The 57,671-nt window shown below is 68.0% G+C and carries 48 protein-coding genes and 1 tRNA gene (2 of these 49 only partly in view); 21 read left to right on the forward strand and 28 right to left on the reverse strand.

Annotation, left to right across the window (positions count from 1 at the left end):
- On the reverse strand, positions 1 to 2,577 hold the 5' portion of the coding sequence (locus tag E4A53_RS07855; RefSeq protein ID WP_136162541.1) for a TonB-dependent receptor. Its footprint begins 141 nt before the window's first position; 2,577 of the gene's 2,718 nt are visible here — the first part of the coding sequence; its start codon is at positions 2,575 to 2,577; its stop codon lies beyond the left edge, outside the window.
- Positions 2,578 to 2,888: 311 nt separating this feature from the next.
- A complete protein-coding gene (locus tag E4A53_RS07860) occupies positions 2,889 to 4,052 on the reverse strand; it encodes an MBL fold metallo-hydrolase (protein WP_239018191.1) in 1,164 nt (387 codons plus the stop codon).
- A 441-nt stretch (positions 4,053 to 4,493) separates the two neighbouring features.
- Here E4A53_RS07860 and E4A53_RS07865 point away from each other — a divergent pair, with 441 nt between their 5' ends.
- Positions 4,494 to 6,389, forward strand: a complete 1,896-nt coding sequence (locus E4A53_RS07865) for a ribonucleoside-diphosphate reductase subunit alpha (RefSeq protein ID WP_136162542.1) — start codon at positions 4,494 to 4,496, stop codon at positions 6,387 to 6,389.
- A gap of 47 nt (positions 6,390 to 6,436) precedes the next feature.
- On the opposite strand, the gene E4A53_RS07870 is transcribed toward E4A53_RS07865, so the two are convergent.
- Positions 6,437 to 6,682: a DUF2171 domain-containing protein gene (locus E4A53_RS07870; protein WP_136162543.1), complete on the reverse strand. Its 246-nt coding sequence runs from the start codon at positions 6,680 to 6,682 to the stop codon at positions 6,437 to 6,439.
- Positions 6,683 to 6,823: 141 nt separating this feature from the next.
- Here E4A53_RS07870 and E4A53_RS07875 point away from each other — a divergent pair, with 141 nt between their 5' ends.
- Entirely contained in the window at positions 6,824 to 7,876 is a 1,053-nt protein-coding gene (locus tag E4A53_RS07875; protein WP_136162544.1) for a ribonucleotide-diphosphate reductase subunit beta, read from the forward strand.
- Positions 7,877 to 8,079: 203 nt separating this feature from the next.
- Here E4A53_RS07875 and E4A53_RS07880 read toward each other — a convergent pair whose 3' ends face one another.
- Positions 8,080 to 8,646: a thermonuclease family protein gene (locus E4A53_RS07880; RefSeq protein WP_239018192.1), complete on the reverse strand. Its 567-nt coding sequence runs from the start codon at positions 8,644 to 8,646 to the stop codon at positions 8,080 to 8,082.
- A gap of 395 nt (positions 8,647 to 9,041) precedes the next feature.
- Between E4A53_RS07880 and E4A53_RS07885 the strand changes: the two genes are divergently transcribed.
- Entirely contained in the window at positions 9,042 to 10,469 is a 1,428-nt protein-coding gene (locus tag E4A53_RS07885; protein ID WP_136162545.1) for an aldehyde dehydrogenase family protein, read from the forward strand.
- A 77-nt stretch (positions 10,470 to 10,546) separates the two neighbouring features.
- Positions 10,547 to 12,232, forward strand: a complete 1,686-nt coding sequence (locus tag E4A53_RS07890) for an amidohydrolase family protein (protein WP_136162546.1) — start codon at positions 10,547 to 10,549, stop codon at positions 12,230 to 12,232.
- Between the two features lie 66 nt (positions 12,233 to 12,298).
- Here E4A53_RS07890 and E4A53_RS07895 read toward each other — a convergent pair whose 3' ends face one another.
- The 11 genes from E4A53_RS07895 to E4A53_RS07945 form a co-directional block, all read right to left on the reverse strand.
- On the reverse strand, positions 12,299 to 12,754 hold the full coding sequence (locus E4A53_RS07895) for an Lrp/AsnC ligand binding domain-containing protein (RefSeq protein WP_136162547.1): 456 nt from the start codon (positions 12,752 to 12,754) through the stop codon (positions 12,299 to 12,301).
- 200 nt (positions 12,755 to 12,954) lie between these two features.
- A complete protein-coding gene (locus tag E4A53_RS07900; protein WP_338054986.1) occupies positions 12,955 to 17,124 on the reverse strand; it encodes a translocation/assembly module TamB domain-containing protein in 4,170 nt (1,389 codons plus the stop codon).
- On the reverse strand, positions 17,121 to 19,133 hold the full coding sequence (locus E4A53_RS07905) for an autotransporter assembly complex protein TamA (protein WP_420822616.1): 2,013 nt from the start codon (positions 19,131 to 19,133) through the stop codon (positions 17,121 to 17,123). Before E4A53_RS07905 ends, E4A53_RS07900 begins: the two co-directional genes overlap by 4 nt.
- A 75-nt stretch (positions 19,134 to 19,208) precedes the next feature.
- Positions 19,209 to 19,877: a Fe2+-dependent dioxygenase gene (locus E4A53_RS07910; protein WP_136162549.1), complete on the reverse strand. Its 669-nt coding sequence runs from the start codon at positions 19,875 to 19,877 to the stop codon at positions 19,209 to 19,211.
- Complete coding sequence (locus tag E4A53_RS07915) at positions 19,874 to 20,620, reverse strand: tetratricopeptide repeat protein (protein WP_239018193.1); 747 nt, start codon at positions 20,618 to 20,620, stop codon at positions 19,874 to 19,876. Before E4A53_RS07915 ends, E4A53_RS07910 begins: the two co-directional genes overlap by 4 nt.
- Before the next feature lies 1 nt (position 20,621).
- Positions 20,622 to 23,093, reverse strand: a complete 2,472-nt coding sequence (locus E4A53_RS07920; protein ID WP_136162550.1) for a TonB-dependent receptor — start codon at positions 23,091 to 23,093, stop codon at positions 20,622 to 20,624.
- A 79-nt stretch (positions 23,094 to 23,172) separates the two neighbouring features.
- Entirely contained in the window at positions 23,173 to 23,394 is a 222-nt protein-coding gene (locus E4A53_RS07925; RefSeq protein WP_136162551.1) for a ribbon-helix-helix domain-containing protein, read from the reverse strand.
- Positions 23,391 to 24,113 (reverse strand): acetoacetyl-CoA reductase, encoded by a 723-nt coding sequence (gene phbB / locus E4A53_RS07930; protein WP_136162552.1) that lies wholly within the window; start codon positions 24,111 to 24,113, stop codon positions 23,391 to 23,393. Before phbB ends, E4A53_RS07925 begins: the two co-directional genes overlap by 4 nt.
- A gap of 30 nt (positions 24,114 to 24,143) precedes the next feature.
- A complete protein-coding gene (gene hemH, locus E4A53_RS07935; protein WP_136162553.1) occupies positions 24,144 to 25,130 on the reverse strand; it encodes a ferrochelatase in 987 nt (328 codons plus the stop codon).
- Positions 25,127 to 27,364 (reverse strand): xanthine dehydrogenase family protein molybdopterin-binding subunit, encoded by a 2,238-nt coding sequence (locus E4A53_RS07940; RefSeq protein ID WP_206366270.1) that lies wholly within the window; start codon positions 27,362 to 27,364, stop codon positions 25,127 to 25,129. The genes hemH and E4A53_RS07940 overlap by 4 nt, the downstream gene beginning before the upstream one ends.
- Before the next feature lie 167 nt (positions 27,365 to 27,531).
- Positions 27,532 to 29,241, reverse strand: a complete 1,710-nt coding sequence (locus E4A53_RS07945) for a class I adenylate-forming enzyme family protein (protein ID WP_206366271.1) — start codon at positions 29,239 to 29,241, stop codon at positions 27,532 to 27,534.
- Positions 29,242 to 29,310: 69 nt separating this feature from the next.
- Between E4A53_RS07945 and lgt the strand changes: the two genes are divergently transcribed.
- The 4 genes from lgt to pgeF are packed head-to-tail and all read left to right on the forward strand — an operon-like array spanning position 29,311 to position 32,501.
- A complete protein-coding gene (gene lgt, locus E4A53_RS07950) occupies positions 29,311 to 30,171 on the forward strand; it encodes a prolipoprotein diacylglyceryl transferase (protein WP_136162554.1) in 861 nt (286 codons plus the stop codon).
- Positions 30,152 to 31,228 carry a class I SAM-dependent methyltransferase gene (locus E4A53_RS07955; protein ID WP_420822617.1) on the forward strand — a complete coding sequence of 359 codons (1,077 nt, stop codon included), beginning with the start codon at positions 30,152 to 30,154 and terminating at the stop codon, positions 31,226 to 31,228. Before lgt ends, E4A53_RS07955 begins: the two co-directional genes overlap by 20 nt.
- A complete protein-coding gene (locus E4A53_RS07960) occupies positions 31,225 to 31,737 on the forward strand; it encodes a GNAT family N-acetyltransferase (protein ID WP_136162555.1) in 513 nt (170 codons plus the stop codon). Before E4A53_RS07955 ends, E4A53_RS07960 begins: the two co-directional genes overlap by 4 nt.
- Positions 31,734 to 32,501, forward strand: a complete 768-nt coding sequence (pgeF, locus tag E4A53_RS07965; RefSeq protein WP_136162556.1) for a peptidoglycan editing factor PgeF — start codon at positions 31,734 to 31,736, stop codon at positions 32,499 to 32,501. Before E4A53_RS07960 ends, pgeF begins: the two co-directional genes overlap by 4 nt.
- On the opposite strand, the gene E4A53_RS07970 is transcribed toward pgeF, so the two are convergent.
- Positions 32,498 to 33,298: a hypothetical protein gene (locus tag E4A53_RS07970; RefSeq protein WP_136162557.1), complete on the reverse strand. Its 801-nt coding sequence runs from the start codon at positions 33,296 to 33,298 to the stop codon at positions 32,498 to 32,500. The two genes, pgeF and E4A53_RS07970, sit on opposite strands and share 4 nt — an antisense overlap.
- A gap of 168 nt (positions 33,299 to 33,466) precedes the next feature.
- Between E4A53_RS07970 and E4A53_RS07975 the strand changes: the two genes are divergently transcribed.
- Positions 33,467 to 34,774 (forward strand): cystathionine gamma-synthase family protein, encoded by a 1,308-nt coding sequence (locus E4A53_RS07975; protein WP_136162558.1) that lies wholly within the window; start codon positions 33,467 to 33,469, stop codon positions 34,772 to 34,774.
- 95 nt (positions 34,775 to 34,869) lie between these two features.
- Here E4A53_RS07975 and E4A53_RS07980 read toward each other — a convergent pair whose 3' ends face one another.
- The 6 genes from E4A53_RS07980 to E4A53_RS08005 all read right to left on the reverse strand — a co-directional run bounded on the left by E4A53_RS07980 (position 34,870) and on the right by E4A53_RS08005 (position 39,677).
- Positions 34,870 to 35,274 carry a RidA family protein gene (locus E4A53_RS07980; RefSeq protein ID WP_136162559.1) on the reverse strand — a complete coding sequence of 135 codons (405 nt, stop codon included), beginning with the start codon at positions 35,272 to 35,274 and terminating at the stop codon, positions 34,870 to 34,872.
- Positions 35,275 to 35,294: 20 nt separating this feature from the next.
- Positions 35,295 to 35,780: a VOC family protein gene (locus E4A53_RS07985; protein ID WP_136162560.1), complete on the reverse strand. Its 486-nt coding sequence runs from the start codon at positions 35,778 to 35,780 to the stop codon at positions 35,295 to 35,297.
- Positions 35,781 to 35,864: 84 nt separating this feature from the next.
- Entirely contained in the window at positions 35,865 to 37,265 is a 1,401-nt protein-coding gene (locus E4A53_RS07990) for an FAD/NAD(P)-dependent oxidoreductase (protein ID WP_136162561.1), read from the reverse strand.
- The gene (locus tag E4A53_RS07995; protein ID WP_136162562.1) at positions 37,262 to 37,546 is read right to left on the reverse strand and encodes a (2Fe-2S)-binding protein; all 285 of its coding nucleotides are present in this window, start codon (positions 37,544 to 37,546) and stop codon (positions 37,262 to 37,264) included. Before E4A53_RS07995 ends, E4A53_RS07990 begins: the two co-directional genes overlap by 4 nt.
- Complete coding sequence (locus E4A53_RS08000) at positions 37,546 to 38,754, reverse strand: NAD(P)/FAD-dependent oxidoreductase (RefSeq protein WP_239018198.1); 1,209 nt, start codon at positions 38,752 to 38,754, stop codon at positions 37,546 to 37,548. Before E4A53_RS08000 ends, E4A53_RS07995 begins: the two co-directional genes overlap by 1 nt.
- Positions 38,751 to 39,677, reverse strand: a complete 927-nt coding sequence (locus E4A53_RS08005; RefSeq protein ID WP_239018194.1) for a dihydrodipicolinate synthase family protein — start codon at positions 39,675 to 39,677, stop codon at positions 38,751 to 38,753. The genes E4A53_RS08000 and E4A53_RS08005 overlap by 4 nt, the downstream gene beginning before the upstream one ends.
- Positions 39,678 to 39,802: 125 nt before the next feature.
- On the opposite strand from E4A53_RS08005, the gene E4A53_RS08010 reads away from it, so the two are divergent.
- Positions 39,803 to 40,711 carry a LysR family transcriptional regulator gene (locus tag E4A53_RS08010; protein ID WP_136162564.1) on the forward strand — a complete coding sequence of 303 codons (909 nt, stop codon included), beginning with the start codon at positions 39,803 to 39,805 and terminating at the stop codon, positions 40,709 to 40,711.
- Between the two features lie 10 nt (positions 40,712 to 40,721).
- Here E4A53_RS08010 and E4A53_RS08015 read toward each other — a convergent pair whose 3' ends face one another.
- Complete coding sequence (locus E4A53_RS08015; RefSeq protein WP_136162565.1) at positions 40,722 to 42,167, reverse strand: sodium:solute symporter family protein; 1,446 nt, start codon at positions 42,165 to 42,167, stop codon at positions 40,722 to 40,724.
- Positions 42,164 to 42,445 (reverse strand): DUF3311 domain-containing protein, encoded by a 282-nt coding sequence (locus E4A53_RS08020; RefSeq protein ID WP_136162566.1) that lies wholly within the window; start codon positions 42,443 to 42,445, stop codon positions 42,164 to 42,166. The genes E4A53_RS08015 and E4A53_RS08020 overlap by 4 nt, the downstream gene beginning before the upstream one ends.
- A 278-nt stretch (positions 42,446 to 42,723) precedes the next feature.
- Here E4A53_RS08020 and E4A53_RS08025 point away from each other — a divergent pair, with 278 nt between their 5' ends.
- The 4 genes from E4A53_RS08025 (at position 42,724) to E4A53_RS08040 (ending at position 48,432) form a co-directional block, all read left to right on the forward strand.
- Positions 42,724 to 44,979 (forward strand): TonB-dependent receptor, encoded by a 2,256-nt coding sequence (locus E4A53_RS08025; RefSeq protein ID WP_136162567.1) that lies wholly within the window; start codon positions 42,724 to 42,726, stop codon positions 44,977 to 44,979.
- Positions 44,980 to 45,053: 74 nt separating this feature from the next.
- Positions 45,054 to 46,244, forward strand: a complete 1,191-nt coding sequence (locus tag E4A53_RS08030) for a DUF819 family protein (protein ID WP_136162568.1) — start codon at positions 45,054 to 45,056, stop codon at positions 46,242 to 46,244.
- A gap of 23 nt (positions 46,245 to 46,267) precedes the next feature.
- Entirely contained in the window at positions 46,268 to 47,281 is a 1,014-nt protein-coding gene (locus E4A53_RS08035; protein WP_168694334.1) for a succinylglutamate desuccinylase/aspartoacylase family protein, read from the forward strand.
- A 98-nt stretch (positions 47,282 to 47,379) separates the two neighbouring features.
- On the forward strand, positions 47,380 to 48,432 hold the full coding sequence (locus E4A53_RS08040) for a trans-3-hydroxy-L-proline dehydratase (RefSeq protein ID WP_136162570.1): 1,053 nt from the start codon (positions 47,380 to 47,382) through the stop codon (positions 48,430 to 48,432).
- Here the strand turns inward: E4A53_RS08040 and E4A53_RS08045 are convergent.
- A complete protein-coding gene (locus E4A53_RS08045; RefSeq protein ID WP_206366272.1) occupies positions 48,408 to 48,881 on the reverse strand; it encodes an Lrp/AsnC family transcriptional regulator in 474 nt (157 codons plus the stop codon). The two genes, E4A53_RS08040 and E4A53_RS08045, sit on opposite strands and share 25 nt — an antisense overlap.
- Positions 48,882 to 49,007: 126 nt before the next feature.
- Here E4A53_RS08045 and alr point away from each other — a divergent pair, with 126 nt between their 5' ends.
- The 3 genes from alr to E4A53_RS08060 are packed head-to-tail and all read left to right on the forward strand — an operon-like array spanning position 49,008 to position 51,777.
- Entirely contained in the window at positions 49,008 to 50,144 is a 1,137-nt protein-coding gene (gene alr / locus E4A53_RS08050) for an alanine racemase (protein ID WP_338054987.1), read from the forward strand.
- On the forward strand, positions 50,141 to 51,394 hold the full coding sequence (locus tag E4A53_RS08055) for a D-amino acid dehydrogenase (protein ID WP_136162573.1): 1,254 nt from the start codon (positions 50,141 to 50,143) through the stop codon (positions 51,392 to 51,394). Before alr ends, E4A53_RS08055 begins: the two co-directional genes overlap by 4 nt.
- A gap of 35 nt (positions 51,395 to 51,429) precedes the next feature.
- Positions 51,430 to 51,777 carry a RidA family protein gene (locus E4A53_RS08060; RefSeq protein WP_136162574.1) on the forward strand — a complete coding sequence of 116 codons (348 nt, stop codon included), beginning with the start codon at positions 51,430 to 51,432 and terminating at the stop codon, positions 51,775 to 51,777.
- 54 nt (positions 51,778 to 51,831) lie between these two features.
- Here E4A53_RS08060 and E4A53_RS08065 read toward each other — a convergent pair.
- Positions 51,832 to 51,920 (reverse strand) — tRNA-Leu (locus E4A53_RS08065).
- Between the two features lie 277 nt (positions 51,921 to 52,197).
- Between E4A53_RS08065 and ku the strand changes: the two genes are divergently transcribed.
- Genes ku through ligD form a run of 3 tightly spaced genes read left to right on the forward strand, consistent with a single transcriptional unit; the run spans position 52,198 to position 56,055 of the window.
- Positions 52,198 to 53,040 carry a non-homologous end joining protein Ku gene (gene ku / locus E4A53_RS08070; protein ID WP_136162575.1) on the forward strand — a complete coding sequence of 281 codons (843 nt, stop codon included), beginning with the start codon at positions 52,198 to 52,200 and terminating at the stop codon, positions 53,038 to 53,040.
- Position 53,041: 1 nt separating this feature from the next.
- Positions 53,042 to 53,533, forward strand: coding sequence for an MgtC/SapB family protein (locus tag E4A53_RS08075; protein ID WP_136162576.1), 492 nt, complete (start codon positions 53,042 to 53,044; stop codon positions 53,531 to 53,533).
- Positions 53,533 to 56,055, forward strand: coding sequence for a DNA ligase D (gene ligD, locus E4A53_RS08080; protein WP_136162577.1), 2,523 nt, complete (start codon positions 53,533 to 53,535; stop codon positions 56,053 to 56,055). The genes E4A53_RS08075 and ligD overlap by 1 nt, the downstream gene beginning before the upstream one ends.
- Here the strand turns inward: ligD and E4A53_RS08085 are convergent.
- Positions 55,959 to 56,711 carry a UdgX family uracil-DNA binding protein gene (locus tag E4A53_RS08085; protein ID WP_206366273.1) on the reverse strand — a complete coding sequence of 251 codons (753 nt, stop codon included), beginning with the start codon at positions 56,709 to 56,711 and terminating at the stop codon, positions 55,959 to 55,961. The two genes, ligD and E4A53_RS08085, sit on opposite strands and share 97 nt — an antisense overlap.
- A gap of 15 nt (positions 56,712 to 56,726) precedes the next feature.
- Positions 56,727 to 57,236 carry a CinA family protein gene (locus E4A53_RS08090; protein WP_136162578.1) on the reverse strand — a complete coding sequence of 170 codons (510 nt, stop codon included), beginning with the start codon at positions 57,234 to 57,236 and terminating at the stop codon, positions 56,727 to 56,729.
- 306 nt (positions 57,237 to 57,542) lie between these two features.
- Between E4A53_RS08090 and E4A53_RS08095 the strand changes: the two genes are divergently transcribed.
- On the forward strand, positions 57,543 to 57,671 hold the beginning of the coding sequence (locus tag E4A53_RS08095) for an AsmA family protein (RefSeq protein ID WP_136162579.1). Its footprint extends 2,022 nt past the window's final position; only the first 129 of its 2,151 coding nucleotides appear in the window; it begins with the start codon at positions 57,543 to 57,545; its stop codon lies beyond the right edge, outside the window.

Here is a 57,671-nt window from a genome sequence, read left to right on the forward strand (position 1 = left end):
CTGCATCGGCTCGACGAAGTAGCTGACTGCGATGTCGTGCTGCATGTACGACTTGGCGCGCAGCCGCGCCCCGTTCACCAGCAGCGACGCATCGTTGCGCACCGGGCCGACATAACGGGTGCCGTACGTGACCTGCAGGTCGTCCAGCGCCCACGTCACGCGGCCCGTCGCCTTCCACTTGGCGATCGTGCCGAGCGCCGTCGTGTAGGTGCCGACCCGCTCGACTGCCGGCGTGGCGGGCGCCGGCGACAGCTTGTAGCTGTCGGTATAGGTCGCGTCCGCGCGCAGGTTGATGCTGCCCCACGACATCTCGCCGGTGTTGTATTCGACACCGAAGTCCAGGCCCTTGATCGACTGGTCGAGCAGGTTGTCGCGAACCGCGTACACCTCGTAGATCGAGTTGTTGGGATCGCGGACCACCTGCCCGGCGAAGCCGGCGTTGAGCGCGTTCTGTTGGATGATGTAGTCGGGGTCGGCGACACCGATGATGTTCGACTTCGTGATCCGGAAGAAGTCGACAGTGGCGGAGAAGCGCGGGATGAACTTCGGCGTCCACACCGCGCCGATGGTCAGCGTCTTGGCGGTTTCCGGCCGCAGGTTGGGATTGCCGCCGGTGACGACCCACGCACCGGTCAGCACGGGCGCGCGCCGGCCGCCGCAGACCGGGTAAGAGGCGTATTCCGCGCCCTGGCACGGGTCGGTCAGTGGGCGATAGCCGCGGCTCTGCGTGCTGTTCGCTTCCGCAAAGGTCGGCGCGCGGAAGCCGGTGCCCCACGACCCACGCACCAGCAGGTCGGAATAGGGCCGCCATTTCACGCCTGCCTTGGGATTGGTCGTCGAACCGAACGCGTTGTAGTGCGAGTAACGGACCGCGCCTTCGATATCGAGGCTGTAGATGCCCGGAATATCTCTCAGCAGCGGCACCGCCGTTTCCGCGTAGAATTCGTAGATCTTGCGGGTCGGCGGCAGGAACGGCGGCGTCGGCGTCGTCTTCTCCGGCGCGTTGTCCTGGATCTGCGAGAAGCTTTCGGTGCGGTATTCGGCGCCGAGCGCGACGCTGACGTCACCCGCTGGCAGCTCGAACAGCTTGCCGGTGACGTTGCCGATGACCGACTTCAGGTCGGCCTGGGTATTCGTCCAGCGCGGCGAGGTGAGCGAGTTCAGCATCGCTTCGGTAACGCTGCCCGGTCCGCCGAACACGTTGACCGGAATGCAGCCGGCGGTGGCGGCGCAGAGCGCCGGATCGCCGACCGCCCGCTGCAGGCGGACGATGTCGAGCGAGCGGCCGCCGTTGCGGAACATGTCCAGCTTCTGGAAATTAGCCGAGACGTCCCACTTCCAAGCATCGGTGAACTTGCCTTCCAGGCCGGCGACGATGCGATAGACCTTGCTGTTCACGTCGTTCATCCGGGTCCGGCCCTTGCCCAGCTCCTGCAGGGTGCGGATGGCGAAGACATCGAAGCCGAACGGGTTGAACTGGTTGGCGGCGCTGACGATCACGCCGTTGCCGAGGCCTGGGTTGGTGCCGCTCGACGGATCGAAATAGTCCGGCGCGAGGAAGCCCAGCGAGTTGCGGCTGTTGTAGGATGTCTCGACGAAGGCGGTGATGTCGTTGCCGATTTCCTGATGGCCGGAAAACCACAGGTTGACCTGGGAAATCTTCGAGGCGCTGCTCTCATATTCCCAATAGTTGATGCCGTCGTTGCCCGAGGTGATCGGCGTATTGGTGCCCGGATAGACCATCGGCCGCAGGTCGGCCGCCGATGTCGCCTGCGCGACACCATCGCGCAGGATGTAGTATGGGTTGCCCGCGCCGAACGCATTGGCCGGGTCGACCGCCTTGAACGCGCCGACCAGCGGCGCCTCGTCGCGGAAGTTGCGGCCGCCGAGCGCCCGCCAGTCGGGGTCGCGGCTGACCGGGCGGTCGGCGATAACGTTGCCGCCCGACTTGCGGTAGCTGACGTTGAAGACGAAGCCGCCGCCGTCATATTCCTTACCGTAGGTGCCGCTCGCCTCGTAATTGGGCAGGTCGCCGCGGCTGCTGACGCCATAGCCGGCCTTCAGCTGCAAACCGTCGTAGCTGCGCCGCATGATGATGTTGACGACACCGGCGATCGCATCGGATCCGTAAACGGCGGATGCGCCGTCCTGGAGCACCTCCATCCGGTCGATCGCCTCGAACGGGATGCTGTTCAGGTCGACCGTACCACCGTCGGAGTTCGACAGCACGCGACGGCCGTTGACCAGAACCAGCGTGTTAACGGCGCTCAGGCCACGCAGCGCGATATTGGCCGAGCCGTTGTTGCCGCGACCGGCAGAATCGCTCGCCGACGCCGATGCGACCGGCAGTTCGCGCAGCAGTTCGCCGACGCTCTGCGCCCCCGTCGCCTCGATCTCGCCGCGATCGAGCACGGTCAGCGGTGCGGCACCGGTCAGGTCCGTGCTCGGCAGGCGCGAACCGGTGACGATGATCACCTCCTCGGCCGGTCCGTCCTGCGCCGGCGCTTGCGCAGGCAGCAGCAGGGCAAGCGGCGCCGCCGCTGCCAAAAGCACCGTCTTTGTCGATATATTTCTCATTTCCCCTATCTCCCTGACATGCGGGGCACGCTGCACCTTGCGTTGCCACGGCCCCGACTTTCACTATTTAATGTATACTATCTACGATTATTATCCAGACAGTACGCATATTTCAAGCAGACCCCCGTCGTCCAACGCCCAGAGAATACGCCGGAATCATGCGAGATATGCCATATCCCGTACAATATGCATAGATAACGAAGCAATTTTTAAAAGCTATTTATTTAATTATTTATTGTTGCGTGCACGACACGGCCAGGTTTCGCCGCCCGCGCCAGGCGATCCCTTGCTGGCAGCCATGCCGGTCGGCTTCAGCGCAGGGCGGCGATCGCCGCCGGGGTCGGGCAGCGCGGCGGGACGCGGCGCGGCGGCGCATAGGCCGGCACTTCCGCCGCCTCACCGATACGGAAGGGGCGGAACGCCGCCGGGTCCAGCCCGGCGCAACGCATTTCCAGCGCCAGCAGCTTCGGCGGCGTGTCATACGCCTCGTAGGACAGGCGGAACGTGCCCCAGTGGATCGCCACGGCATGGGCGGCGCCCAGCCCTTCGAACACTTTCACCGCGTCGACCGGGCCGATATGGCTGCCGGCGCGCATCTCGCCGGGGGCAAAGCGGAACGCGCCGATCGGGATCAGCGCCAGCCGCACCGGGCCGAGCGTCGCCGCTTCCGCCGGCCAGCGCATATCACCCGGCCCGGTATCGCCGGCAAAGAAGATATTGCCGCCGGGCAAGCGGACGACGAAGCTGGACCAGAGCGCGCGATTGCGATCGGCCATCCAGCGCGAATCCCAGTGGTGGTTGCGGGTCACCACCACCTCCACCCCCGACCGGATCGTCACCCGCTGGCCCCAATCGAGCGCGGCGACGCGGACACCGGCTGGCTTCATCACCGTGTCGTTGCCCAGGCTGGTGACGACCAGCGGCCGGTCGCGCGCCTGCAGCCGCTTCAGCGTCGCCAGGTCCATATGGTCGTAATGGTTGTGGGAGATCAGTACGACGTCGATCTTCGGCAGATCTGCAAAGCGCACGCCCGGTGCGGTGACACGGCGCGGCCCGATGCCGAACGGCCCGGCGGTGTCGGACCAGATCGGATCGGTCAGGATGTTCAGCCCCTGGGTCTGGACCAGCATCGTCGCGTGGCCGACCCAGGTGACGACCATCCGCTCCCCGGCGACACGCGCCGGCGGCCGCGTCGGGCTGACCGCGACATGGGCCGGCCAGGGCGGCCGCTCGTCCCGCCTCAGCAGGTAACGCAGCATGAACCGGCTCTGCCCGCCGGGCGGCCGGAACGTGTCGTTGCCGTCGGGGTTGAAGAAGCGCTCGCCGTCGTAATGGTCGCTCGCCGGCCCGGCGTAATAGCGGAAATCCAGGAAAGGCGGCACCAGCGTCAGCAGCAGGCACAGCGCAACGACCAGAAACAGCAGGGCGGCGCCCGCCCACCGCGCCAGTCGTCCGATCGCCCGCGTTGCCGCCACTCGCCACCTCGTTTCCGCCGCGCCCCAGCCTTAACCGCTCCGGCGCGCGCGACAACCCATCCGTTAGCGCCACGTTCACCAACGAAATATTTTTTGTTCTCGCTTTGCCCCCTTGCGTTTGCCGTACCCGTTGGAAAGCCGCGCGTCGCTGCGTCGCAACATTGACTCATGGTTACCATTGAAGATCATTTTCGTCCGATTTAACTCTTAACCGTCTTGCACAGCGGTCGGCTTATGGACACTATCACTGGTGCGTCGATCGCGGGGGCAACCCAAGGTCTAGTGGTTTCTGCCGTGCAACCCCATATTGCATGCAGGGCCGCCAAACGCCCCTCGACAGCGCGCACACGACCCGTTCGCAGGGTTTTCCGCGCGGGTTGGTGGTACAGTGGGGGCCTGCCCCCGAGTCGAACGTAACGGGAACGATAGCGGGGGTCGAACGTGGATTTCAGGGATACTCGGGAAAGCGCGCACGACGTGGAGGCAATTGCGATCGAAACCCAGCAATCCGGGGACACCGGCAGCGGTTCGGCGAAGGTCCTGCCGCGCGCCTTCCCGATTACAGTCGACCCGGGCCGCGACGCGCTGCTGACCGATTTCGGCAAGGAAACGCTTAAGGACCGCTACCTGCTGCCGGGCGAGAGCTATCAGGACCTGTTCGCGCGCGTCGCCTCGGCCTACGCCGACGATGCCGACCACGCCCAGCGGCTCTACGACTATATCTCAAAGCTGTGGTTCATGCCGGCGACGCCGGTCCTGTCCAACGGCGGCACCGGACGCGGCCTGCCGATTTCCTGCTACCTGAATTCGGTGCCGGACAGCCTGGACGGCATCGTCGCCACCTGGAACGAGAATGTCTGGCTGGCGTCGCGCGGCGGCGGCATCGGCACCTATTGGGGCAATGTCCGCGGCATCGGCGAACCGGTCGGCCTGAACGGCAAAACCAGCGGCATCATCCCGTTCGTCCGGGTCATGGATTCGCTGACGCTGGCGATCTCGCAGGGGTCGCTGCGCCGCGGCTCGGCCGCCTGCTACCTCGACATTTCCCACCCGGAGATCGAGGAGTTCCTGGAAATCCGCAAGGCGAGCGGCGATTTCAACCGCAAGGCGCTGAACCTGCACCACGGCGTGCTGATCACCGACGCGTTCATGCAGGCGGTGCGCGACGGCGCCGAATGGGTGCTGACCAGCCCCAAGGACGGGTCTGAGCGCGCCCGCGTCGACGCGCGCTCGCTGTTCCAGAAGCTGGTCGAGACCCGGCTGGCCACCGGCGAGCCCTATATCGTGTTCATCGACAAGGTGAACGCGGCGATGCCGAAGCACCATCGCGAGCTGGGGCTGAAGGTGTCGACGTCCAACCTGTGCTCGGAAATCACCCTGCCGACCGGCACCGACCACCTCGGCAAGGACCGCACCGCCGTCTGCTGCCTGTCGTCGCTGAACCTGGAGACGTGGGACGAATGGAGCGCCGACAAGCGCTTCATCGAGGATGTGATGCGCTTCCTCGACAATGTCCTCCAGGACTATATCGACCGCGCTGAGCCGGGGATGGAACGCGCCGCCTATTCGGCGATGCGCGAGCGTTCGGTCGGCCTCGGCATCATGGGCTTCCACAGCTTCCTGCAGGCGCGCGGCCTGCCGTTCGAAGGGGCGATGGCCAAGTCCTGGAACCTGAAGATCTTCAAGCATGTCAGCGCCCAGGCCAACGAGGCGTCGATGCATCTGGCGGTGGAGCGCGGGCCGTGCCCGGACGCGGCCGACCGCGGGGTGATGGAGCGTTTCTCCTGCAAGACGGCGATCGCGCCGACCGCGTCGATCTCGATCATCTGCGGCGGCACCAGCGCCTGCATCGAGCCGATCCCGGCCAATATCTACACCCACAAGACGCTGTCCGGCAGCTTTTCGATCCGCAATCCCTATCTGGAGGCGCTGCTGACCGAGAAATCGAAGAACAGCGAAGCGGTGTGGAACTCGATTCTCGAGCAGGGCGGCTCCGTCCAGCACCTCGATTTCCTCAGTCAGGACGAGAAGGACGTGTTCAAGACCAGCTTCGAGATCGACCAGCGCTGGCTGCTCGAACTGGCGGCGGACCGCACCCCCTATATCGACCAGTCGGCGTCGCTGAACCTGTTCATCCCCGCCGACGTCGAGAAGTGGGACCTGCTGATGCTCCACTACCGCGCGTGGGAACTGGGCATCAAATCGCTCTATTATCTGCGCTCGAAATCGGTGCAGCGCGCCGGTTTCGCCGGCGGGGTGGAAACCGACAACACGCCCGACCTGAAGCAGATCGAGCTACAGTCGACCGACTATGACGAGTGTTTGGCGTGCCAATGACCAGCATCATTGGCCGTACTCGGCACCCTGCCGGCGCGCCGGACCGCTCAGTCGCCTTCTTCCTCGAAGCTGACGGCAACGGCTGCGTTGGCGGAGAGGCGGACGGTGCCCTCCTCGATATCGGCGACCAGGCCGCCGGAAATATAGTGGTGATGCCCCTTGTGGCTGCCCTCGCCGCTGTCCCGGCGGGTGAGCTTGATGCGGTCGCCCTCGACATGGTCGACGGTGCCGACGTGGACGCCGTCGGCGCCGATGACTTCGGCGTGTTCCTTGATGCGGGAAAGATCGGCCATCGCTGGTCTCCTGTTGGGGGTGTTGCAGGGGTTGAACGCATGACGGCCCGGTTGGCCGCATGTGTCCCCAGGGTCGCTTACGCTTGAGTGAGGCGGCGCGGCGAACGCGCCGGATTCTGCTGTTTTCTGAAAGGTCGCACGATGTCTCTTCTCGAAGCCCGCAAGGTCTACAAGCCGTTCGAATATCCCTGGGCCTATGACTATTGGAAGCGCCAGCAGCAGATCCACTGGATGGTGGAGGAAGTGCCGCTGGGCGAGGATTGCCGCGACTGGGCGCAGAAGCTGACCGACCATGAGCGCAACCTGCTGACCCAGATTTTCCGCTTCTTCACCCAGGCCGACGTTGAGGTGCAGGACTGCTACCACGACAAATATGGCCGGGTGTTCAAGCCGACCGAGATCAAGATGATGCTGACCGCCTTCTCCAACATGGAGACGGTGCACATCGCCGCCTACTCCCACCTGCTCGACACGATCGGCATGCCGGAGAGCGAATACAGCATGTTCCTTCAGTACAAGGAGATGAAGGACAAGCACGACTATCTCGCCACCTTCGGCGTCGACACCGACGAGGATATCGCCCGTACCCTGGCGATGTTCGGCGGCTTCACCGAGGGGCTTCAGCTGTTCGCCAGCTTCGCGATGCTGATGAACTTCCCGCGCTTCAACAAGATGAAGGGCATGGGCCAGATCATCTCGTGGAGCGTGCGCGACGAAAGCCTGCACTGCGAAGGGATCATCCGCCTGTTCCACGCCTTCGTGAAGGAGCGCGACTGCTACACCCGGCAGGTGAAGGAGGACATTCTCGACGTCTGCCAGAAGGCGGTGCGGCTCGAGGACGCGTTCATCGACCTGGCGTTCGAGCAGGGCCCGGTGCCCGGCATGACCGCCAAGGAGATCAAGAAGTATATCCGCTACATCGCCGACTGGCGGCTCGGCCAGCTCGGCCTGAAACCGGTCTACATGGTCGAGGATCACCCGCTGCCCTGGCTGGCCCCGCTGCTCAACGGGGTGGAACACGCCAATTTCTTCGAAACCCGCGCCACCGAATATTCGAAGGCGGCGACGCGCGGCAACTGGAACGAGGTCTGGGACAGCTTCGACCGCCGCAAATCCGCCGTCGCCAACGACGCCGGCAGCGATGAAACGGTGCCGGAGGACATGTTCTCAAAGGCCGGCATCGCGGCGGAGTAACGCCTCATAGTGAACGGAGCGTGGAAACCACACCCCACGCCCCGTTCACTATGCCCCCGTCATTGCGAGCCGCGCGACGGCGCGGCAATCCGCCTGTCAGCGTGCTCCTGCGAAAGCAGGAGCCCAACTCCGCGCCCGTTCCGCCGCCTCCCGCCTTCAGCAAGCACGAACACATGCGGGAACAGCGGGCGGCAGGCTCTGGTTCAATCGCACCAGCTCCGCCGCGCCCCTCCCCACTGCCGCGCCAACCCTTCGGCGACCAACACCGCGCCCAGCGACTCCCCGTCCCGGCTGACGATGCGGAGCTTGCGGCCGTAGCGGTCGGTATCGCGGTCGGCCGACCCCAAGCTGATCGGTCCGGCGTTCAGCAACGCATGGAGCCGCTGCGTCGCCCGCGCGCCAAGCTCCGCCTCGCGTGGGCATCGGCTCGGGTGGGTTTCCGGTGCATCGATGTCGGCGACGCGGATCTTCTCGCCATCCATCCAGAACGTATCGCCGTCGACGACACAATTTCTTCCGCCGCCGACATGGCAGAAGGTGAAGCGCCGCACGCCTCCGCCGGCAGGAACTGCACGTGTTCGCGTCGGCGCCGGCGCCGCCGCACTCACCGCGTTGCGCTCAGAGACAGCGGGATCCGCGCCACCGGCCAGCGGCGCCGTGCCCACCCCCGCACCAACGCCGTCCGGCGGCCCACCAAAGCCCCCGCCGAACTGGACATAGCCGAGGCCGAGCAGCACGCCGGCCGCCGCCATCGTCAGCAGATCGCGCAATCCGGCCCGGCGGCGCGCACGGGCGCGGCGGCGCCGAGCCTGTTCCCAGGCGCGGTCGGGCCCGTCGCGCCGCAGCTGATCCGTCCGCTTGTCCGGCCACCATTGCTGCCCCACCGTACGCTACTCCACACACTCGCCGGATCGGGCATAGCGGTCGCGATGCCAACGCGACATTAATAATATGAACGATTTCGGCCCTTCTTTATTTTTATTTATAACCGATATGGATTGTTTTCGATCGATGACAGCGTCCGGTCGGGCACATCGGATCGGCGAGGCTGGCGCGCAGGAATTTGATCCGCCATTCCTTTTTCCCGCACGAGCCGCGCCGCCGCTTCCACTCCGGCGGATCAGCGCCTAGTCTGCCGCTCGCGATGGATTTGGCGGGAGGCGGCATGGACAGCTACAGGCAGCATTATATCGACGGCGCCTGGGTCGACAGCGTCGGCGGCACCCCGCATCAGGTCATCAACCCGGCGACCGAGGCGCCGTGCACCGAAATAACGCTGGCCAGCGCCGCCGATGTCGACCGGGCCGTCGCCGCCGCCGCCCGCGCCTTCCCCGATTTCGCGCGAACCAGCGTCGCCGGCCGGCTGGCGCTGCTCGAACGGATCGGCGCCGCCTACAAGGCGCGCATCCCTGATCTGGCGCGGGCGATGGCGACGGAAATGGGCGCGCCGCTCAGCTTCGCCGCCGCCGCGCAGGCCCCGTCCGGTCTCGCCCATTTCAGCGCGACGCGACGCGCCCTTGCCGATTTCGCGTTCGAGGAAACCGCCGGCAATGCCCGCGTCGTCCATGAGCCGATCGGCGTCGTCGCGATGATCACGCCATGGAACTGGCCGTTGAACCAGATCGCGGCAAAGGTCGCGCCGGCGCTCGCCGCCGGCAACACGATGGTGTTGAAACCATCGGAGGAGGCACCCGGCTGTGCCGCGATCTTCGCCGAAATCCTGCACGAGGCCGGGGTCCCCGCCGGCGTGTTCAACCTGGTGCAGGGCGATGGGCCGACGGCGGGCGCCGCGCTCTCCGCCCACCCGGATGTCGCGATGGTCAGCTTCACCGGCTCGACCCGCGCCGGCATCGCCGTCGCCGCCGCCGCCGCGCCGACGGTCAAGCGCGTCCATCAGGAATTGGGCGGCAAGGCGCCCAATCTGGTGCTGGAAGGCGCCGACCTCGCCGCCGTGCTGCCGCTGACCGTGCAGGGCGTACTCGCCAATTCCGGGCAGAGCTGCATCGCGCCGACCCGCATCCTCGTCCACCGCTCGCAGGCGGATGAAGCCGCTACGGTCATCGCCCGGCTGATGGCGGCAACGGCCGTCGGCGATCCGCTGGCCGAGGGCAAGCATATCGGCCCGGTGGTCAACAAGGCGCAATACGACAAGATTCAGGCGTTGATCGCCAGCGCCATGGAACAGGGCGCGACTCTGGTCACCGGCGGCCCCGGCCGGCCGGCCGGCATCGCCAGCGGCTATTACGTCCGCCCCACCCTGTTCGCCGGCGTCACCCCGGACATGCGGATCGCGCAGGAGGAGATTTTCGGCCCCGTCGCCACGCTGACCAGCTACGACAGCGAGGAAGAGGCGATCGAACTGGCCAACGCCACCGTCTACGGCCTGTCGGCCACGCTGTCCGGCGACCCGGACCGCGCCGCCGCCATCGCTCCGCGCCTGCGCGCCGGGCTGGTGACGATCAACGGCTGGGGCCCGGACATCAACGCCCCATTCGGCGGCTACAAGCGCTCGGGGAACGGCCGCGAGAACGGTCGCTTCGGCCTCGCCGAGTTCATGGAAACCAAGACCATTCTCGGCGCTCCGGCCCACTGACCCCGGCGGCCGCCGCGCACCCGGTTTGAAGAATTCTTGTAACGCGTTCTCCCCTTCCCGCATTCGAGGATCCGGCAATGATTTCGCAGAGTTTGAAACTGGGCTGCGCGGCCTTCGCGCTGGCGCTTGGCGGCGTGGCGCTCCACGCCCAGCAGGCGGCGCCGACGCCGCGTACCGCCGCCGCCGACGAGGATGCGGTCAAGACGCCGCTGAAGGGGCAGTGGGTGCCGGCGCCGGCGCGCAATTCCAAGGAGAGCGTCGGCCCGTTCCGCAAGATGGTCATTCGCGGGGCGACGCTGATCGACGGGTCGGGCGGGCCGCCGATGGGGCCGATGGACATCGTCGTCGAAGGCAACCGGATCACCGCGGTGAATCAAGCCGGCTGGCCGGGCCTGCCGATGCAGGCCAACCGCGCCCCGCACGACGCCGACTATGAGATCGACGCAACCGGCATGTACGTGCTGCCCGGCTTCGTCGACGCGCACACCCACGCGGCGGGCACCGACAAGGCACCCGACATGGGCTATAATTACAAGCTGTGGCTGGCCCATGGCGTGACGACGGTGCGCGGCGTCCCCCTCGCCTCGCCCGCCGTCGCGTCGAGCGAGAAGAACCGTTCGGCCGCCAACGAGATCGCGGCGCCGCGCATCTTCAACTACCAGACGCTGGGAGCGGGCTGGAGCGGCGGCACCGTCGATTCCGTCGCCAAGGCGCGCGCCTGGGTCCAGTGGGCGGCGAAGAACAATATCGACGGCATCAAGTTCTTCAACCGGCCAAACGAGACACCGGAGATCATCACCGCCGCGATCGACGAGGCGCACAAGAACAACATGGGCACCGTCGCCCATCTGTCGCAGAACGGCGTCGCCAATTTCAACGCGCGCCAGGCCGGCGAAGCGGGGCTGGATACCGTTACCCACTTCTACGGCCATTTCGAATCGCTGCTGAAGGATGCGACGATCCAGAAATTCCGCAACGACTATAACTACAACAACGAGCAGGACCGCTTCGGCAGCGTCGCCGAGCTTTGGTATCAGGCCTATGGTCCTGGTACCAAGCCGTGGCAGGACTATCTGGAAGAACAAAAAGAACATCACGTCAATTTCGACCCGACGTTCAACATCTATGCCGCCTCGCGCGATCTGATGCGCGCGCGGAACGCGGACTGGCATGAGAAATACACGACGCCGGAGCTATGGAACTACTTCCAGTCGACTCGCGACAACCATGGCTCCTATTTCTACGACTGGACGACCGATAACGAGATCGAGTGGAAGAATTTCTATAAATATTTCATGGCTCTGATCAACGATTACAAGAATATGGGCGGCCATGTCACGATCGGCACCGATTCCGGTTTCATCTGGAAAGTCTACGGCTTCGCCTACATCGAGGAACTGGAGCTGTTCCGCGAGGCGGGCTTCACGCCGCTGGAGGTCATCCGCACCGCGACCAAGAACGGCGCTGAAACGCTGTGGGGGCCGAAGCATGTCGCGCCGCCGGTCGGCATCGTCCGCCCCGGCATGCTCGCCGACCTCGTGATCGTGCCGGAAAATCCGCTGGCCAATTTCAAGACGCTCTACGGCACCGGGCACCTCCGCCTGAACCCCGCCACCAACAAGCAGGAGCGGGTCGGCGGCGTGCGCTTCACCATCAAGGACGGCATCGTCTACGACGCGCATGTGCTGCTGGCCGAGGTGGCCGAAATGGTGGCGGCCGAAAAGCAGCGGATGGGCCTTCCGGAGCGTCCCGTCCAACCCTGACGGGGCGCTGGCGCGCGGCACTTTCCCTCCGGGATATGCCGCGCGCTTCTCTTCCTGCCGTGCCGCCTAGACTGGCAGGATCACCGTGCTCTTCACTTCCTCCAGCACCGCGTAAGTCCGGGTTTCGCGCACCCCGGGTAGACCAGTCAGCGTCTCGCCCAGAAAGATGCGATAATGCGCCATGTCCCGCATCCGCATTTTCAGCAGATAGTCGAACCCGCCGGCGACCATATGGCATTCCATGATCTCCGGCATGCGCAGCACGGCGTCGCGAAAATCGTCGAACACCTCCGCCGTCGTACGGTTCAACAGCACTTCGACATAGACGGTCAGCGCCCGTTCCAGCTTCGCGGGATTGAGCAGTGCAACGAAGCCGGTAATATAACCGCTCTCGCGCAGGCGCCGTAGCCGGTCATGGCAGGCGGAAGGGGACAGGCCAGCGCGACTGGCAAGCTCTTGGTTGGTGATCCGACCATCAGCCTGGATGATCCTCAGGATACGACGATCGGTCTCACTGAGCATATCCGCCCTCCCCGGAAGATTTTCGTGTCTCTGCTTATGCGAGAGAATTATACAGTCATCATAAACTCAAATCATCGATGAAAATCAGGTTCTTTCCTGGAAGCTCCATAATATATCTGGTCCATCCTTCGCCGCCTTGAAAACAAAGGTTCCAAGCGGGTGGCCGTAACCGGATATACGCTGGCTGCCGCCCGCGCCGCTCAATAATCCTTCGACACGCGGATATTGGCGCTGGTGCGGCCCATGGTCGAGATGCTCGACAGCAGCGACAGCCAGCGGGTGATCTGGAACTCGGCGCGGGTCGCCGAATAGCCCTGCCCGTCGGTGATCACCTCGACATAGATACGGCGGGTCACATATTTGCCGGCGGCGATCGACGTGCTCTGGTTCTGGGTCGGGTCGGCGGCGATGATCCGCAGCCGGTCGAGCCCCGCCGCCCGCCGCACCGCGTTTATCGGGTCCAGCCCGCCATCGCTCTGCAACCCGGCAACCGCAGCGGCGAGCTGCAACGCCTCCGGTGCCGACAGATTGGTGATCGACGTGCCGAACAATAGCCGGGACAGCAGTTCGTCCTCCGGCAACGCCGGGTTGCTGGTGAAGGCGATTTCCGGCTTCAGGCCGGTGCCGGTCACCCGGATCGTTGCATTCAGCCCCTGCAGGGTGGCGGTCGCGGAGATGTCGAGCACCGGGTCCGGCGGGTTCGACCCGGTAAAGCGGATGACGCCGCGATCCAGGTCGAAACTGCGCCCGGCGAACTCGTAATTGCCGCGCAGCAGGTCGGCGCGGCCGACGATGATCGGCGCGTCGATCGCCCCGCTGATCTCCAGCGTCGCCCGCCATTCGCTGTCCAGGCCAAGGCCGGTCACCATCATGCGGTTGTGTGCGTCGGCCTTCAGCGCCAGTCGCCATGGCGCCGCCGGCGCCACCGCCTCCGGCTCGTCGTCCGGGCGGTTGATCTCGGTCACTTTCAGGCGCGGCACCGCCGTCGCCGCCTCCGCCCTGCCCAGCCGGTACCGGCTTCGGTTTAGCGACACCTCGCCGCCGATCACCCCGCCGTCGCCGTTCGACTTGAAGGTCAGCGGGCCGGTCACCGTCGCGCCGAGATCGTCGCGGTTGAGTAGCGTCGCGTTCTGCGTATCGACGCGAAGGTCGATCGCCAGCCCCCGGTCGGACAGGTCGAACACGCCGCTGCCGCTGACCGTGCCGTCGCCGGCATTGGCGGTCAGCGAATCGAGCAGCAGGCGCGATCCGCTGAATCGGCCGCTCGCCTTCAGGTTGGTCAGCACCGTGCCGCTGACCGCGCTTTGCAGTCGGGCGTTTTCGGTGCGGATCGACCCGCGGATCAGCGGGTTGGTCAGCGTGCCGTTGATGTCGGCGGCGATCGTGGCCGGGCCGGAAATATCGAACAGCTCGGTGCCCGTCAGCCGCCACAGCGTGTCGGCTGGCCCGTCATAGCGGATCTGCGCGAACAGCGGCGCGGCATAGATCCGGTCGACGAACGCCCCCTCGCCCAGCGGCGCCAGCCGCGCCTGGGCGCGGCCGATGATCTTGCCGCCACTGGCGGCGACGGCGCGCGCGGCGGCACTCGATCCGGTCAGCGCCCCTTTGACCGCAACGTCGATCGGCTGCGACGACAGCACCAGGCCGGACCGGCTCAGCCCGCGCACGACCAGGTCGACCTGGCCGGACGGCGCGCCCTGCGTCGGGGCTGCATAGATGACGCGTCCGCTCGCCGCGCCGCCCAGCCCCATGCCCGGCGACACCAGGTCGAGGATGGAAAGCGGCATCCGCTCCAGCGTCGCGTCGACGGCGTTGGCGCCCTCGCCGAACCGGCCGGACACCCGCGCCTTGCCGCCGTTGAAGCTGAGCGCGGTCGGCGCCAGCCGCCAGGCGCCGCCCTCGCGGGTCAGCACCGCGGCACTGTCCAGCTTCAACCGCTGGCGTTCGATCGTGCCGCCGCCGGTGATCGCGATGCGTTCGGGCGCGACCTGCGCGGTGCCTTGCAACGCGAACGCCTTGCCCCGCCGCCCGGCGGCGCTGACGACGACGGTGCCGGTGCCGCCCTTCATGTCGACATCGGCCGACAGTCGCCCGACGGTCAGCCCGCCGCGCCGCACCCCGCGCGCCGTCACCCGCGCGTCGACGCCAAGCCCGGCCGGGTCGAGCAGCACCGCGCCGTTGATCGACAGCCGCCGGATCGTCGTCTGCGGTGGCCCGGCGAAGCGGGCGTCGCGGGCAGTCAGCGCGGCGGTGATCCGCTGCACCGCGCCCGCCCGGTCGAACCGCAGCGATCCGCTGACCCCGCCGCCGGTGAACGCGAGCTGGCCGTCGAACCCGCCCGGCATCGACACCAGCGTGCCGGTCGCGGTGGTGCCGGACACGGTCAGCGGCGCGACGGTGATCCGCGTCGGCGCATTCGGCGGCATCAGGATCGCACCGGCGGCGGTGAACGGCCCCAGCACCAACCCGCCCGACGCCTGATAGGCGAAGCCCTCGGCATTGGGGTCGAGCGCGACATGCACGTCCTTCAGCCCCAGCGCCGGCATCGGCCGGGCCAGAACCAGCGACAGCTTCGGCCGGTCGATCTGGCCGTCCAGCACCAGCTTGACCGGGCCGTAGCTCGCCTGCGTGCCGCTGCCCTCGAAATGGAAACTGCCGTCAAGCCGCCGATAGCCGTTACCGCTGATCGTCAGCGCCGGCGCGACGATCCGCAGGCCGGTGAAGCGGATGATCCCGTCAGGCGTACGCTCCAGCCGCGTATCGATGCGCGGCAATCCGCCGGCCAGCCCGGCGAGGAAGGCGTTGTCGAACCGCCGCACCCATGCCTGTCCGCGCCCGACCACACGGGTGCCGACCCCGTTCGGCCCAGGCACCACCGTCAGACTGCTTTTCACGTCGACAATGCCGAGGCCGGGGATCAGGTAGCGGTTGAGCTGCCCTTGCAGGCCGACCTCATAGCACCCGCTGACCAGGTCGAGGAACAGGCTGATCGTCCCGTTCAGCTTGTCGGACCGAAGCTTCAATCCATCGCCGATCGCCGCCTTGTCGCTGACGCGCAGCGCCCCCTCGACGCTCAGGTTGGCGAGGATGCCGCCGGCGACGTCGCCGACGCCGGTGACGCGCGCCGCCTTGACCCGGATCGGCACGACGATCGGCAGCTTCGACAGACGCCCCTGCCCCGATACCTGGATCAGGTCGAAGCCGGTGGTGTCGAACGCGACATGCGGCGATGCCAGCACATACTGGAAGGCGGCGCTGTCGAACGGCCCGTCGAGCAGCACCCGCGCCCGCACGTCGCGCCCGCTCATGTTGGGGAACAGCGCGCGCGGCTGCAGCAGGTCGGCGCTCAGCTTCATCGCGTCGAACCGGCTGCGCGCCAGATCGGCGACACCGACCGCGCTGAACGTCAGCGCGGCGGATCGCAGCGACAGGTCGGTGTCCAGCCGCCGGTCGGCAAGGCGGAACGTGCCACTGATTGCCAGTTGCGGCGCCGCCAGCCGCGAGACCTTGCCGGCAACGACGCCCTCCAGGTCGGCGGTACCGGCCAGCGTATATTCGCCATCCTTCGCGCCAAGGTCGAGCAGCAATGCCTGCCGGTCGGCGACGATCAGCCGCCCGGTGCCCTTCCAGCCGCGCCAGCGCCCGTCGCCGGCGATACGCAGTTCCAGCGGCTTGGCGGTGCCGATCATCCCGCCGATCACCCCGCCCGCCGACGACCGCACATCGGCGCTCAGGTCGAAACGGTCGCCGTCCGGCTCCGCGTCAAGGGTCAGGAAGGCGCGGTCGGTGGTTCCGGCGGTGGCGTTCAGCTTCACCATCGCCCGGCCGCTGCGCACGTCGGCGCTGCCTTGCAGCGTCGCGACCCGCATCTCCTTGACGCCGGTCAGCGCCGGGGCAAGGCGCAGGCGGTCGATCGCCAGCCGGCCGACACGGATGTCGAAACCGGGCAGGATCGGCCCGCCGCCGCCCGGCCGCAGCTCCGGCGCCTTGCGCAGCGTCGCGGTCTCGGCGGTCAGGCTGTGGATCTCCAGCCGGTTCGACAGCCAGGCCAGCGGACGCCAGTCGAGCGCGATCTCCGGCGCGTCGAAGATCACGCCCTTGGGGTCGGAAATCCGCACGTCGCGCAGCCGCGCGCGGTGGTAGATCGACCCGTCGATCCGCCCGATATGAAAGCTGAGACCGGTCTTGGTCTCGATCCGGCCGATCCGGTCGGTCAGCAGCCGGTGGCCGGGGCCGGTATCGATCAGCCACAGCGCGGCGGCAAGCGCAGCGAGCAGCATCACCGGCACCGCGATCAGCCATATTGGCCAGCGCCAGCGGCGGCGCGGCGGCGCGGCGGCCGCTTCGTCCAGGTCGGCCTCGTTGGTCAAAACGCCTGCCCCAGGGAGACATAGACGGCGATGCGCGCGTCGCCCGGCTGGCGGTTGAGCGGCGTGCCGACGTCGATGCGGATCGGCCCGAAATTGGTGTAGTAGCGCAGGCCGACGCCGGCGCCGTAGCGCATGCCTTTGAAGGTCGGGTATTCGCTGCGGTAGATGTTGCCGGCGTCGATGAACGGCACGACGCCGAACGCCCCGCCGAACGCGCTCAGCCGCACCCGCGCCTCGAGCGAGAATTCGGCCAGGCTGCGCCCGCCGATCGGATCGTTGTTGGCGTCGCGCGGGCCGATCCGCTGGTAGCCGTAACCGCGCACGGACCCGCCGCCACCGGCGTAATAGCGCCGCGACGGGGCGATGCGGTCGGCGGGCGCACCGGCAATCGTGCCCATCCGCACCCGCCCGGCCAGCACGATCCGCTCGCTGACCGGCTGGTAGAAGCTGCCGTCCACTTGCGCGCGGGCATAGGCGAAGGTCCCGGCCTGCAACGACAATTCGGGCGACACGCGGCCGGACAGGCGAAAGCCCTTCGTCGGGTTCAGCAGGTCGTCCGACCCGTCATAGGACAGGCTGCCGGGCAACGCGGCGATGAAGAAGGTGCGCCGGCGCGGCGTGCCGGTCGTGCCGATCGTGTCGCGCTCGTCGGACAACAGCAGGTCGGTGCCGATCGACCACGACCATTTCTTCTGGAAGATGATGTTGGTCTCGCGCTCGATGCCGGCGGCGATGTTCAGGCTCTTGGCGTCATAGGCGGCGCGGTCGACATGGCTGGCGACCGCCTGCGCGGTGATCACATGGTCGCGCCGCCAGACGTTGCTCTGGCGCAGCAGCGCGCCCAGCGACTGTTCCTGCGTGCCGGCGACGCCGCGGAAGGTCACCGCCCCTTCCGGCTTCACCAGGTTGCGGTGCTGCCAGCTCGCCTCCACCCGCGCGCCCTCTCCGGTGCCGTAGCCGATCTGGCCGGCGATGGTGCGGGGCGGCGCGCGTTCCAGCCGCACGGCGATGTCGACGGTGTCGGGCGTCGCCCCAGGCACCGGCTCGATCTTCACCGTGGACACCAGCCCGGTCTGGATCAGTGCGCGGCGCAGGTCCTCCAGCCGGCTCGCCTCGAATGTCTCGCCCGGCTCGAACCGCGCGATGACCTGGATATGCCGGGCGCTGAAGATGCTGTCGCCCGGCACGATGATCCGGCCGAACTTGCGCGCGCCGCCGGTCTCGACGTTCAACGCCAGCGTCGCGGTGTGGGTGTCGTGATCGATCACCACCTCCGGCTCCGGCACCTCGGCGAACGGAAAGCCGACCTCGCCGATCCTCGTCTTCAGCGCCTGCTGGCCGGCGATCACCTTGTCGGCGTCGACCGGGTCGTCGCGCGTGACGCCGAACGCCTCGCGCAGTGCTGTCTCGCGCTCGCCGGTCGCGGCAAGCCCGTCCACCGTCACCTCGGCGAAGGTGTAGCGGCTGCCCGGCTCGGCATCGAGGGTCACCACCAGCCCGTCGCCATCCCGCTGCCGCCGCACGCGGGTATCGACGCTGGTGTCGTAATAGCCCTCCGCGCGCAGCAGATCGGAAAGCAGCGTCGCATCCTCGCGCGCGCGCCGGTCGAGCTGGGCGACGTTCGCCGCCTTCTTGCGATTGGCGTGGAGCACCGACAGCGCGTCGAAGCGGTCGCGGATGCGGTCGGCGTCTATCCCCTCCAGCCCCTCCAGCGCGATATCATAGCGGAACTCGCCATTGGCCGCGGTCTGCGCCGCCGTCGCTTCGGCATCCGCCGGCTCCGGCGTCAGTTCCGGCCAGTCGACGCCGATGTCGCTGAGCGGCGCCAGCGGCGACTGGGGATCGACAGTGTTGGACAGCATCTGTTCCGGCGCCGGATCGGCGGCGGAAGATGGCACCTCGGTCGGCGGCGGGGGCGCGACCGCTTGCGCCAACGCCGGCGATGCCGGGAGCAAGCCGGCGATCGCGGCGATTCCGCAAAGACGGTGCCGCACCATACACAACCGCATCCGAACGGCTTAGCCGCTCTTTGTCGCTGCCGCCAGTGCGGAAAGCGCGGGCGACCCCGTGCCTGCCGCCCGCCGCTAAACTTCCGACCAGTGGCGCAGCAGGTTGTGGTAGACCCCGGTCAGGCGGACGATTTCGGCGTCGCCCTGCCCGCGCTCGGCGCCCAGTCGCTGGATCGTGCCGTCCAGCTCCAGCAGCAGCGCGCGCGCGCCGGCATCGCGTACCATCGACTGGATCCAGAAGAAACTGGCCAGCCGGGTGCCGCGCGTCACCGGCGTCACATGGTGCAGGCTGCCAGCCGGGTAGAGGATCATGTGCCCGGCCGGCAGCTTGATCGCGCGGCCGTCGACGACCAGTTCACCGCCGTCATAGCTGTCCGGGTCGGCCAGGAACACCGTCGCCGACAGGTCGCTGCGGACGCGGAAATCGCTGCCGCGCTGGATGCGCACGGCGCTGTCGACATGGTCGCCGAACGCGTCGCCGCCGGCATAGCGGTTGAACAGCGGCGGATAGACCTTCAGCGGCAGCGCCGCCGCGACGAACAGTGGCGCGCGCGCCAGCGCATCGAGCACGATCGTACCCAGCGCCCGTGCCTCCGCCGATTCCTCGGGTAGCTGACTATTGCGCTTGGCCAGCGCCGATTGCGCGCCGGCGGTCACCGCCCCGTCGACCCAGTCGGCCGCGGCCAGCGCCTTCTGCACATGGGCCAGCTCCCTGGCGTCGAGCAGGTCGGGGATGACGATCATCGCACCGCCTCGAAAGCGGCGACCGCCGGGGCCAGGCGCGGGTCGGCGGTGTTCAGCCAGCCGATCGCCTGCCCCGCGAAGCGCGGGTTGCAGCTTTCCGCGCTTCGCGCCAGCCATTCCAGCGCGTTGGCGATGCGCCCCTTCGCCGCCTCCAGCCGCGCATGGTTGAACTGGCCGCGAAAATCGCCGCCGCGTGCAGCGATCGCGTAGCAGCGCGCCGCTTCCTTCATATCCTTCTCGACCACCCATCCATCCTCGTGGAAACTGCCGACGAAATTCCATGCCTTGGCGTTGCCCATCGCCGCCGCGCGGCGGAACCAGCCCAGTGCCGCCGCCCGGTCCTCCGCCACGCCCTCGCCCAGGGTCAGCAACGTCGCATAATTGTACATGCCCCAATCCAGCCCGCGCAACGCGGCGGCGTAATACCATTCGGCCGCCCGCCCCTTGTCGACGGCGACGCCCCAGCCGAGGTCGTAGCAGCGGCCGACCATGTTGATCGCCATCACGTGCCCGCTCTCCGCCGCCCGCGCGAACCAGCGCAGCGCCGCCACCGGGTCGGCGGCGACGCCGGCGCCGTCGAGCAGCATCTGGCCATAAACCGTCTGCGCCTCGGCAACGCCGCTTTCGGCCGCCGCCGCCACGAAGGCGGCACGCTCCTCCGGTGGCGCGGACGCGGAAAGACGCCGCGAAATCTCCGCGGCGTCCATTCCGTTCAGCGCATCGAGTGTCAGCGCCTCCGTCACATCAGTATTTCACCGCCAGCGTCGCGAAGGCGCTGCGCCCCGGCGCGATCGCCGCATAGTGGCTGGTATAGACCTGGTTGAAATAAACCTTGTTGGTCAGGTTCTGGACGTTGACGCTCAACTGCATCCGCGGCGTGATGTCGAGGCCGGCGCGCGCATCGAACCGCCAGTAGCCGGGGATGGTGCGGGCCAGTTCCTTGGTCGCGGCGATGACGGTCACCGTGCCGGTCGCATCCTGCACCGCGCGGCGATCATCCTGATAACCGCCGAACACCCGGCTGGTATAGAAGGCGCCGCCGCCAATGCTCAGCCCCTTCACCGGCTGGACGTTGGTCCACAGGGTGAAGGTGTGCTTGGCGGTCTGGGGGAAGCGCTTGCCGGTGTTGACCGACGGCACCAGCACGACCTGCGCCGCCTGCCCGCCGACCGCCGCCGCGGTCAGCGCGGTGAAGCCGCCGTCGGTGATCTTCGCGTCGAGATAGGTATAGCCGCCGAACACGCTCCACCACGGCATGATATTGCCGTTGAAGCCCAGCTCGATGCCCTCGACCCGCTTCTCGCCGATGAACGACACCGTGTTGTTGTCGCCCAGCGCGCGCGCGTTCTTGGTCTCGGTGCGGAAAATCGCGGCGTTCAGCGACAGCTGCTCGTCAAACAGGCTGGCCTTGGCACCGATCTCGTAGGACTTGGTCTTCTCCGCCTTCAGGTCGTCGGGGCTCACCGCCGGCTGGCCCCGGCCCGCCGTCAGGCCGTTCGGCTCGGAACCTTCGCCCAGCAGGCTGTTCGGCGGGGTCGCGGAAGTCGCGATCGACGCATAGAGGCTGGTGTCCGGTGTCGGCTTGAAGACCAGCCCGGCCTGATAGTTGAAATTGCTGTCGGTGCGGCGGAGCGCCGCTCCGCCGCCGGTCGCGACCTTCGACTTGAACCGATCGTAGCGGATACCGAGGTTCAGGATCAGCGGCTCGGCAAGGGTGATCGAGTCGAACGCGTAGAGCGCCTGGGTGCGGCCGTTGCTGACCGTCTCGGTCGCCGGGCCGCCGCGCACGATCGGCGTCGTCACGCCGGCGGCGGTGTCGTTGCTGTAGTTCACCCACGGATCGGTCGGGTCGGGGTCGAACAGCGACGCGCAATAATAGCGGGCGATCGCCAGCGGGCTGCAGCGCGGGCTGATCGTCGACCCGCTGGCCGAAACCAGCGATCCGCGCATCGCCTTCTCCCACGACAGTTCGGCGCCGACCGCGAAGCTGTGCTTGATCGTTCCGGTGGCGAACTGGCCGAACAGGTCGGTCTGGTTGATCAGCGCGTCGGTGTAGCCGTAGCGGGTGTTGCCGCGCCGCCAGACATAGCCGCCGCCGGCCGCCAGGTTGGTCGCGCTCGGCGTCGCGCTGGTGCCGAACACGTTGCCCTGGCTGTCGTCGGGCAGCAGGAAGATATATTCTTGGCTGGTGTGGCTGAAGCGCGAGGTGTTGCGCAAGGTGACGCCGCCGAAATCATGCTCGGCGCGCATCGTCGCCTGATCGGTCTTGCTGTCGCGGAAATCGCGGCTTTTCAGCCCATAGAAGGTGCTGCGCCTGACGGTGCCGGTGGTGCCGTCGATCGTCGTCACCTTGCCAATCGCCGGCTCGGAATAGCTGGCGCCCAAGTTGGGTGTGTTGCCGATCGTGTAGAGGAACGGAATGCCGCTGTCCGGCAACTCCTCGGTGTCGAGGTGGTAATAGCTGAAGGTCAGCCGGGTCGGCGTGCCGACGCCGATGGTCAGCGACGGCGCGATGCCCCAGCGCTTCTGCCAGATCGCGTCACGGCCGGCGACGTCCTGGTCGTGCCACATGCCGGCCAGGCGGACAGCGACCGTTTCGGCCAGCTTGTAGTTGGCGTCGACGGTGACGCGCTTGTAATCGGCGGTGCCGATGCTGACGTCGCCGGCGACGAAATTCTCCGCCTTCGGCAGCTTCGACACGATGTTCAGCGATCCGCCGGCGCCGCCGCGTCCGCCCAGCGTGGAATCGGATCCGCGCACCACCTGCACCTGCTCGACCGCGAAGATCTCGCGGTTCTGCGCGCCGATGTCGCGCACCCCGTCCAGATAGGTCGATCCCTGGCTGTCGAAGCCGCGGATGAACGGCCGGTCGCCGATCGGGTTGCCGCCCTCGGCCGCGCCGAAGGTGATGCCGGGGACGGTGCGCAGCGCCTCGACAAGGCTGGCCGATCCGGTTTCCTTGATGACCGCGCTGTCGAGCACGACGATCGACCGCGGCGTGTCGAGCAGCGGCGCGATCGCCTTGGCCGAATCCGGCTCGGCGTTGCGCACATGCTCGCCGGTGACGATGATCGTGCCGGGGCCGCGCGCGTCGTCGGCATCGGCCACTGCGTCGGCCGCATGCACCGGCGCCGACGCGATGAAGCCGACGCAGCCCAGGGCCAGAAAGCCGGGCGCGCCGCGCGCTGTCGAAACCGGTGCGAAGGACTGAGGCATGTGTTTCCCCCTTGTTGCTGACGGGCAACAGAATGTTGCGGGGCGCAATTGCAACTCATTCGCATCAGAGTCAACGGGGTTATCGCATCGCATTCTCAAAAAGCCATACGCGGATCGCGCTGGCCAGGTTGGCGGGGCGTGGCTGGGTGATGCGCAGCGCGTCGATCCGGCCGACAAGCGCCGAAAGCGGCAGGCGGCGCCTTTCCGCCTCCGCTTCCAGCGCCGTCCAGAAGACCGGCTCCAGGCTGATCGACGTCTGGTGGCCGGCGATCGTCACCGACCGCTTGACCGGCCCGCTCAATACATGTGCTGCCCGCCGTTGATCGACAGCGTCGATCCAGTGACGAAGCCGGCATCCTCGGAGCACAGGAAGGCGACGCCGCGTGCGATCTCGTGCGCCTGCCCCAGCCGGCCGACCGGCACCCGGGCGACGATCTTCTCCAGCACGTCGGCCGGCACCGCCGCCACCATGTCGGTGTCGATATAGCCCGGCGCGATCGCGTTGACGGTGATGCCAAGGCGCGCGCCCTCCTGCGCCAGCGCCTTGGTAAAGCCGTGGATGCCCGATTTGGCGGCGGCATAGTTGACCTGGCCGTACTGCCCGGCCTGGCCGTTGATCGACCCGATGTTGACGATCCGGCCCCAGCGGCGCTCGCGCATGCCGGGGAACACCGCCTTCGCCATGTTGAAACAGCCGCCCAGGTTGGTGCGGATCACCGCGTCCCACATCTCGTAGGTCATCTTCAGCATCGTGCCGTCGCGGGTGATGCCGGCATTGTTGACCAGCACGTCGACCGCGCCCAACTCGTCGGCAACCCGCTGTACCCCAGCCTGGCAGGCGTCGTAATCGGCCACGTCCCATTTATAGGCGCGGATGCCGGTGCGATCGGTGAATGCCTTGGCCCGCTCGTCATTGCCCGCGTAATTGGCGGCGACGGTCATCCCCTGCTCCTGCAGGGCCAGGCTGATCGCCTCCCCGATGCCGCGGGTGCCGCCGGTCACGATCGCTATTCTGGCCATAAGACTCTCCTGCCTCGTTGGACGGAAAGACTAGGCGGCCGGCGCCCACCCTTCAAGCTCGCGTCGCAGCAGATGGCGCAGTAATTCAACGCCCTCCGCCTCCGCGTTCAGGCAGGGCAGGCAGGCGAAATCGCTTCCCCCCGCCGCCAGGAAGGTCTGGCGCCCCCGGATGCCCAGCTCCTCCAGCGTTTCCAGGCAGTCGGCGGCGAAACCGGGGGTTAGCACGGCCACCCGGCGCACTCCCTGCCCCGGCAGCGCCGCCAGCACCGCGTCGGTCGCCGGCTCCAGCCAGCGCGCCCGCCCGAAACGCGACTGGAACGTGACGGTCAGCGGCCGGCCAAGCGCCTCCGACAGCAGCCGCGCCGTGGCGATGCAATGATCGTAATATGGGTCGCCCAACGCCCGCGTCCGCTCCGGCATGCCGTGAAAGCTGGCGACCAGCGCGTCCGGCGCGAACGGCAGCGCCGCCAGCGCCCGCTCGGTCGCCGCCTTCAGCGCGGCGATATACGCCGGCTCGGCATAATAGGGCGGCAGCACCCGCAACGCCGGCTGCACCCGCATCGCCGCCAGGGCGGCATGGGCGGCATCGGTCGCCGCCGCCGTCGTCGCCGCGCAATATTGCGGGTAGAGCGGGGCGATCAGGATGCGGTCGCACCCCGCCGCCTGCAACGCCGCGATCCGCGCGCCGATCGCCGGCTGGCCGTAGCGCATCGCATGGTCGACGATCACCTCCGGCCCGAACGCGCCGGCCAGCGCCGCCGCCTGCGCGCGGGTGATCGCGGCCAGCGGCGACCCGTCTGCCCCCCATATCTCGGCATAGGCCCTGGCCGACTTGCGCGGCCGCACGGTCAAAATGATCCCGCGCAGGATCGGCTGCCACAGCAGCGGCGGGATCTCGATCACCCGCCGGTCGGACAGGAACTCGCGCAGATAGCGGCGCACCGCCGGCGCGGTCGGCGCGTCCGGCGTGCCGAGGTTGACCAGCAGCACGCCGATCCGGGGCGCGGTGCTGCTCATGCGGCGGTCGTGAACGGCAGGGTGCGGAACCGGCGGCCGGTCGCCGCGAACAGCGCGTTGGCGATCGCCGGGGCGACCGGCGGCACCGCCACCTCGCTTGCCCCCCCCGGCTCCGCCTTGCTGGCGACCAGTTCCACCGTCACCTCCGGGCTGTCGGCCAGCCTCGGCAGGCGCAGATCGCCCAGCCGGCGCGGCCCGGCCAGCCCGGCGGCGATGCTGACCGGCGCCGCCACCGCCGCCGCCATGCCGAACAGCAGCCCGCCCTCAATCTGCTGGCGGACGATGTCGGGGTGGATCATCCGCCCGAGATCGGCGACGGCGACCAGCCGGTCGACGCGGACCCGGTCGCCGTCCAGCCGCGCCTCGGCCAGCACCGCGACGAACGACCCGCGCGAAGCGTGGCAGGCGATGCCCTGCCCGGTCCCGGCGCCGCCGCCCTGCCAGCCGCCGAGCGCGGTCGCGGTCGACAGGCAGCGGGCAAGCCGCGGCTGCCCGGCGAGCATCGCCATCCGGCAGGAAAACGGGTCGATCCCGGCGGCCTGCGCCAGCTCGTCGATGAAGGATTCGGTGGCGAAGGCGCTGACGAAATCGCCGCCCGAACGCCAGTATCCGGTCGGCAGATCGATCTCGGCCGGGTGGTAGTCCACCGCCAGCGCCGGGATGCGATAGGGCGGCACCGCGCCCGCCACCGCCAGCCCGTCCCCCCCCCGCGCGGCCGCGAACGCAGCGCCGGCCAGCGTCTCGCCGGCCAGCAGCCGATCGGCCAACTCCTGCCCCCAGGCCGGCGTCGCGATCTTCGCCTGCCAGCCGAGCACCCGCCCGGCCGGGTCGGTCCGCGCCGCCATCCGTGCCCGCGCCGGGGCGCGGAACCGGTCGTGCATCATCTCCTCGGCGCGCGACCACATCAACTGCACCGGCCGGTCCAGCCGGCGGGCGAGCACCGCCACCTGCGCCGCCACCTCATGGTCGAGCGCCCGGCCGAAACCGCCGCCGATCAGCATCGGGTGGACGACGACCTGCGTCTCCGCCACCCCGATCGCCGCCGCCGCCACGCGCCGCGCGACGGCGGGCGCCTGGGTCGGCAGCCAGATTTCCAACAGGTCGCGGTCCCAGTTGGCGGTCGCCGCCGGCGTTTCCGGGCTGGCATGCTGCCCAACCCCGACAACATAGTCGGCAACGCGGATCGTCTGGCCACGAAACGCCTCGGCCAGCTCGCCCTGCCCGGCGATCCGGTGGCCGTCGCCATTCAGCGCCGCCGCCAGCGCCGCGTCGATCGCCGCGTCGTCGATCAGCGGTTTAGGCGTCTCGAAGCGTGGCGCCATCGCGTCGAGCGCGCGGTTCGCCGCCCACCAGTTGCTGGCAACCGCCGCCACCCAGTGGTCGGTGGTGACGACGGAACGCATTCCGGCAACCCGCTCGGCCGCCGCCTTGTCGACGCGGACCAGCCGGCTGCCGCCGATCGGTCCCTGGCGGATAGCGGCATAGACCATGCGCGGCAGGCGGATGTCGGCGGCGAAGGTTGCCGAGCCGTCGATCTTGCCCGGCAGGTCCAGCCGCAGCGGCGACTGGCCGGACAGCCGGTCCGGCCCCTCGGCGCGCCAGGGCGGCGGGCTCGGCGCGGTGTAGCCGGCCGCCTCCACCGCCAGTTCGCCGAAGCGCAGCCGCCGTTCCTCGGCGACGACGAAGCCATCCTTGGTATCGCACGTCTCCCACGCGATGCCCCAGCGCGCCGCCGCCGCCTTGGCCAGCAGCACCCGTGCCGTCGCCCCGGCATCGCGCAGCGGCCGCTCGAACGCGCGCAGCGACGTCGATCCGGCCGTCGCCATCAACCCGCTACGCTCGGCATAGCCGGCGGCGCTGCCGGTCAGCGCCGGGGCCAGCGCCGCCGCCATCCCGGTCGCCAGCAGCCGGTTGGCGTAAAGCGGGTTGAGCGGCGCCGCCTCGACCGCGATCGTCCGCCAGTCGGCGCCCAATTCGTCGGCGACGATCTGGGGAAGGCTAGTCGTCACCCCCTGCCCCATCTCGGCCTGCGGCACGACGACAGTGACGTGTCCGTCCTCGCCGATCTTGATCCACGCGCTGATGATCGTCTCGCCCGGCGCGGCGACAAGATTGGGGGCATAGCGGCGCGGCCATGCCGCCCAGGCGACGAGCAGGCCGATCCCGGCGCCGCCGCCGATCAGCAGGCCGCGCCGGCTGACGCGGCCGCTCAGGTCGGAAAGGCTTGGGACCATGACGGGCGTTTAGGGTTTGTCCTGTTTAAGCTGCACCAGCCCGCTCCCCCACCCGGCCTCCCATATGATACTGCCGTCGGGAGGCCGGGTGGGGGAGCGGGCCGGCGCCGATTCCACCTGAAGCAGACAAGCTCTAGCCATGTCCCGCGCCGGGCGCCAGAGCGCGATCACGCCGCTTCGCGCGCATAGACCGCACGGTAATGCGCGCGCAGCCGCACCTTGTCGATCTTCTCGGTGCCCAGCCGCGGCAACGGCTCCGGCGCAACCCAGATGCGCTGCGGCACCTTGAACCCGGCGATCCGCCCGACGAGGAACTCGCACAGCTCCAGCGGCGCCAGCACCACCCCGGCCTTGGCGTGGACGACGGCGCCCGGCACCTCGCCCAGCCGCCGGTCGGGCAGCGCGAACACCGCCGCCTCCGCCACGTCGGGGTGGGCGTAGAGCGCGGCCTCCACCTCCAGGCAGCTGATATTCTCGCCGCCCCGGATGATGATGTCCTTCTTGCGGTCGACGATGAAAACGTAACCGTCGGCGTCAAGATAGCCGACGTCGCCGGTGCGGAAATAGCCGTCGGCGGTGAACGCCTCATGCGTCGACGCCGGGTCGTTCCAGTACTCCTTGAAGTTGCAGATGCTGCGGATGCAGATTTCGCCGCGCTCGCCGGTCGCCATCGGCTGCCCGGCGTCGTCGAGGATGGCCAGGTCGACCAGCGGGTAGGAAGCGCGGCCGGTGCTGTCCGGCTTGGCCAGATAATTCTCGCGGAAATTGGCGCACCCGACTGCGTTGGTCTCGGTCAGGCCATAGCCGATCAGCGGCTTGGCCTCGCCCATCTCCTCGGACAGGCGGCGGACATGCTCGACCGGGCGCGGCGCCCCGCCGGCGGCGAAATCGCGGCAGGACGACAGGTCGAAGCGCGCCCGTTCCGGGTGGGTCAGTATCTCGAAGCTCATCAGCGGCACGCCGACAAAATAGGTGATCTTCTCGCGCTCGATCAGCCGCATCGCCTCGCGCGCGTCCCACTTCGACATCATCACCAGCTTGCGGCCCATCGCAAAGCTCTGCAGCATCACCGGCACCTCGGCGGTGACATGGAACAGCGGCACGTTGAGCAGCGTCGCCGGCTGCAGCGTCGGCGCGCCATGCTCGGCGGTGACCAGCTCCAGCCCGATCAGCGACTGGACCAGATAGTTGAACGTCGCCTGCATCACCGCCCGGTGGTCGGACAGCGCTCCTTTCGACTGGCCGGTCGAGCCGGACGTGAACAGGATGGTCGCGTCGTCCTCCGGCCCGACATCGGGCAGGCGGGTCTCGGCGCCGCCGCCGCGCGCCAGCACCGGCGCCAACACCGCCGCCGTCGGCTGGTCGAAATCGAGCGTGACCAACTCGGCGCTGTGGCCGTCCGCCGCCTCGGCCAGCCTGGCGGCGCGCGGGGCGTCGGTGAAAACCAGCCGCGTATCGGTGTCACGCAGCCCGGCGGCCAGCTCCGCCCCCCGCCACCAGCCGTTGAGCAGCGTCGCGACGCCGCCGGCCATCAGGATCGCCATCTCCAGGATGATCCACGCCGGCGCGTTGCGCGCCGCGATGCCGATATGGTCGCCCGGCGCGACGCCGAAGCCGTGGACCAGCGCCCCGGCCACCGCCCGCGCATGGGCATAGGTCTCGGCGAAGCTCAGCCGCTCGTCGCCGTCGACCAGGAATGTCTTGTCGCCATGCTCGGCGCAGAAATGAGCGAAATAATATGGGAGTGCCGGCGGCGCGGCGGCGATCAGCGGCAGGCTCGATCCTTCCCGCTCGATGGCGGACAGCGGCAGCATGCCGTCCGGCCCGGTGATCCGTCGCGCGATTGCATCCATCCGCTGGTCGAGCGCAGTCGGCATGTCCCCTCTCTTCCCCTTGGTCTTGCCGTTTGTCGCCACTATGAAGGCGGAAAGCCAAAGGGAAAAGCCTTGATCCTCACCCTCCTAGCTGACGCTACGGCCGCCTTGCATTTCGACTCGCTTGGCCTGTCTCCGATCGCGCTCGACCTCGGGTTCTTCCAGATAAAATGGTACTCGCTGGCCTATATCGCGGGAATCATCATCGGCTGGTGGTACCTGTTGAAACTGCTCGACAAGCCGGGCGCGCCGATGGCCCGGCGCCATGCCGACGATTTGATCTTCTACGCGACGATCGGCATCATCGCCGGCGGCCGCATCGCCTATATCCTGTTCTACAAGCCGGAAATCCTGGCCGACCCGATCCAGATCCTGAAATTATGGGAAGGCGGCATGTCGTTCCATGGCGGGGTGATCGGCGTGTCGCTCGCCATCGTCTATCTGGCGCGCAAGAACGGGCTGAACTGGCTGCGCATCCACGATTACGTCGCCTGCTGCGTGCCGTTCGGCCTGTTCTTCGGCCGCCTCGCCAATTTCGTCAACGGCGAGCTGTGGGGCCGACCGACCGACGTGCCATGGGCCATCGTCTTCCCGCGCGGCGGCGACGTCGCCCGCCACCCGAGCCAGCTCTACGAGGCGGGGGTCGAAGGCGTGTTCCTGTTCGCGGTGCTGTGGTTCCTGTTCTGGCGCACCGACGCCCGCTATCAGCCGGGCAAGCTGGTCGGCACCTTCCTGCTGATCTACGGCGCCGGCCGCTTCGTCATCGAACATTTCCGCCAGCCGGACGAGGGGCTGGAGCATCTGTGGTGGGGCTTGTCGATGGGGCAGACGCTGTGCGTGCCGATGGTGCTCGGCGGCCTGTACCTGATCGCCACCGCCAAGCGCCGGCGGGTGCGGGTGGAGCCGGTGGCCGGTGACCAGAGCGTCGCCTGAACCGGCACCCGGTGCCGCCGCGCTGACCTGCGCGGAGGTGCTGCGCGCCGCCATCCTGCTCGACGGCCCGGTCCCGATCAGCCATTTCATGGCGGCGGCGAACGCGCATTATTATGCGACGCGCGACCCGCTCGGCACCGCCGGCGATTTCGTCACCGCGCCGGAAATCAGCCAGATGTTCGGCGAGATGATTGGCCTGTGGCTGGCCGATCTGTGGGACCGCGCCGGCCGCCCCCCTTGCCGCTATGTCGAGCTAGGGCCGGGGCGCGGCACCCTCGCCGCCGATGCTCTGCGCGCGATGAAGACCGCCGGCCTCGTGCCGCCGGTACATTTCGTCGAAACCAGCCCGCTGCTCGCCGCGGCGCAGGCGGAACGGGTGTCCGGCGCCAGCCGCCACGCCATCCTCGCCGATGTGCCCGACGATCTGCCGCTGCTCGTCGTCGCCAACGAATTCTTCGACGCCCTGCCGATCCGCCAGCTCATCCGCGCCGCCGGCGGCTGGCGGGAACGCCATGTCGGCCTGGTCGACGGGCTGTTCCTGCCCACCGTCGGCGGCCCGCCGCTCGACGCGATCCTGCCGGACGCCCTGCGTGACGCCGCCCCCGGCAGCATCGTCGAAACCTGCCCGGCCGCCGCCGCCGTCGCGCGCCTGCTGGGGGAACGGCTGGCGGCGCGGGGCGGCGCGGCGATCGTCGTCGACTACGGCTATTCCGGCCCGGCGGTCGGCGAAACCTTGCAGGCGGTCAGCCGCCACGCCCCCGCCAATCCGTTCGAGGCACCGGGCGAGCGCGACCTGACCGCCCATGTCGATTTCGCCATGCTGGCGGAAGCCGCCCGCGCCGGCGGCGCCGAAACCCACGGCCCGCTCGCCCAGGGCGAATGGCTGCGCCGGATCGGCATAGAGGCACGCGCCGCCGCCCTCGCCAACCGCCCCGACCGCACCGCCGAAATCGTAGCCGCCCTCGCCCGGCTGACCGCGCCGGACCAGATGGGCGCCCTGTTCAAGGCGCTGGCGCTGACCGCGCCCGGCTGGCCGCATCCGGAGGGCTTCGCATGACCGTCAGCTATCGCGCCGCCACCCCGACCGACTATGAACCGCTGGCGGCGATGGCCCGGCAAAGCTGGATAGAAACCTTCGGCCATCTCTACAGCGAGGACGACCTCAACGCTTTCATCGGCCCGGTGTTCGGGCCGGACGGGCTGGGGCGGGAACTGTCCGACCCCACCCTCAATATCCGGCTCGCCGAGGAGGATGGCCGCATCGCCGGCTTCGCCAAGATCGGCCCGGTCAGCATGCCCGGCCCGCTCCCCGCACCGGCGACCGAACTGAAGCAGCTTTACGTGCTGAAACCCTGGCAGGGTCGCGGCGTGGCCCCGGCGCTTATGGACTGGGCGATCGAGACCGCACGCGCCGCTGGCTCCGGCTTCGTCCATCTGTCGGTCTATGCGGAAAACCATCGCGCCAAAGCCTTCTACACCCGCTATGGCTTCAGCGAGATCGGGCGCTACGGCTTCGTCGTCGGCAACCAGGTCGATGATGAACGCATCTGGAGCAAACCGCTATGAGCGCGATCGAGGTGATCCGCGCCGCCGCGCTCGACGGCGTGCCCCACGGCTTCCTCGGCCGGCGCGGCGGGCTGTCGCGGGGCATCCACGCCGGGCTGAATATCGGCCTTGGTTCGGACGACGACCACGCGACCGTCGCCGCCAACCGGGCGCTGGCGCGCGACGCGGTACTGCCCGGCGCGGCGCTGGTCTCCGTCCATCAAATCCATTCGGCCGATGTCGTCACCGCCACCGCCGCCTTCGCGGACGACGCCCGCCCCCATGCCGACGCGCTGGTCACCGACCGGCCCGGCCTGCTGCTCGGCATCGTCACGGCCGATTGCGTGCCGGTGCTCGCCGCCGACGCGGAGGCCGGCGTCGTCGGCGCCGCCCATGCCGGGTGGAAAGGCGCGATCGGCGGCGTCACCGACGCACTGGTCGCGGCGATGGAGCGGCTCGGCGCCCGCCGAAACCGGATCGCCGCCGCGACCGGCCCGTGCATCGGCCGCGCCTCCTACGAGGTCGACGACGCCTTCGCCGAACGCTTCGCGGCGGACGATCCGGCCAATGAACGCTTCTTCTCCGCCGGCCGCGCCGGCCATCACATGTTCGACATAGAAGCCTATGTCGCCGCCCGCCTCGCCGCCGCCGGGGTCGGCCGGGTCGAAACCCTCGGCCTCGACACCTATGCCGCGCCGGAACGCTTCTTCAGCTATCGCCGCGCCACCCATCGCGGGGAACCGGGCTATGGGCGGCAGATTTCGTTGATCGGCCTGCCGGCTTAGCGCCCCTCGTAATTGCGCGGCGTCCGGCGGGTGCCGTAGTCGATCCGGATTCGCACCCATTCGCCGACCTGCGGCCGCCCGCCGATCTGCGGCGGCCTGACCTTGAACTGCCAGGCGGCGGCCAGCACCGCGCGGGCGATGTTTGACCGCTCCGGATATTCGTCGAGCGCTATGCAATCCTCGACGCGGAAATTCGGCGCGGTGCGGCAGGCGATCAGCCCCCAGCCCGGCCCGCTGGCGGTGGCGAGATAGCCGCTCAGTTCGTCGTCATACGGCTCGCGGTACCATGAGGCGGCGTAAAGCGGCTCGCCGTTCGGCCCGCTGCCGGCGACGCGCTGCGAATCCCCCGGCGACGCGGTGTTCGGCGGCCCGGCCAGCGGCCGGCTGGCGACAGCGGCGGGCGGCCGCGCCGGCATCGCGCCGATATCGGCCACCGCCAACTGATCGCGGGTCAGCGGAATGAACGGCGACAGCACCGGCCGCTCCGCCGGCTGCGGCGGCGCTGCCTCCGCTGGCGCGGCCGGCTGGCGTTCCTGCGGCTCGGCGGCGCGGCGGCTTTCCGGGCTGGCCGCCGGCTCGGGTGCCGGCGGCGCCGGTTCGGACGCCGGCAGATTGAACAGCTTCACCTCCACCGGCACCTCCTTCTGGCGCAGGATCGGCGGCGCCAGGGTCAGCAGCGCCAGGCAGAGCAGCAATTCGACGAACAGGGTCAGGACGATGCCGGTCGCCCGCTTGCGCGCACCCGCGCGCAGCCGCCCGATGAACGAGTCGGCGATAGCGGATACCGGCTGGGGCAAAGACAGGGACCTCGTCGGGCGCGGGGGACGCGGCGTTCCGGCGCGGCGCAGGGATAAGGCGGCACCCGGGGCAAGACAAGCCATATCCCCCGCCGCGCCCCGTGCAGGCGGGCGCGATTTCAGCTACGACCGTCTCATTCAAAGGACTCAGCCCGAAGGCGACACAGAATGACATCCGATACCGAAGTAGACCAGGCCGGCGCCCGCCGGCGCAAACCGCGCAGCGCCGCCGACACCGTCGGCAACCGCCGCCTGAAACCGTCGACGATGATGATGGGCCACGGCTTCGACCCAATGCTGTCGGAAGGCTCGCTGAAACCGCCGATCTTCCTGACCTCGACCTTCGTGTTCGAGAGCGCCGCCGCCGGCAAGCGCCATTTCGAAGGCGTCACCGGCAAGCGGCCGGGCGGCGCCGAGGGCCTCGTCTATTCCCGCTTCAACGGCCCCAATCAGGAAATATTGGAGGACCGGCTCGGCATCTGGGAAGACGCGGAGGATGCGCTGACCTTCTCCAGCGGTATGTCGGCGATCGCCACGCTGTTCCTGGCAATGGTCAAGCCGGGCGACACGATCATCCATTCCGGCCCGCTCTACGCGGCGACGGAAACGCTGATCGCACGGGTGCTCGGCAAGTTCGGCGTCAATTTCCTCGACTTTCCCGCCGGCGCCTCCCGCGCAGAGATCGACGCGGTGCTCGAAAAGGGCGCGAAGGGCCATGTCGCGCTGATCTACCTTGAAAGCCCGGCCAACCCGACCAACGCGCTCGTCGATATCGAGGCGGTCGCCGCCAGCCGCGACGCGATCTTCGGCACCGGGGCGGACGCGCCGCCGATCGCCATCGACAACACCTTCCTCGGCCCGCTGTGGCAGCAGCCGCTGAAGCACGGCGCCGACCTCGTCGTCTATTCGCTGACCAAATATGCCGGCGGGCACAGCGACCTCGTCGCCGGCGGCGTGCTCGGGCGCAAGGAGCCGATCAACACGGTCCGGCTGCTGCGCAACACCATCGGCACCATCCTCGACCCGCATACCGCATGGATGCTGCTGCGCAGCCTTGAAACGCTGGAATTGCGGATGAGCCGGGCCGGCGAGAACGCAGCGAAGGTCTGCGCCTTCCTGCGCGACCACCCGAAGGTCGAACGCGTCGGCTATCTCGGTTTTCTGGAAGGCGACCGGCAGGCCGACATCTACCGTCGCCACTGCCTCGGCGCCGGCTCGACCTTCTCGCTGTTCATCAAGGGCGGAGAGGCGGAATCCTTCCGCTTCCTCGACGCGCTCAGCATCGCCAAGCTGGCGGTCAGCCTCGGCGGCACCGAAACCCTCGCCTCCCACCCGGCGGCGATGACCCATTTGTCTGTCTCGCCGGAACGCAAGGCGGCGCTCGGTATCACCGACAACCTCGTCCGCATCTCGATCGGCGTCGAGGATGCCGACGACCTGATCGCCGACTTCGCCCAGGCCCTGTCCGCGATCTAGCATCACCCCTGTGCTCCTGCGAAAACAGAAGCACAGACAGCGCAAGTGCCCGTCCCGCACCCTGCTTCAAAGCCGGGGTTCGGGATGGCGCGCCCTCAGCCCAGCGCCGCCGTCGCCTCGATCTCGATCAGGAAATCGGGCAGCGCCAGCGCGGCGACGCCGATGAAGGTGTTCGGCGCCGGCGTCACCCCGTCATAAAACGCCATGATCTCCGGCAGCACCGCGCCCAGCTTGTCGGGGTGGTGGTCGACGACATAGGTGCGCAGTCGGACGACATCGGCTGGCGTCGCCCCGGCCTCGGCCAGCACCGCCTTCAGATTGGCTAGGGCCTGCCGGGTCTGCGCGGCCAGGTCGCCGGCGCCGACGATCGCGCCGTCCTTGTCCCACGCCACCTGCCCGGCCAGGTGCAGCGTGCGCCCGCCTTCCTGCAACGCAGCATGGGAAAAGCCGTAGCCGACGCTGTCGTACAGCGAGGCGGGATTGATGCGGCGGTTGGTCATCGGGTGGCTCCTCTGCCGGGTCAGTCGACGATTTCGAGCGGGTTGCCGAACGGGTCGCGCATGTAGAGATTCTTCTTGCCGGCGAGCGGCCCGGCATCGATCGCAATCGTTTCCATGGCGGTGCAGCCATGGGCGACCAGATAGCGCTTCGCCAGTTCGACATCGTCGACCCGGATCGCCAGATGGTGACCGCCGATATCGCAGACGCGCGGACGCGCCGTCGCCCGGCCGGCCGGCGCGTCATACTGCACCAGTTGCAGGTTAAGATTGTCGAACAGCGCCAGCATCGCCAGCGTCAGCCGCGCGCCGGCCACGCCGACATGCGCCTCCATCCAGTCGCGCCCGTCGGGCAGCGGCGGAATCTCGGCGCCGTCCAGCGGCCCCATGCGGAACAGCTCGCGCGCGCCCAGCACGTCGCGGTAGAAGGCGACGGCGGCGTCCAGGTCGGCGACGGTGAACGACACATGGTCGGCGGCAAGGAAACGGGGCCTGGCGGTGTCGGTCATGGCAGCCTCCCTATCATGCATTCGGCCGGACTGTGCCGTGCCGGCATCGCCGCATCAACCCGTCCGTCCGCACCACTTCGTTGCTTAATCCGCAACGGCCTCGGCCGAAACATCGTCCAGCCCGCAAAGCAGGTCGATCGGCACCAGCCGCGCCGGGAAACGCGCGGTGAAGCCGCCGGCGGCCCCCGGCGCCGTGCCGTCCGCCGCCGCGATACGGCGCAGCAGCGCACCCTCGCACATCCGCCCCTGGCACACACCCATGCCGCAGCGCGTGGCCAGCTTGACCGCATTGGGCGCGGTCGCCGTCGCCAGCACGGCGTCGATCTCGGCATGGGTCACATCCTCGCAGCGGCACAGGATGGTGTCGGCCGGCGGCACGCGCGCCAGCACCTCCGCCGGGTCGGCGATCGCGGCGAGCATCCGGGCGAAGCCGGACAGCCGCGCGTGCCGCCGCCGCGTTGCCCGCGCCAGCCCGGCCGCCGCCGCATCGTCCAGCCGGCCGAGCGACCGGGCGATGCCGATCCCGGCCAGCCGTCCTTCGCACAACGCGATCGCCGCGCCGCCGACGCCGGTGGTCTCGCCGGCGACGAACAGGCCGGGCCGGTCGGTCTCCATCCATGCGTCATGCGCGGTTGCCCAGCCCCCGGCCACGGCCTGCCAGCGCACGGTCGCGCCCGCCTGCCGCGGCAGGTCCGCCTGCGGCACGAATCCGTAGCAAAGCGCCACCCGGTCGCAGGCCATGATGCTGCCGTCGGCAAAGCGCGCGGCGGCGACCGCCTCGCTGCCCTCCACCGCCGCGAGCGGCCGCCCGAACCGCACCGGCACCCCGGCCCGCGCCAGCACCCGCCGCGCCGCCGCCGCGTCGACGAACAGCCCGGCATGGCGGACGATCGTCAGCGGATCGGCCAGCGCCCGCGCGACGCAGCGGCCCAGCGGCTGGTCGAACATAACGGCGGCGACCACACCGCCGCTCTCGACGATCTGCGCCGCGACGACCAGCATCAGCGGGTGGGTCCCGGCCAGCACGAAGCGCCCGCCCGGCACGATCCGCTGGCTCTTGACGAAGGCCTGCGCCGCCCCCGCGCTCATCACCCCCGGCAGGGTCCAGCCGGGCAGCGGCACCGGCAGGTCATAACAGCCGGCGGCGACCAGCACCCGCCGCGCCGCCACCCGCTCAGCCCCGTCCGGGGTGACCACCGTCAGCCGGAACCCGTCGGCCCCGGCGGCCAGCCCGGCCACGGCGGTGCCGCCATGCCAGGCAACCCCGCCCAGCCCCTCGAACCGCGCCAGCTGCGCCCGCACCTCGGCATAGGCGCGCCCGGCCAGCCAGTCCGGCACGGTGAACCCGGCCGGCGGCTGGCGGGCGATCTGGCCGCCGGGGCGCGGCTGCTCGTCGAACACGGCAACGCTCAGTCCGGCCGCCGCCGCCTGCTCGGCCGCCGCCTGCCCCGCCGGGCCGCCACCTATGATCGCGAGGTCGATCATGCCGCCGGTCCTGTCTCGACCCGCAGCCCCGGCGCCGCCGGGGTCAGGCAGGCGCGCACCCGCCGCGCGCCGCCGTCGCCGCGCAAGGTGACCAGACACTCGCTGCACGTCCCCATGTTGCAGAACAGGCCGCGCGGCGCCCCGCTCCGGTCCCGCCGCATCGCCGCGCGCCCGTCCGCCAGCATCGCCGTCGCGATCGTCTCGCCGGCAAACGCCGCCATCTCTTCGCCGTCGACGAAGAGAGTAAACGGCGCGCCGCGCTCGGTCCCCGCTATCCGCATCACCCCCCCATGAAGCTGTTCAGATGGTCGAACCGCGCCGGCGCCGCGATCGCCAGCGCCGCTTTCGCCTCGGCCGCTGCGCCGCCGCCGGCCATCTGCGCGGCGATCAACCGGGCAAAGGTCGGCCCCAGCGTGAAGGCGGAACCGCCGGCGGCGACGAACAGCCCCGGCGCGCAGGGCACCGCGCCGACCAGCGGATACTGGTCGGCGGTGATCGCGGTCGTGCCGGTCCAGCTGCGGATCAGGTTCAGCCCGCCGACATGCGGCAGCACCGCCGTCGCCACCGCCAGGTTGCCGGCCAGCGACGGCGCCAGCAATTCCGGCCGCCGACTCAGGTCGAACCGGCCGTCGCCCGCCGCCATCCGCGACGGCCATCCGCCGCCGATCAGCACATTGCCGGCATGGGCCTGCTTCATCGACAGCCGCCGCCCGACATGCTGGATCAGATGGGGCAGGAACGGCGCGACCCGCTCGGTCACGTTCATCTGCAACGCCACCGGAAACAGCGGCAGGTGGACATTGGCGAGCGCGCCGACCCCGGCGGACCACACCCCGGCGGCGATCAGCAGCTGGTCGGCCTGCACCGTCCCCGCCCCGGCGCCGGCCAGCGTCACCGCAAAGCCGCCGGCGCGGCGCGCAATCGCCGTCACCCGCGTCCGCTCGGCCAGCACCGCCCCCGCCGCCCGCGCCGCCGCCACAAAGGCCGGGGTCACCGCGCGCGGATCGGCATGGCCCTCATCGGCCATGTGGTTGGCGGCAATCACCCGCTCGGACAGATAAGGCGCAATCCGCCGCAGTTCGGCGCCGTCGACCAGCTCGGCGGACAGGCCCGCCGCCCGCTCGCGCGCTGCCTTGCGCTCCAGCATCGCCACTTCGTCCGCGGTCTCGGCGACCATCAGTCCGCCGTGCATGTGGACGTGCAGGTCGGCGCCCAGCGCCTGCTCCAGCCCGCGCCAGTCGTCGACCGCCATCCGGCTGAGGCCGGTGATCGCGGCCGCCTCCGCCGCCTTCGCCTCGCCCTGCTCCAGGAAGCGGCGCTCGATCTGGAAATGCAGCGACCCGGCGTTCTGGCCGGACGCGCCGGCATTGGCGTGTGCCGCCTCGACGATCAGCACGCTGGCCCCGGCCTGCGCCAGCCGCCAGGCGGTCGCGCTGCCGACCAGCCCGGCGCCGACGATCAGCGCATCGACCCGCGCCGGAACGCTCAGAGCCGCCCCAGCGCCGTCAGCGTGTCGCGGATCGCCGCCTCGCCCTCGCCCGACACCGGCAGCAGCGGCGGGCGGACGGTGCCCCCCGGCAGGCCCTGCAGGTTCAGCGCCGCCTTCAGGATCGCCGGGCCGGACCCGAATCGGCCGACCAGATCGCTGGTGTACCATGCGTCCATCGTAGCACGGTCCTGCCGCCCGCACGCACGCGCCGCGTCGATGTCACCGGCCCATAGATGGTTGTAGAAATCCGGCTGGGCGCGGCCGAGCACGCCGCCGGCGCCCATCGTGCCGTCGCCGCCGCGCGCCTGGAGTAGGGTCAGGCCGAACTCGTCCATCGTGTGGCCGAACACCCGCACCTTGTCGCCCAACGCGAAGAAGGTCTCGACAAACCGCTCCATCCGCCCGGTCGACTGCTTGACCGCGACGATATTCGGCAGGTCAGTCAGCCGCTCGAGCAGCGCCACGTCCATGTCGATGCCGGTGCCCGGCGGCCAGTTGTAGATGCACACCGGCAACGCGCTGCCCCGCGAAATCACCGTGTAGAACGCGACGAGTTCCTCCGCGTTCGGGCGCAGATAGGGCGGCGGCATCACCAATATGCCCTGGAATCCGCTCTCCGCCGCCGTCGCCGCATAGGCCAGCACCTCGTTGGCGGTGAACGCGCCGCACCCGGCGACCAGCGGCAGCCGCGCGCCCAGCTGGGCACCGGCGGCGCGGAACAGGCCGTGGCGCTCGTCGGGCGTCAGGCTGGTCCACTCGCCGGTCGTCCCGGCCAGGATCAGCCCGTGCATCCCCTCGCCGTGCAGCCATTCGAGCAGGCCGCCGAGCGCCGGCAGGTCAAGCGCGCCCTCGGCGTCGAACGGCGTGGTGATCGCCGGGATATAGCCTCGCCAGTCGACCCGGTCGCGCTTGTTCAAAACCACCCTCCTTCGCTCGCTCCGCGGCGCGTGTTGCGCCGGTACGAAACTCACTTCAATAACAACGTCGAATGACTATCATTGCGTTTTTCGCAAAACTGCGGCGAGATCGACCGCCTAGGAGAGGCCCGATGTCCGATATCGCATTGATGTATTTCTACGAAGCGGCGACGCTCGGCTCGATGCGGCTGGCCAGCGACAAGATCGGCGTCGCCGTCTCGTCGATCAGCCGCCAGATCGCCCAGCTCGAACAGACGCTCGGCGTCCAGCTGATCGAGCGCAGCCGCCGGTCGATCAAGCTGACCACCGCCGGCGAGCTGGCTTACCAGTATTACCGCTCCGCCCGCGCCGACCGCGAGGCGTTCATCGCCCGGCTGCGCGAGCTGCGCGACATCAAGACCGGCATCGTCCATCTCGCGGTCGGCGAAGGCTTCCTCGGCGGCCCGTTCGTCTCGATCATCGATTCCTTCCAGCGCGCCAATCCAGGCATCGAAATCGTCATCAACAGCGCCGGCACCGCCGACATGCTCCGCATGGTGGTGGAGGACGAGGTGCATATCGGCCTGGTCTTCCACAGCATCGACGAGCCCAAGATCCGCGTCCGCGCCTCCGCCCTGCAACCGCTGATGGTCATCTGCGCCCCCGGCCACCCGCTCGCCGCGCTCGACCGGGTAACGCTGCGCGACCTCACCCATCACCGGCTGTGCCTGCCGCCCAAGGGCTTCCGCATCCGCCAGACGCTGAGCGCGGCGGAAGCCCGCGCGCATATCTGGCTGCAACCGCGCCTGACGACGGATTCGCTCCACGTCCTGTGCGCGACGGCGATGCTCGGCGAAGCGGTCACCATCCTGCCGCCGATCAGCGCGATGGCGGAAATCGAACAGGGTCTGCTGGTCAGCCGCCCACTGGCGGCCAATGATCTCGATCATACGACGATCAGCCTGATCCACCGCCTCGGCCGCCAGCTCGACGGCGCCCCATCGCGGCTGCTGGCGATATTGGAGGCAAAGCTGCGCAGTTGGGCGGCAACCCCGGCATAAGCGCGACGGTTCAGCCCGCCGCCCGCGCCACGCGCGGCGCGGTCGCCAGCACCACGGCGGCCAGGGTCAGCGCGTTGGCTGCCATCGCCACCAGCCCCTTTTCCCAGTTCGGGAAGAACGCCCACAGCCCGTCCAGCCCCGGCAGCAGCAGCACCGCATAGCCGACGACCAGCCCGGCGGTGACGCCCGCCGCATTGGTTCGCCGCCACAGGAAGGCCAGGAACACGCCCGGCGCCAGCATGCCGATCGAACTATACGCCATCAGCCCGATGTCGACCAGCGAACGGCTGCCGCCCAGCGTCAGGTAGACCGCGATCGCCGCGAAACCGACGGTCGCCGCCCGCGACGCGACCAGCGCGCCCTTCTCGCTCATCGCCGGGCGCAGCGGCAGTAGCACGTTGCGGCTGAAAATCGACCCGGCCGCCAGCAGCAGCACCGATCCCGGCACCAGCGCCAGCAGGCAGGCGGTTCCGGCAAGCACCCCCACCGCCCAGGCCGGGTAACTGTCGGCGACGAACTGAAGCAGCGCCGCGTTCAGGTCGCCGTCCGGCGGCTGCACCTGCGCCAGCAGCGCACCGAAGCCGAGCAGGATGATGAAGAAAAACGACAGCGAATAGAGCGGCTGGAAAATCGCGTTGCGCTTGATCGTCCAGCCGTCCTTCGCCGCGTAGCAGAGCTGGAACATGTGCGGGAAGATGTAGGTGCCAAGCGCGACGTTCAGCGCGGAGGTGATCAGCCAGGTCGTGTCCAGCCCCGCCTCCGGCTGCAACCCCGGCAGGCTGGTCAGCCCCGGGTGGGTGGCCTCCGCCCGGTGCAGCAGGTCGATGATCGACGCCGCGCCCACCTTGTCGGCGACGGTGGCGCTGAGCGCGACGACGATGACCAGCATCAGCACGTCCTTCACCCCGGCGGCGAAGGCGGCGGAACGCAGCCCGGCGAAGAACACGAAAGCGAGCATCATCGCCGCCGCCGCGATCGTGCTGGTCATCATCGACACCGGCCGGCCGAGCGACAGTTGCAGGATCACCGACAGCGCGGTCAGCTGGATCTGGACGTAGATGACCAGCGCCGCGATCCCGGCCACCGCCACCACCACCGACAGCGCGCGCGATCCGTAGCGCGCATCGAAGAAATCCGCCTGGGTGATAAGCCCCCTGTCGCGCCCGGCTGCCCAGATCAGCGGCGTCAGCCAGTACCCGATCGCCGCCGCCAGCGACACCGAGCAGAAGGCGAGGTAGGCCGGCGCGCCATAGGCCCAGGCATAGCCGGAAATGCCGAGCACCGCGAAGGTGGTGTAGATCTCGCCGGCGTTCAGGAACCAGAAGATCAGGGTGCCCATCCGCCGTCCGCCGACCGCCCATTCGGTGACGGTCTGCGCCCGCGCCTGCCGCTTGCCGTAGAGCAGCGCGCCAAGCATCGTCCCGACGACGATCGCCACGGTCAGTGCCAGGATCATCGCCCGCCCGCCCCGTCGCCCATGCCGGCGTTCGCGCCGGAGCCCTCGCCGTCCCCGGCGCCGTCATCCGCGCCGTCCCGCGCCGCCCGCCGCTCCATCCAGTACAGCAGCGCGATGCAGGCGGAGGCGAAGACGATCCCGGCGATCTGCCAGAACATCGCGAACGGAATGCCCAGCGGCCGCGCCGCCACCCCGTTCGCCCACGGCGCCAGCCCAAGCTGCCACAGGAACGGCAGGGCCAGCAGCAGATAGCGCCAGCGCGACAAACGCCCGCCCATCTAGCCGCGCCGCCTAAAACGAATGACAGTGAAGCGACTTACGATATTCAGCACGCAAGACTCCTCCCACAACCCCAGTCGTAGTTTGCGTTTTTCGCAAGGATAATTGCAATCCATAGCGATTGCATGCCGCGTTGAAAGCGGGAATTCATTTGCGTGGACGCAACGAGGTGCGGTCGGGTTTGCCTGCCTGCAGACGCTCACCACCAGTCGCGGCGTCCAAACGGCAATGAAAACATACCGCGCGGGGATGTGCGGGTGGAGCAGGGAGTTCTAAAATGACTCGATTTCATCTTTCGAGCAAATCGACAGTCCGCCTTTCCTTGATCGCATCCGTCGGGGCGACCGCCTTGGCCGCGGCTTCGCCTGTGCATGCGCAAATGGAGGAAGCGGCTGGTGTATCCTCCTCGATTGGCGGTGGCGATATCGTCGTCACGGCCCAGCGCAAGGAAGAGAATATCCAGAAGGTGCCCGTCGCCATCACCGCCTTTTCCGGTGACGCCGTCGAGCAGATGGGGTTCCAGCGCCCGGTCGACGTGATCTCTCAGGTTCCCAACATGAACTTCCAAGGCCCGTTCGGCGACGTCGGCGTGCCAATCGTCGGCATCCGGGGCGTACAGCTCTATGATTATGGCGATGCCAACGAATCCTCGGTCGCGATGTATATCGACGACGTCTACATGGGCACCATCTCCGCCACTACCGGCCAGATCTTTGACGTCGAGCGTGTGGAGGTCCTGCGCGGCCCGCAAGGGACTCTCTATGGCCGCAACACCACTGGCGGCGTCATTGCTTTCGTGTCGCGCAAGCCGACGGACTATCTTAGCGGGTCGGCAAGCGCCCAATACGGTTCCTACAATCAGGTCGTGGTGCAGGGCGCCATCAGCGGACCGCTGTCCGACACCGCCCGCTTCCGCGTCGCCGGCCAGTATAACCGCGACGACGGCTGGCAGAAGAACATGGTCCTCGACCGCCGGAACGCCAGAACCAACGTGGGATCATTGCGCGCCACCCTGGAATTCGACGCGACAGAGGACTTTCTACTGACTGCTTCGGCGCACTATACCCGTTCGAACGGCACCAATCAGCAACAGGTCTTCCGCGGCACTCAAGATCCGAACAATACCAGCGTCCGCTGTTCCGACGCGCAGATCCTGACAAACCTCTGTTCCAACCAGGCCGGCTTCGTAAACCCGAACCCGAAGCCAGGAAGGATTTATTCCAACCAGGACAATCTGCGGAACGATCTGGAAGTATGGGGCGGCTATCTGCGCGCCGACTGGCAGCTCGCCGACAATCTGAAGCTGACCTCGATCACCGCGTATGAGGACGTCAACAAGTTCGTCCGTGAAGATGCCGATGCGTCAGCCAACTCAGGTGGGAACGACTATGTAGAGGCATATTCGGCCGATACGTGGCAGCTTACCCACGAAACCCGCCTCGCCGGCGAGGGTTCGGGCTATGACTGGGTTGCCGGTGTGTTTTACTATCGCGATCACAAGTTCGTGACGAGCGCTTTCGAAGCGTTCCAGGACGGAACTTATGCGACGGTGAACGACAAATCCTGGGCGCTGTTCGGCCAGGCCAACTTCGAAGTCGCTCCGCGCCTGCGCGGCATTCTGGGCGTGCGCTATACCGAAGAGACGCGAACGCTCGAAAATCTGGTCGCGGTGAGTGGGGCCGTTGTCGGAACCACGCAGGGCACCCCCTATTTCCAGACCTCGGGCGCGGTGACGGCGAAGGAAACCACCGGCCGGGTCGGCCTGGAATGGCAGGCAAACGACAATACGCTGGTCTATGCGACGGTATCGACCGGCTTCAAGAGCCCGGTCTACAACACGACGACTGTATCCAACCAGAACGCGGTCGGGCCGGTTGGCGCGGAAAAGATCACCGCATACGAACTGGGTTCCAAACTGCGTTTCGCAGACGGCAATGCCACGCTGAATCTCGCGACTTTCTATTATGATTATCGCGGCATTCAGATGGTCGGAACGGAACCCGGCGTAAACGGCGCACCGACCAGCCGCTTCACCAACCTCGGAGATGCCAACATCTACGGGCTGGAGGCGGAGTTCTGGGCACGCCCGACATCGAATTTCGAACTTCGCTTCAGCGGAGCTTTCCTTCACACCAAGATCAAAGCTGGACCTGGCGTTCTGGTGACCGGAACCCCGGTTGACGGAAAGCGCCTTTCCAACGCGCCGTCGTTCAACGCCAGCGCGATGATCCGCTACACGCTGCCTCTAGATATACCTGGGGAACTTGCGTTGCAGGCGGATGGCCGATTCCAGACGAAAGTTTATTTCGGACCCGACAACCAACTGCTTGAAAGCCAAGGCTCCTACGCCGTTGCCAACTTCCGGATCTTCTGGAAAGCGCCGCAGGACAAATTCGAAATCTCGGCTTTCGTCGAAAACGCCTTCAATAAGGCCTACTTAGTCCACACGTTCAACGATCCCGGTGTCGATGTCGACCACCTGCTCTACGGTCGTCCGCGCTGGATGGGCGTAAAGCTCGCCATGAATTTCTGATCTGCTGTCGTGAAGGCTGGAAGCGGCTTTTGATATAAGCCGCCTCCGGCTCCCTTCCTGCGGATATACCATCTATGCCTCTTCAAGATCCGATGATGGTTGCGGCGGTCTGCTGCTTGATCGCTGGAGCCGTGATGTGGGCAGCGGAAAGCCGTTACGGCAGGCGCTTCTTCGCGGTCGTGCCGCCAATCCTGCTGCTCTGCTACGTCCCGGCGATTTTCGGTTCTCTCGAAATCCTGCCGCGCCAATCCGACGCCTATGACTGGATGGCCCAGTATCTGCTGCCCTTCGGTCTGTTTCTCCTCGTAGTCACAACCGACATCCCGGCGATATTCCGGCTAGGATGGCCGGTATTGGTGGTAATGCTCGTCGGCTCCGCCGGAGTCATGGCGGGGGCGATCCTGTCCTATTACCTTGTTCGCAGCTTCCTGCCCACCGATGCGTGGACGGTATTCGTCGCGATTACCGGAAGCTGGATAGGCGGCGGCAGCAACTTCGCGGCGCTACGCGAAGCGGTCGCGATGCCAGATCGCCTCACCGGTCCGGCCATCGTTGTCGACGCGACGGTCGGGTATATTTGGCTCGGGATCGTGCTGTTCATGGCCCGGCATCAGGACTGGGTGCGCCGTTTCTACGAACCGAGAGAGCTGGAATCTCACGTCGACGACGCGACGGCTGAGGTTGAGCAGAGCCCGGTCTCGGCAGAACAGCTGGTAATATTGATCGCAGTTGCGCTGCCCGTGGCGGTCGGCTGCATGTGGGCAGGCTCCGCATTGTTCTCGGCGATCAGCGATACCCTGCACACGATGCCCGCAATGCAGGGCGTGCTCTCCGCCTACACGTTCGGCATTCTCGCGGTGACGCTATCGGCTATCCTGCTGTCCTTCACTCCGTTGCGCAAGTTGGAGCGCTTTGGAGCGACCCCTGTTGGCTACGCTACACAGTTCATTTTCTTCACATCGCTCGGCGCGCAGGCGGATATTGCTGCAATCCTAGAGCTTCCGGTCTTATTGCTCGCCGGGATATTGTGGATCGGAGTTCACATCCTGTTCCTGGCTATCATCAGCAGGGCGCTGCGTACCCCTCTTTACGTGCCGGCGATCGCTTCGATTGCAAATGTCAGCGGCCCTTCGGTCGCAGCAATCGTCGGCGCAGAATATGGCAAGAACCTCGCTGCGCTGGGCCTTCTTCTAGGCTTGCTCGGAAATCTTCTAGGGACCTGGGCGGGGCTTGGCATCGCGTTGCTGTTCCGCTTTGTTGGATAGTTTTCGTTATGGGAGTTTCAAGAATGGAAATCGCGGGTAAGGCGTTCGAACGCGGAACCAAGACGACCTTTGATCTGGCCGTCGGCGAAACGGCGCTGCGAGAGGTGACTGTGCCGGTGACCGTCATCTGTGGGCATCAGGACGGGCCGACCATCGCGGTCACGGCGGCTTGCCACCCCATGGAACTGAACGGCGTCCTTACCGCCATCCGCCTGGTCGAGCGCATCGAACCAGTTGACCTGTCCGGAACCGTCCTGATCGTCCATGTGCAGAATGTCATGGGCTTCGAACACAAGCGCGGCCATGCATCTCCGCTGGACGGCGTCAACTTCGGCAAGGCCTTCCCAACCGGCATCAAGGTCGAGGGAACAGGCAACGTCTCGCATCAGGGGCTTTCGCTGAGCTTCTCGAGCGCGGATACGATATTCCGCCAAATCATCAAGCAAGCCGACATGCTGATCGACCTCCACGGCGGCGAATTGTTCGAGTCTCTTAAGGAGAATATCGAGATTCTGACCGTCGCGGACGACGAGACAAATCGGCGCACCCGTGAAATGGCGCGGGCCTTTGGTTTCGATCTCATCTGGGAAGTCCCGCAAGGCAGCATACCGGAAATGCCAAGCTACCCCGAACGTGGCAACGCGGTGATGGAAGCTATGAAATCCGGCATCCCGGCGGTATTTTGCGAAGTCGGCAGCGAAGGGCGGCTCGAGGAAGCACTGGTCGAGAAAACCATCGCCGGAATCCTCAATGTCATGCGAACCTACCACATGCTGCCAGGCGACGCTGTTAAGACCAACGCTAGGGTCCTGATTGGCGGCCATGTTCTCTTCTCTTCGCGCGGCGGACTTTTTCTTAACCGCGCGGTCGCCGGCCAGGAGGTAGAAAAAGGCGAAATCCTAGGCGAAATCGTCAACCTCAAGGGCAAGACTGTAGAAGAGATCCGCTCTCCAAACCATTGCATGGTCTCCAACACCATCACGCTGGCTATCACTAATCCCGGGGATATGCTCTATGTGCTTGGCAACATCGTCTAGTCACGCACGATAGAAGAGGTACCCCCCTTCTCTCACAGATTCCCGTTGCTATCTCCGTACCGACTTGGCACGGACCGGAAGATAGGGAGACAGCACGCATGCGCAGCGACAGGACCATCCACATCGTCGGTTGCCATGCGGAAGGGGAGGTCGGCGACGTCATCGTCGGCGGCGTCGCCCCGCCGCCGGGCGATACGCTGTGGGCGCAGTCGCGCTTCATCGCCCGCGACGAAACGCTGCGCAACTTCGTGTTGAACGAACCGCGCGGCGGCGTCTTCCGCCACGTCAACCTGCTCGTCCCGCCGAAGAACCCGAAGGCGCAAATGGGCTGGATCATCATGGAGCCGGCCGACACCCCGCCGATGTCCGGCTCCAATTCGATATGCGTCGCGACAGTGCTGCTCGATACGGGCATCATCCCGATGCAGGAGCCCGAAACCCATATGGTGCTGGAGGCGCCGGGCGGCCTGGTCGAGGTCCGCGCCGAATGCCGCAACGGCAAGGCGGAGCGGATCCACGTCCGCAACGTCCCCTCCTTCGCCGACCGGCTCGCCGCGCCGCTGGAGGTGCCCGGCCTCGGCACCCTCACCGTCGACACCGCCTATGGCGGCGACAGCTTCGTCATCGTCGACGCCCATGCGCTGGGCTTCCGCATCGCGCCGGACGAGGCGCAAGACCTCGTCGACGTCGGCATCCGCATCACCGCCGCCGCCAACGCCCAGCTTGGCTTCACCCATCCCGAAAACCCGGACTGGGCGCATATCTCCTTCTGCCAGATCGCGGCGCCGGTCGCGCGCGAGGGCGACGCGCTGGCCGCCGCCAATGCCGTCGTCATCCAGCCGGGCAAGATCGATCGGTCACCGACCGGAACCGGCTGTTCGGCGCGGATGGCGGTGCTTCATGCGAAAGGCGAGATGCAGGTCGGCGAACGCTTCATCGGCCGGTCGATCATCGGCAGCGAATTCCATTGCCGCATCGATGCGGCGCTGACCGTCGGCGGCAAGCCGGGGATCAGCCCGATCATCTCCGGTCGCGCCTGGATCACCGGCACCCAGCAGCATCTGCTCGATCCGGCGGACCCGTTCCCCGCCGGCTACCGGCTCGCCGACACCTGGCCGATGCCGCGTCAGCCGGCGGCGTCGCGCGGCTGAGCCTTCGGCTCCGGCCGCAGCACGCTGCGCATCGCGATGCTCGAATGGATGCGCTCAACGCCGGGCAGCCGTGACAATATGTCCTTGTGGATCGCCTCATAGGCGGCGGCGCTCGGCGCGACCGCGCGCAGGATATAATCGGCGTCGCCGGTCATCAGGTAGCATTCCTGGATTTCGGGGTGCCGACGCACCGCCGTCTCGAACCGGTTCAGATATTCCTCGGTCTGCCGTTCCAGCGTGATGCGGACGATCGCGGTCACCCCATGCCGCTCCGGTCCGGCGAGGATCGCGGTATACCCCCGGATCACCCCGCTCTCTTCCAATATCCTGACCCGGCGCAGGCAAGCGGACGGCGACAGGCCCACCGCCGCCGCCAGCGCGCTGTTGGACAGCCGCCCGTCGAGCCGCAGCAAGCGGATGATGTTGCGGTCGATCGCATCGATCGTCACAATAATCTTCTACTCTACTCGCATGATATGGTGATCCGGCACCGTAATATGCATCAATTTGCGCTACAATCGTAAAAAATTCGAACGGCGGCGCGATAAGATCACGGCTGTGAGAGGATGCCTGCATTGAGCGACAGCGATTCGGCGATGGCCGGTGGGTGCCTGACAATCTCCCTCGGCGCGCTGCGGGCCAATTACCGCCTGATCGCCGCGCGCGTCGCCCCGGCGCGCGCCGCCGCCGTCGTCAAGGCCGACGGCTACGGCCTCGGCGCCCTGCATGTCGCGCCGGTTCTGGCGGCGGAGGGCTGCCGGGACTTCTTCGTCGCCCATCTGGCCGAGGCGATCGCGCTGAAAACCGCCCTCCCCACTAACGCCCGCCTGTATGTGCTGAACGGCCTGCAGCCGGGCAGCGAGACCGCCTGCATCGCCGCCGGCGCGATTCCGGTGCTCAATTCGCTCGATCAGGCACGGCGCTGGCAGGCGGCGGCGCGCGGGTCCGGCAACCCGCGCGATGCGGTCGTGCAGGTCGACAGCGGCATGTCACGCCTCGGCATGACGCCGGCGGAGGCCGGGACGCTGGCCGGTGACGCCGATTTCCGCGCCGCCGTGCCGGTCGTGCTGTTGATGAGCCATCTCGCCTGCGCCGACACGCCGGACCACCCGGCCAACGAAGCGCAGCGGCGCAATTTCGCGGCAGCGGCGGCGCTGTTTCCCGGCGTGCCGCTGTCGCTCGCCAATTCCGGCGGCAGTTTCCTCCCCACCGATTTTCACCTGGCGCTGGTCCGCCCCGGCGTCTCGCTCTACGGCGCCGCGCCGAACGATGCCGCCCCCAACCCGATGCGGCCGGTCGTCGCCCTCGACGCGCGGGTCATCCAGGTCCGCACCATCCCGGCGGGCGCCGGCGTCGGCTACGGCATGACCTTCACCGCCGACCGAGAAACGCGGATCGCGACGATCGCCGCCGGCTATGCGGACGGCCTGCCGCGCGCGCTCGGCAATCGCGGCGCCGCCTATTACAACGGCGTCCGCCTGCCGATCGCCGGCCGCGTGTCGATGGACAGCATCACCCTCGACGTGACGGCGCTGCCGCCGGGCACGCTGAAACTCGGCGACCGAGTGGAACTGATCGGCCCGCACCAGTCGCTCGACCAGCTCGCCGCGGATGCCGGCACGATTTCCTATGAGATTCTCACCAGCCTCGGCCACCGCTACCACCGCGTCTACCGCGACAGCGAACCGCCGGCAGCATCGGGGGCAGCATGAAGATCGCGGTTCTGGGCAGCGGCGTCATCGGCGTCACGTCGGCCTATTATCTGATGAAGGCGGGGCACGAGGTGACGGTGATCGACCGTCAGGGCGGCCCGGCGCTCGAAACCAGCTTCGCCAATGCCGGAGAGGTTTCGCCCGGCTATTCCTCGCCCTGGGCCGCGCCCGGCATTCCCCACAAGGCGATCAAATGGTTGATGATGCGGCATCCGCCACTGATCCTGCGGCCGAAGCCAGATGCGGAGATGCTGCGCTGGCTGCTGGCGATGCTGCGCAACTGCACTAGCGCGCGCTACGCGGTGAACAAGGCGCGGATGGTCCGGCTCGCCGAATACAGCCGCGACATGCTCGACGCGCTGCGCCGGGACACCGGCATCCGCTATGACGAGCGGATGCAGGGCACGCTGCAGGTGTTCCGCACCCAGAAGCAGCTCGACGATATCGCCAAGGACGTCGCCGTGCTTCAGGCGGGCGGCGTGCCGTTCGAGGTGCTCGACGTCGCCGGCTGCGTCGCCGCCGAACCGGGGCTGGCCGCGTCCCGCCACAAGCTGGTCGGCGGGTTGCGCCTGCCGCACGACGAAACCGGCGACTGCTTCATGTTCACCAACGCGCTGGCGGCGCTGGCGGCACAGGGCGGCGTCACTTTCCTCCACGATACCGCGATCACCGGAATGGATGTGTCCGGCGGCCGGATCGACGGGGTCAGGACCGATCGCGGCACGATCATCGCCGACCGCTACGTGCTGGCGCTCGGCAGCTATTCGGCGGCGATGGTCCGGCCGCTCGGCATCCATCTGCCGGTCTACCCCATCAAGGGCTATTCGATCACCGCGCCGATCGTCGACCCGGCGATCGCCCCGGTGTCGACGCTGATGGACGAAAGCTACAAGATCGCGATCACCCGGCTCGGCGACCGCATCCGCGTCGGCGGCATGGCAGAGATTTCCGGCTTCAACCACGCCCTGCCCGAACGGCGCCGCGAGACGCTGGCCTTCTCGGTCGGGGATCTGTTCCCAGGCGCCGGCGATCTTGCCGCCGCCAGCTTCTGGTCCGGCCTCCGCCCGATGACGCCGGACGGCACGCCGGTGATCGGCGCCACCCGCTACGCCAACCTGTATCTCAACACCGGCCACGGCACGCTGGGCTGGACGATGGCCTGCGGCTCCGGCAGGGTGATCGCCGACATCGTCAGCGACCGCAAGGCCGACATCGAAACCGCCGACCTCGCCATCGCCCGCTACCGCTGACCGCCTTCCCCTCCCCCCAAAGCAAAGGATTGCCCATGACCATCCGCCGCATCGAATCCGGCCCGCGCATGAGCCAGGCCGTCGTCCACGGCGACACCGTCTACCTCGCCGGCCAGGTCGGCGCGCCGGGCAAGAGCGTGACCGAGCAGACGCAGGCTGTCCTCGCCAGCGTCGAGCGCGTGCTGGCCGAAGCGGGCAGCAGCAAGGCGAATATCCTGTCGGCGACGATCTGGCTCGCCGACATGGCCGACTTCGCCGAGATGAACGCGGTGTGGGACGCCTGGGTCGACGGCAAGGACGCCCCCGCCCGCGCCACCGGCGAGGCGAAGCTGGCAACGCCGGACTACAAGGTCGAGATCATCGTCGTCGCCGCGCGCGGCTGACCCGGCAAGGCGCGCCGGGCACCGGTCCGGCGCGCCGCGCTCGAACATCGGGTATGGTACGGGTGGTCGGACTCGAACCGACATTCCGATCACTCGGAGGCGGATTTTGAGTCCGCTGCGTCTACCAATTCCGCCACACCCGCATGCCGGCCCGGCACGCACACGGCCCTGAAACGGCGCGGCGCCCCCTATAAGAGAGCGGTTGGATCATTTCCAGCGCGATATTCACCGCCTTCGATCTTCGCGATTTCCGATCTCTCGCCATAGTCTGCTTCGCTACGCCGTAGATCAGCTTTTGGGGGCAGTTCGGCTATCCGCCTGACGCGCCGACCTTGTCGAACCCCAGAGTCTTCAGCACAGGACCCGACCCAGTCAGGGAACCAAATGCCGGCGAGCGACCTTCAACAGCGGAGGTTTCTCATGGCGGCACGCGCATATTGGCAGGGGCAGATCCGGCTGGCGCTGGTTTCCATTCCCGTGGAGATCTACCCGGCGACGAAGTCGGGCGCTGCGATCCAGTTCCGGCAGATCCACGAGCCAAGCGGCAAGCGGATTCATTACGAAAAGGTCGTGCCCGGCGTCGGCCCGGTCGACCGCGACGAGATCGTCAAGGGCTATGAGATCGCCAAGGGCAATTACGTCCTGCTCGACGAGGAAGAGATCGAGGCGGTCAGGATCGAGAGCCGCAAGACGCTGGAGCTGGTCCAGTTCGTCGAGGCGCACGAGATCGATGTGCTCTATTACGAGAAACCCTATTTCGTGGTGCCGGCCGACGACCTCGCCGAGGAAGCCTATGTCGTGCTGCGCGACGCGCTGCGGCAGACGCGGAAAGTCGGGCTCGGCCAGCTTTCCGCCCGCGGCCGCGAGCAACTGGTGTCGATCAAGCCGTGCGGGCGCGGCCTCGTCATGGAGGTGCTGCGCTACGCCGACGAAGTGCACAAGGCGCAGGGCTATTTCCGCGAGATCGACGATATCGAACCGGAAGCCGACCTGCTCGACCTGGCGACGACGCTGATCGACAAGAAGACGGCGCCGTTCAAGCCCGCCGAGTTCCACGACCGCTATGTCGACGCGCTCCACCGCCTGATCGAGAAGAAGAGCAAAGCGCGCGGCAAGCGCATCCTGGAGGATGTCGAGGAGCCGGCGCGGGGCACCGGCAATGTGATCGACCTGATGGCCGCGCTCAAGAAATCGGTCGGCGAAAGCGCGCCGACGGCCCGCAAGCGCGCGGCAAAACCAACCCCGCGCCGCAAACGCGCCTGACATGGTGCTCAATCCGGAAACGCCGCTGCATCTGCTCGACGGGCCGGTGCTGCTGCGGCTCGGCGTGGCGGCGCTGCTCGGCCTGCTGCTGGGCCTCGACCGGGAACTCAAGGGCCATTCGGCCGGCTTGCGGACGCATGGCATCATCTGCTTCACCGCCGCGCTGATGACGATCAGCGCCATCGCGCTGTTCCATCAGCTCGGCGGCGCCAACGGCCGGGTCGATCCATTGCGCATCCTGGAAGCATCGGCGGCGTTCACCGGCATCATCGCCGCCGGCCTGATCGTGGTCAGCAAAGGGGAAGTACGCAACCTGACCACCGCCGCGCACATCTGGCTGGCCAGCATGGTCGGCATCGCCTGCGGCGCCGCGCAATGGCCGCTGGTCGCGAGCGCGGTCATCGTCGCCGTCATCATGCTGACGCTGCTGGGCCTGGTCGAGCGACGCTGGCTGAAGCCGATCGAGCGGCACCATCGCACGGGGCCGGAGTGATGGCCGGGCCGGATCCGCTCGCCCGCTACAATGCCAGGCGCGACTTCGCCAAAACCGCCGAACCGGCGGGCAGGCGCGCCCGCAGCGCCGGCGGCGATCTTTTCGTCGTCCAGAAGCACGACGCCACCCGGCTGCACTGGGATTTCCGGCTGGAAGTCGACGGCGTGCTGAAAAGCTGGGCGGTGACCAAGGGGCCGAGCCTGGACCCGGACGACAAGCGGCTGGCGGTCCGCACCGAGGATCACCCGCTTTCCTACGCACGCTTCGAGGGCACGATCCCCAAGGGCGAATATGGCGGCGGCACGGTGATGCTGTGGGACCAGGGCCGGTGGGAACCGGTAGAGGGCAAGAGCGCCGAGGACATCGACAAGGGCCACCTTCATTTTCGCCTCCACGGCGAGCGGATGAGGGGCGAATGGCTGTTGGTGCGCATGCGCCCGCGCCCCGGCGAAAAGCGCGAGAACTGGCTGCTGCGCAAGATCGAGGATGCGGAGGCCGGGACCGGCGACGCGCTGGTCACGCAGGGTTTGGCCAGCGTGCTCACCGGGCGGACGATGGCGCAGATCGCCGCCGACAAGGCGGGATCGCAGTCCTTGCGGGGAAAGAAGGGCGCAGCCTTCGACACGGCGATGCGCGCTGCCGCGAAGCATAATGCGCTGGCCGGAAAGGTCGGGCGTGCCGGCGCGCAGCGCGGTCGGTCGAAAGCGGCGGCGCCGCTTCCCCGTTTCCGGCCCGTCCAGCTCGCCACACTCGTCGATGCGGTGCCCGCCGGCAATGGCTGGATGCACGAGATCAAATATGACGGCTACCGGCTGCTCGCCGCCGTGAAGGGCGGCACGGTCCGTCTCCATACTCGTACCGGTCTCGACTGGACGGAGCGCTTCGCGCCGATCGCCGATGCGCTGGCGGCGCTGGATTTGCCCGCCGCGCTGATCGACGGCGAGGCAGTGGCGCTGGACGCCGACGGCAACCCCGACTTCTCGTCCCTGCAAGCGGCGCTGAAGGACGGAAAGGCAGCAAATCTGGCCTATTTCGCCTTCGACCTGCTCTCGCTTGCCGGCGAGGACCTGACGCCGCTGCCCAATATCGAGCGCAAGGAACGACTGGAAGCACTGCTGGCGGCTGCGACCGCGCCGATCCATGTCGCCGATCATGTCATCGGCGCCGGCGAGACGCTGCTGAGCGCCCTGTGCTGCACCGGGCAGGAAGGGATCATCGCCAAGCGCGTCGAGGCGACCTATCGCGCCGGGCGCGGCCGCAACTGGGTGAAGGTCAAGTGCACGCGCCGCCAGGAATTCGTCATCATCGGCTGGATACAAAGCCGCGCGAAGGCACGGCCGTTCGCGTCGCTGCTGCTCGCACAGTGGCAGGACGGCCGGCTCACCTACAAGGGCAAGGTCGGCACCGGCTTCGATGACCGGACATTGGCCGAACTCGCCGATGCGCTTGTTCCGCTGGCGCGCCGCTCCGCCCCCGCCGAGGTGCCGCGCGCGGAAGCGCGCGGCGCGCATTGGGTGGAACCGTCGCTCGTCGCTGAAATCGCCTTTGCGGAGCTGACCGCCGACGAGCGCGTGCGCCACGGCAGCTTCATCGGCCTCAGGCAGGACAAGGAGGCGACACAGGTGATACCCGAACAGCCGGCCCCCGCCCCCCGTGGCGCCAGTGCGATCGCGATCACCAACCCGGACCGGGTGATCTTTCCGGACAATGGCGGCACCAAGGGCGATCTCGCCGCCTATTACGAGGCGATCGCACCGCTGATGCTGCCCTTTGCCGCCAATCGTCCGGTCAGCCTGGTGCGCTGCCCGCAGGGGCGTGCGAAGAAATGCTTCTTCCAGAAGCACGACAGCGGCGCGTTCGGCCCGCACGTCCACCATGTCCCGATCGTCGAGAAGGATGGCGGAACAGAGAATTATCTGTTCATCGACGATGCGGACGGCATCCTCGCATGCGTGCAGATGGGCGCGATCGAGTTTCACGGCTGGGGCGCGAAGGCCGGCGACGTCGAAAGACCGGACCGCATGATTTTCGATCTCGACCCCGACGAGGGATTGGGATTCGATACGGTAAAGCGCGCGGCAGAGGATATCCGCCGGCAGCTCGCCGATCTGGGGCTGGTCAGCTTCGCGCTGCTGTCGGGCGGCAAGGGCGTCCACGTCGTCGTGCCGCTGACGCCGGGGCATGACTGGGATACCCACAAGGATTTCGCCAGGCGCTTCGCGGAAGCGCTGAGCATCGCCGAGCCGGATCGCTTCGTCGCGACGATGAGCAAGGCGAAACGCAAGGGCCGCATCTTCATCGACTGGCTGCGCAACCAACGCGGCAGCACGGCGATTCTGCCCTATTCCGCCCGCGCACGCGCGGGGGCGCCGGTCGCGGTGCCGATCGGCTGGGGCGCATTGCGCGCTGTGAACGATGCCCGCCCCTACGGCATCGGCGACGCGGCCGGCCTCATCGCCCGCGCGGAGGACAAGGCGCTGCGCGGCTGGGGCTTCGCATCCCAAATCCTGCCGGCGCTCTGATGGTCGGCGCTAGAAGGCCGCCTGCCCGGCCCCCGGCGCAGATCCAGAACGAAAGCCGCCCGTTCCTCCTCATAGCCGCCGTCGGGCCGCAAGCGGAGGAGATAGCTGGGGTGGATCGTTGCAAGCAGCGTGCGTTCGTCCCAGCCGCGGACGCGACCCCGCACATTCTTGAGCGGGAGCCGCGCGCCGATCAACGCGTGAAGCGCCGTCACGCCCAGCGCAACGACGACCCTCGGCTGGACGATCCGGATCTCCTGGCCCAGCCACCAGCGATAATGCGCGACATCACCGGCATTGGGCCGCTGGTGTATCCGGCGCTTGCCCCGCGGCTCGAACTTGAAACGCTTGACAGCGTTGGTCAGAAACAGCGCCGCCGGATCGAGCGCGGCGTCCCGCATGCACTGCTCAAGCAGACGCCCGGCCGGCCCGACAAAGGCTTGTCCCGCCCGGTCCTCCCGGTCGCCCGGCTGCTCCCCCAGCAGGAAAAGCGCCGCATGTTCCGGCCCACGGCCCGGCACGATGCGGTCGCTGAAGCCGGGGCGGGGAGCAGAGTCCCCGTGCAACGCCGCATAGAGTTGCGCCAGATCGGCGAAGCGCTTCTCGCCAAGAGCCAGCCCTTCCGCAACTGGCAGCGCGGGAGGGAGAGCGGTGCCCACCAAAATGCCCGCCGCTCAACCCACCGTCGCGTCGGGCATCGAGTGGGACGCCGGCGCGGATACCGCGTGGATGAGCAGGGTCAGCGCCCCCGCCACCGCGTGATCCAGCACCCGCTGGCGGCCGATATCGCCGAAATGGCATTCCTGGAGAACCGGCGTGCCGCCCCGTGGCACACAGGCAAGATGGACCAGACCGACCTCCTCATCCGCTTCGCGCGGGCCGCAGAAGCCGGTAATGCCAATGGCGATGTCGGCGCGGCTTTTTGCCAGCGCTCCCACCGCCATCGCCTCCGCGACTTCGGAATTGACGGCGTTGCGGCGCTCGGCATCGGCGGGGTCGACACCCAGCACCTCATGTTTCGCCTCGGTCGAATAGACCACGAAGCCGCGTTCGAGATGCGGCCCCAGCCGGACGTCGGCCGCGAGCAATGCGGCAAGCTGGCCGCCCGTGCAGCTTTCAGCCGTTACGAAGGACAGCGTCTTGCCCTTCAACGCCGCAACCAGCCTCGCCGTCGGCTGGGACATTATGTCGTGTCGGGGGGCCATGCGCCGGCCTACCGCGTGGCCATGGCCGCCGGCGGCGGGCCGTCCACGTCCACCCGGCGCGCCAGTCCGGCCCTGCGCGCAGGCACCGCCTGGGGTGCGCCGATGTCGTCCCGTTTCATGTGCAACCTCCCGGTCGCCCGGCCCGCAACCCCATAAACGGCGCAGCGGCGGAGAAGGTTGCGAAGCGCCTTTGCGATACCCGAATTCTTCCCCGCGACGCCCGGCCCGCCGGTGCCCGTGCCTGCCGGCCAAGGAACCTGGAGGAGAGCCGGGGTTTGTCATCCCATGGCCGATGGACCTTCCGCGACTGCCGCGACGGATAGCGAAGCCGTCGATGAGCCGCCTGAACGGGCGGATGCCGCCTCCGCCAGGCGCGGGTGGCCGCGCGCCCTGGTCATCGTGCTGCGTGTGGCA

The sequence above is a fragment of the Sphingomonas flavalba genome (assembly GCF_004796535.1).
In the GTDB taxonomy this organism is placed as follows: Bacteria; Pseudomonadota; Alphaproteobacteria; order Sphingomonadales; family Sphingomonadaceae; genus Sphingomonas_L; species Sphingomonas_L flavalba.

Coding starts and splice junctions, on each gene's coding strand:
- E4A53_RS07870 (WP_136162543.1), bottom strand. CDS start 6,682: ATGGCCGATCTTTCCCGCATCAAGGAACACGCCGAAGTCATCGGCGCC.
- E4A53_RS07875 (WP_136162544.1), top strand. CDS start 6,824: ATGTCTCTTCTCGAAGCCCGCAAGGTCTACAAGCCGTTCGAATATCCC.
- E4A53_RS07885 (WP_136162545.1), top strand. CDS start 9,042: ATGGACAGCTACAGGCAGCATTATATCGACGGCGCCTGGGTCGACAGC.
- E4A53_RS07890 (WP_136162546.1), top strand. CDS start 10,547: ATGATTTCGCAGAGTTTGAAACTGGGCTGCGCGGCCTTCGCGCTGGCG.
- E4A53_RS07895 (WP_136162547.1), bottom strand. CDS start 12,754: ATGCTCAGTGAGACCGATCGTCGTATCCTGAGGATCATCCAGGCTGAT.
- E4A53_RS07905 (WP_420822616.1), bottom strand. CDS start 19,133: ATGCGGTTGTGTATGGTGCGGCACCGTCTTTGCGGAATCGCCGCGATC.
- E4A53_RS07910 (WP_136162549.1), bottom strand. CDS start 19,877: ATGATCGTCATCCCCGACCTGCTCGACGCCAGGGAGCTGGCCCATGTG.
- E4A53_RS07920 (WP_136162550.1), bottom strand. CDS start 23,093: ATGCCTCAGTCCTTCGCACCGGTTTCGACAGCGCGCGGCGCGCCCGGC.
- phbB (WP_136162552.1), bottom strand. CDS start 24,113: ATGGCCAGAATAGCGATCGTGACCGGCGGCACCCGCGGCATCGGGGAG.
- hemH (WP_136162553.1), bottom strand. CDS start 25,130: ATGAGCAGCACCGCGCCCCGGATCGGCGTGCTGCTGGTCAACCTCGGC.
- E4A53_RS07940 (WP_206366270.1), bottom strand. CDS start 27,364: ATGGTCCCAAGCCTTTCCGACCTGAGCGGCCGCGTCAGCCGGCGCGGC.
- E4A53_RS07945 (WP_206366271.1), bottom strand. CDS start 29,241: ATGCCGACTGCGCTCGACCAGCGGATGGATGCAATCGCGCGACGGATC.
- E4A53_RS07960 (WP_136162555.1), top strand. CDS start 31,225: ATGACCGTCAGCTATCGCGCCGCCACCCCGACCGACTATGAACCGCTG.
- pgeF (WP_136162556.1), top strand. CDS start 31,734: ATGAGCGCGATCGAGGTGATCCGCGCCGCCGCGCTCGACGGCGTGCCC.
- E4A53_RS07975 (WP_136162558.1), top strand. CDS start 33,467: ATGACATCCGATACCGAAGTAGACCAGGCCGGCGCCCGCCGGCGCAAA.
- E4A53_RS07980 (WP_136162559.1), bottom strand. CDS start 35,274: ATGACCAACCGCCGCATCAATCCCGCCTCGCTGTACGACAGCGTCGGC.
- E4A53_RS07985 (WP_136162560.1), bottom strand. CDS start 35,780: ATGACCGACACCGCCAGGCCCCGTTTCCTTGCCGCCGACCATGTGTCG.
- E4A53_RS07990 (WP_136162561.1), bottom strand. CDS start 37,265: ATGATCGACCTCGCGATCATAGGTGGCGGCCCGGCGGGGCAGGCGGCG.
- E4A53_RS07995 (WP_136162562.1), bottom strand. CDS start 37,546: ATGCGGATAGCGGGGACCGAGCGCGGCGCGCCGTTTACTCTCTTCGTC.
- E4A53_RS08010 (WP_136162564.1), top strand. CDS start 39,803: ATGTCCGATATCGCATTGATGTATTTCTACGAAGCGGCGACGCTCGGC.
- E4A53_RS08015 (WP_136162565.1), bottom strand. CDS start 42,167: ATGATCCTGGCACTGACCGTGGCGATCGTCGTCGGGACGATGCTTGGC.
- E4A53_RS08020 (WP_136162566.1), bottom strand. CDS start 42,445: ATGGGCGGGCGTTTGTCGCGCTGGCGCTATCTGCTGCTGGCCCTGCCG.
- E4A53_RS08025 (WP_136162567.1), top strand. CDS start 42,724: ATGACTCGATTTCATCTTTCGAGCAAATCGACAGTCCGCCTTTCCTTG.
- E4A53_RS08030 (WP_136162568.1), top strand. CDS start 45,054: ATGCCTCTTCAAGATCCGATGATGGTTGCGGCGGTCTGCTGCTTGATC.
- E4A53_RS08035 (WP_168694334.1), top strand. CDS start 46,268: ATGGAAATCGCGGGTAAGGCGTTCGAACGCGGAACCAAGACGACCTTT.
- E4A53_RS08040 (WP_136162570.1), top strand. CDS start 47,380: ATGCGCAGCGACAGGACCATCCACATCGTCGGTTGCCATGCGGAAGGG.
- E4A53_RS08055 (WP_136162573.1), top strand. CDS start 50,141: ATGAAGATCGCGGTTCTGGGCAGCGGCGTCATCGGCGTCACGTCGGCC.
- E4A53_RS08060 (WP_136162574.1), top strand. CDS start 51,430: ATGACCATCCGCCGCATCGAATCCGGCCCGCGCATGAGCCAGGCCGTC.
- ku (WP_136162575.1), top strand. CDS start 52,198: ATGGCGGCACGCGCATATTGGCAGGGGCAGATCCGGCTGGCGCTGGTT.
- E4A53_RS08075 (WP_136162576.1), top strand. CDS start 53,042: ATGGTGCTCAATCCGGAAACGCCGCTGCATCTGCTCGACGGGCCGGTG.
- ligD (WP_136162577.1), top strand. CDS start 53,533: ATGGCCGGGCCGGATCCGCTCGCCCGCTACAATGCCAGGCGCGACTTC.
- E4A53_RS08090 (WP_136162578.1), bottom strand. CDS start 57,236: ATGTCCCAGCCGACGGCGAGGCTGGTTGCGGCGTTGAAGGGCAAGACG.